Raw genomic sequence first — 57,671 nt, 5'->3', positions numbered from 1 at the left:
CTCCGACTTCTCTGACAAGCTGACCGGCAGCCACCCGGTGCGCGAGTATTGCGTGCAGTACCGCGAAAGCGACTTCAACTTCGTCAGCCGCCTGATGGAAGAGGAAGGCATCTACTACTACTTCGAGCACAAAGACAGCAAGCACACGCTGGTGCTGGCCAACAAGGACAGCGCCCACACGCCCTACGCCGGCCATGCCGAGATGGTTTACCGCGAGACGCTGTCTGGCGCCATTGACCTGGAGGCGATCACGCGCTGGCAGTTCAACCACGAGATCCGCACCGGCAAGGTCTCGCTGACCGACTACAACTTCACCACGCCCTCGACCAACCTGCTGGCCAACGCCGAGCTGGCGCGCTCGCACTCGCACGCCAGCGGCGAGGTCTACGACTACCCCGGCCGGCACCTGGTCAAGGCCGATGGCGAACGCTATGCCAACCTGCGGCTGGAAGGCTTTCAGTCGCTGCACGCGCAGGTCTACGGCGAAGGCAATGTGCGCGGCCTGGTCACCGGTTCGCGCTTCACGCTGAAAGAGTTCCCGCGCGAGGACCAGAACCGCGAGCACATCGTCACCTCCACCCGCATCCAGATGGGCTATGGCGAGTACGAAGGGCAAAGCGGCGCGGCGCCTTACTTCAATTGCCAGTTCACCGCGCTGGACAGCCGCGAGGTGTTCCGCTCGCCCGATCGCGCCATCCGCGTTCGCGTGGCGGGCCCGCAAACGGCCATCGTGGTCGGCCCCAGCGGCGACGAGATCCACACCGACGAGTACGGCCGCGTGAAGATCCAGTTCTACTGGGACCGCGAAGGCAAGAAAGACGAGAACAGCTCCTGCTGGGTGCGCGTGTCATCGCCCTGGGCGGGCAAGAACTGGGGAATGATCAACATCCCGCGCATCGGGCAAGAAGTAGTAGTCGACTTTTTGGAAGGCGACCCGGACCAACCCCTCATCACCGGCCGCGTCTACAACGCCGAACAGACGGTGCCCTACAAGCTGCCCGACCACGCCACGGTCAGCACGCTCAAGAGCCAATCCAGCAAGGGCGGCAGCACATCGACCTCGAACGAGCTGCGCTTCGAAGACAAGATGGGCTCCGAGCACGTCTGGCTGCAGGCCGAGAAAGACTTCCTGCGCAACGTCAAGAACGACTCGTCGCACTCGGTGGGCAACGACGAGTTCGTGACCATCAAGAACGACCTGACCGAGAAGGTCGGCAACGACCACCAGCTGGAAGTGGGCAAGGACTTCAAGCACAAGGTGGGCGGCGACATGCACCTGCAAACGGCCACCGACCTGATGATCAAGTCGGGCGGCCAGTACAGCCTCAAGTCGGCCAAGGACCTGGCGGGCGAGGCGGGCACCGGCGTGTCCTTCAAGGCCGGCACCGATGTGCACATCAAGGCTGGCATGAACGTCACCCTGGAGGCCGGCGTGATGCTCACGCTCAAGGCGGGTGGCAGCTCCATCGTGCTGGGCCCGGCCGGCGTGGCCATCGTGGGCGCGCCCCTGGTCAACATCAACTCCGGCGGCGGTGGCAGCGGCGCGCAACCCGTGGCCCCCGCCGCCCCGGCCGACCCGGCCGCGCCCAAGGACTTCGCGGACCCGCTGGCGTCCTGATCCGCCATGAGCCGCTGGACCAACTGGCTGGGGCCACTGGATTGCACCGACAACCTCAAGGCCTTGAAAGAGGCTTATGAGATCGGTGTGATGGAGATGCCTGCCGAGGTTTACAAGGAAACGGGCTACCAGCTCAACCAGTTCCTCGACGCCCTGATTCCGGGCTTGATCCAGGCCTTGATCGCCCTGGCGGCCAGCACGGCGCTGGGCGGTGCGATCGGCGCGGTGGTCGGGGCCTTCTTTGGTGGCGCGGGCGCCATTCCGGGTGCGGTGGGTGGTGCCGCCGTGGGTTTCGACCTGGGCCTGGCGGTGTTGGGCTGGTTGGGGCTGGGCTTCCTGGCCTATTCCATTGGGCACAGCCTGGGCGAACTCACGGCCCTGCTGGAGCTGGCCGTGCGCCGCGCCTGGGATGCCCCGAACTCACCGCAACCGCGCGTGCAGATCCGACTGGCGGGCAAAGACTTCGCCCGCAGCGGTGCAATCCTGATCCGCCTGGTGCTGCAAGGCATCGCCATGTGGCTGACCCAGAAAGGCGTCAACAAGATCGGCGAGTTGGTGGCCGAGTTGCGCAAAAGCAAGCTGGGGCCACGATTTGCGGCCTGGGTGGAAGAAAACGCGGCGACCTTGATGCGGGATCCGAGGCTCAAGCCGCACCGGGGGCAGGGCTCGGCGGCCAAAGAGGTGGTGTCGGAGGCGCAGTCGCCGAGCAAGTTGGCGAATCGGCCGAAGGAGGAGGCACCACCACCACCACCACCACCACCACCGCCGCCGCCGCCAAAAAACACTTTCCCCAAAACACCGGAGGAAATGAGCAAAGCTCTTGGTGTCGAGCCTAAAAAAATAGGCACGACCCCTGACGGGACAACTCGTGTGACATGGGAGCCCAATGCCAACACCCGAATTCGCTACGAAAGCCATCCAGAAGGCTTGCAGCCGTCAGAGCCCGGATTCAACCCCCGCCATCACGGTGAGCACTACCATATCGAGATGAAGCCCGACGGGATTTCTTGGAATCAAGCCAATAAGCAAGGCCTGATCACCAAGGCCAAACCGGCAAACTATCAACCGGGAACAGGGACAGGCTTTTTGCCCGGAGAGCCGTTTCCCGGCCAATGATTGGAAACAAATATGTTTGATTTTTTAAAGCTGAGCCTGAATGACGCAGAAATAGAAAGCGTCACGGCCAAACGAGAGCAACTGATCGTCAACTACAAAAACTGGAAAGAGGAGTCGTGCACTCTTGTCTTCTCAGAAGTGGCTGGGTACCAATGGTTCAGTCCCGAGGGGAAATCCCTCAGCCACGGCACCATAGAAACCGACGATCCGTTGCTGGCGCACGCGTGTGAAGCAGCGGAAGAAGACTCCCTGATTGGATTCAAAATCTATTCTTTTGTATCCGCATGGAGTAATTCGAAAATTTTAAGAATCGTTGCAAAAGACGTGAGTCAGGCCTGACTGAACAGGTCCCGCCGAGATCTTCACGGCCCACCGCGCATCAAGAATGGCCACTGACGCAGTCGATCCTCAGCTTCAGGAATCAGCATGAACCGCCTAAACCAGGAAAAGGCAGAGGATGCCTTCCAACAATTCCTGATGGAGATGGATGGCCGCGGGCTCATCAAGAATGAGAAAACTGAATAAGCCAGAGTTCGAAGCCTTGGTGGCCGGGCAAAAAACAGGTCCTCAGGACAGCCCCGAGAATGACCTCCGCGACATCGAGATCTCGGACACCCCCGTCCAGAATCTGGACGGCGTCACCATTGCCATGAGCCGCTTGTCCAGACTATCGTTCGGCCTGGGCAGCAGTTTGCAAGGTTCAACCTGGATCGGCAACGAGATCCTGGACTGCACCTTCTCGGACACAGCGATGAATAAAAGCGAGATGCTGGACTGCGTCATCGAAGCATGCCGGCTCAATCGCACAAGCCTGTTTCGGGCCGATTGGTCCGGCTCGGTGTTCAAGCGTTGCACCCTGGAAGGGCTGGATCTTTCCACAACCTGCCTGATCAACACCTTGTTCGAGGACTGCACTTTCACGCAGGTGCAGCTTATGCCAGGGGAAATTCTGAACGGTCGGCAAACCGTGTCGTTCGACCCCATCGGAAAACGGCAGAACACAGCGGCCTGAATGGAGATGTCCATGACCGGACACGCAGACACTTCCATGAACATTGCATTCACAGGCAGCGCTGCTGCGGCCAACGACACTGAGCTGGCAGAGTTCGAACAGCGCTCCGGGCTGACCCTGCCCGCTGCGTACAGGGATTTCTTGACCCGACACAATGGCGGCGCACCCAGCCCCAAACGATTCACCACCCAGGACGGGAAGGTCGAATCAATGGTGGCCTGGTTCTTCCCGCTGGCTGGCGACGGAGAAAACAGCCTGTGGCATGAGTTCGAAGGGTTCACGTTGGCAGGGCAGATCCCACGGCAGATCCTGCCGATTGCCCGTGACCCGGCGGACAATCGCATTGTGCTGTCGACCACCGGACGTGATGCTGGGCATGTTTACTATTGGTCTTGGGATGAAGAGCCGGACCCCACGACTTGCTCGCGTCGCTACATGAGGTTGATTGCCCCTGATTTCCGGGCTTGGCTGAACATGCTTCGCTGAACCCTGTCTCAGCAGCGCCGCACCCTTGCCATGAACAAGACAGAAGCCCAGGAAAAATTTGAAGCGTTCTTGATGATCATGGATGATCAGCTGGGAGCCTTGAATGACGAAGCTGCGAAAAGAGACATCCAGCTGGATTCATCGTTGGGCGAAATGGTGAGGCTCAGGTTCGGGGGTACATGGCACTTGCCCCTGAACGATGAAAAGAACATCAACTTCAATGCCCCGGTGATCGTGGGCCACACGCCGATCGCCGGTCTGGAGTTCGCGCCACTGTCCGTGATGCGTGCTTATGCTTTGCGCAGAAAACCTGGGACATTGCGGCGCGCTGTCGAAGCCGACATCCACATCAAGCCGGTTGATCTCAGCGGGCTGATTGAACCGGAGTGATGCCATGACCATCGGCCTGCAGGTCGCGAACATCACCAGCGAAATTGGCGCGTCCAGTTTCTTCCACGCCTTCTTTTCCACCATCTCGGGAAACCTGGAGCCCAAGGGCTGGGGATCGAGGTTCCCCACCTTGATGAACGACCTGTACCAAGGCACGCTGACCGCGGACAAGAACCAGGCCTGCCTGCGCGAGATGAACATCGTCAAGGAAGAGCTGCGGCGGCTGCCACCGGCCAGGGTAATCTGGGACTACGAAGACCGCAGCAAGGCGCCTCCCTGGGGAACGAACATCGCCAAGGACATCACAGACCTGTCCAACTACTTCGTCACTTCCACCGGCCGCGATCTCATCGACACCATCCTGGACGCGCTGGACGCGCAGCAGATCACCCAGCAAACCCTGAAGGTCGTGCCCTGCTGAGCAAGGCGGCGCTCAGGCGTTGGCCAGCCCGCGCGTGAACATGCTTCGCTGAAGGCGCAAACACCCCTCAAAAGTCGCGTTTTTTTCGATACCCTCGGGGACACTGTCATTTGGAGTGTCCCCTTGTCCGCACCGTCTTCTTTGCCCCAGCAAAAAGCCACCTTGTGGACCCAGTCCGACGCGCACGTCTACGCGGTGATCGATGCCTCGCAGGTGCCCGGCCTGACCGAGGTGCTGCTCAAGGCCGACATCCTGGGCTGGGACTGCCTGCACCGTGGCGCCCTGCCACCCGATGAGGCCGCCAAGGCCCCCTACCTGGTCGAGCTGAAACCCAACTCGCCCTTCACCGACTGGCTGCTGCTTGATGCCAGCGCCACCATGGACAACTGGGGCGTGCTGGTGGTCAGCGCCCTGGGCCTGCGCCCATTGCGCGAGCACCTGCGCGACCTGAACGAAGCGCAAACGCCGCAAGGCCAGCGCTTCACCCTGCGCTGGTACGACCGCCGCATCCTGCGCGTGCTGTTGCCCAGCTTGTCGGCCCCGCAGTTGCTGCAGTTCTTCGGCCCCATCACCGCCATCGCCCAACCCACGCCCAAAGCGTGGACATGGTGGCGCGAAAGCGTCGGCCAGTTGATGACCGACACCCGAACCCTGGCAGGATGAACCACCCCATGCTGTCACTGAGCCCCCAACAAATGGACCTGCTGGCGCAGGTCGCTCGCGAACGCTTCGTGCACCGCGTGGCCGCCTACTTCGCGCTGCAATGGCCGGCCATGCTGGAGCGCCTGGGTGATCGCTACGGCGCCTTCATCGACCTGGCCGTGCAGCACGCGCAAAAGCACCAACTGGCCGAAGGGCCCTGCGTGGCCCGCTACGTCAACCTGTGGTTCGTGTGGGGCCCGGCCTTTGAAGACAAGCCCGGCTTTGAATGGGCCAAGGACATCCTGGGCGATGCCCGCCGCAGCGAGTTCATCAAACCCCACCAACTGGTGCGCCGCACGCTCGATGAACTGCAACGCCTGCACGCCGCCAGCGCCGGACGCCCGCACACCGGCCTGCCGCCTGCCGACTTCGAAGCCGCCGATGCCCGCGTGGTCGCCGACCTGGCCGACCTGGGCCGCCTGGGCGACGTCGTGCCCAGCAAGGTGCAAGTAGCGCGCCTCAGCTGCGACCTGGACGCCATCGACATCGGCACCATCGACACCGCCTGGCGCCACGAATACCGCCTGACCGACAAGGACTGGCAACGCGCGCCCGGCCCGGCCCCCGCGCCACGCCTGCGCATCAACACCACCCAACCCTTGCCGCCAGCAGGGCTGCACGTGCTGACCCACGCACCCGGCGAAGGCCCGCCCGCGCGCCTGCAAGTGAAGGTGCGCGCGCTGGGTGGCTGCGGCGACCACACCCACCCCCGCGTCGCCTTCACCGGCGGGCATGGCTTGTGGGAGTGGCGCGGCCACGAAGCCACCGCCGTGAGCTGGCCGGTGCACGCCGCCCCCACCTTGCCCGTGCCTGACGGCCTGGTGGCGGGCATTGCCCACGAGGGCTCGCCGCAATGGCACACGCTGCAGGTCGCCAGCTGCGGCCTGCGCGACCACGGTGCCCCGCTGGGCGAGGTTGCCACGCCCGTGTTGAGCTACCCCGCCGACCAGTGGCTGCTGGAGTTGCGCCACACCACCAAGCCCGCCACCTGCCGCTTGGAACGCGACGGCATCGCGCAAGATGGCAGCGCCTGGCAACGCGGCTTTGCCCGCCTGCACGACGACTTCAAAGCCAGCACTGACCAACTGTTGTTGGCCTTTGAACGCACCAGCGGCGCCACCGCCGCGCAACTGGACATCGAGCCCTCGCTGATGGCGGGCCAGGCCGGGCTGAGCTGGGGCTGGCGCGAGGGCCCCCAAGGCCTGCCCGACGAACCCGTGATGCGCCTGGAAGGCTGGCTCGACATGGTCGCCTGCGCCTTGCAACTGCAGCTCAGCGGCGAACTCAGCCTGGCCGGCGCCCGCGCCCGTTTACGCCTGCGCGCCCAAGGCAGCACGCCCTTGCGCACCCGCGTCCTGCGCGACAGCAAGCTGCCCTTGTTGCCCGAGGTGCTGGCCCCCACCGTGGTCAAGCTGCGCTACCCCTTCGAGCTGGAGATGGACCCCATCGTCACCCCCGACCACGTCGCCTTGCACCCCACGATGCCCGCCACCGGCGCCATCGTGGGCGAGGCCGGCCTGCGCGCCAAGCCCGGCAGCGGCGGCGTGCAACTCTTCCTGAGCTTGCGGATCGAGCCGGTGGCCACCACCCTGGCCATCCACGACCCGGTGCTGGGCACCTCGCGGCAAGCGCGCCCGCTGCTGTCCGCCATGACCTTGCTGGACTGGAGCCTGGGCTGATGGAGCGCTTGCTGTTACTGCGAATCGAAGCGGCTGGCTGCCAGGCCGAGGCCGTGCTCAACGGCGTGCCGGTGGCCAGCGTCGATGCGCGCACAGCGCCCGGCACCCACGTGGCCTGCGTCCCGGTGCACGAGTACACCCTGGCTGGCGGCAACCGCCTGGGCCTGGTGGTCAATCCGCACCCGATCAACCTGCCCGCCAACCAACCCCCACCACCGCCCACCCCCAACGTGGCCGACGGCCACACCTGGGTGAAGCTGCGCTTGCTGCTGCCCCGACAAGGCCAGCCCGCCAGCGAGAACTCGGCGCGCACCCTGGCCCAACTGGATTGGGCCCTGGCCGAGAACGAGGTCTATGAGACCCCGCTGCTGCTGTCCCAAACCGTGGACCTGCCCGTGACCTTCCCACGCTGGCGCTGGCTCGACGCCCCCGTGGTCGACACCACACCCGCCTTGAAGATGCAGGCTTTGGCTTTTCTACAACGCCTGGCCATCGACCTGACCCGAGGCGATCCCGAAAGCCTCATCGCCGCTGCCCGCTTGCGCTTCGAAGAACTGGCCCTGGCCTACCAGCGTGACATCGCCATCGATGTCGGCCGGTTCAGGGCGCACGTGCAGCAACTCAGCGCCAGCAAGACCTTGCGCATCGCCCCACCCACCGCCGCCGACCTGATTCTGCGCCCGGTGGCCGATGGCCGCCTGCTGGAATGCCTGGGCCCCACCGGCCAACCCATCTTGCGCACCCTGCCCACCGAGTCGAGCAGCAGCCACGCCTGGCCCATCCGGCTCGCCGTGGTGGATGGACAGTTCTACGTGTTGAGATAAGCTGCCAACGTGATCACCCTGACCATCCTCACCTTCAACGGCGGCCCCACCGAGCGCCTGTCCGCGTCCTTCGACGAACTGGGCGGCACCATCGGCCGGGCCGACACCAACCAGTTGGTCCTGCCCGACCCCGAACGGACCATCTCGCGCGTGCACGCGCAGGTCGCCTTTCGCAATGGCGGCTTCGCCTTGGTCGACCGGGGCAGCAACCCGGTGCTGGTCAACGGCCGCGCCTTGGGCAATGGCGCTGAAGCGCCCTTGAAGGCGGGCGACCAGGTGCAGATTGGCGGTTATGTGCTGTCGGTTGAAACCAGCGCTGGCGCGGGCGCCGCCGCCCTCGATCCCTTCGCGGACCTGGCCGGTTTCGGCGGTGGCCTGGCAGGCGCGCCACCCGCGTTCGCCCCAACCGCGCCCATGGACCCGTTCGCCTCGCTGGGATCGGGTGCTGGCGGATCGGCTTGGGGCAGCCCTGCGCCGTCGCCTTTTGGCACGCCAAGCCCGGCTGCCACCAGCGCACCGGCTGGCGGCATCCCCCTGGACTGGGATCCCTTCGCGCCCGACCCTGTGCCCGCCAATGACCTGGGCCGCAGCCTGGGCGCCGCGCCGTCGGCCATCCCGGACGACTTCGGCCTGGGCCTGGGCGGCCCTTCTGCCGCGCCCTTGGTGCCCGACGTGGGCATCCGCGCCACCGCCGCAGAAGACTCGATCGACAGCTTGTTCGGCCTGGGCCTGGGCCCTGCCAGCAGCCGCAGCGGAGATCCGCTCGCGGGCTCGCCTTTCCAGGACCCGCTTGCACGACCCAACACCGCTCAAAACGCCGACCCCTTGCGCTCATTCATGAGCGGGCCCGCCTCGGCCGGCAGCGATGCCATGGCCGACAACGTGTCCGAACTGAACACGCCTTTCATCCCGCCCAAGGTGACAGCCCCCAAACCAGTCGCCCCCGCCACCGGCCCTGCCCCACAAGGCGCGGTGCTGTCCTGGGGCGATCAGGCCGGGAGCGCCGAAGGCCGCACCATCATCCGGCCGGCCAGCAAGCCGCCAGCGGCACCGGCCGCCCCATCCAGCACGGCGATGCCCGCACCGGCCTACACGCCCCCCATCCCCGCAGCACCGCCGCGCCCTGCCACCAGCGCGGCCATGGCTGGCAGCGCCGATGTGCAAGCCCTGCTGGCCGCCTTCCGCGAAGGCCTGGGCGTGCCCAGCCTGCAGATCGACGCCCTGACGCCCGAGCTGATGAAGCTCATCGGCCAGTTGCTGCACGAGTCCGCCAAGGGCACGGTCGACCTGCTGGTGGCCCGCGCCGCCCTCAAGCGCGAGATCCGCGCCGAGGTCACCATGATCGTCGCGCGTGAAAACAACCCGCTGAAGTTTTCCCCTTCGGTCGAGGTGGCCCTGACGCACTTGCTGACCCCGCCCGCCCGGGGCTTCATGCAACCCGCCCCCGCCATGCGCGATGCGTATGACGACCTGCGCGCCCACCAGTTCGGCTTCGTCGCCGGCATGAAGGCCGCGTTAGAGGGCGTGCTCAAACGCTTCGACCCGGCCATTCTGGAAGCCAAGCTCACGCAGAAGTCGGTCATCAACAGCCTGCTGCCCGCCACACGCAAGGCCAAGCTCTGGGAGGTCTTTCAAGACCTGTACGGCCAGATCTCGGAAGAGGCCGCCGAAGACTTCCACGACCTGTTCGGCCGCGAATTCCTGCGCGCCTACGAGGCCCACATCGACCAGCTCAAAGACGGCCAGCACTGACTGAAAGAAGCCCCGCCCGTGGAACTTGAAATCGCCATCATCTCCAAGCAAGGCGGCCGCCACTACAACGAAGATGCCTGCGGCCACTGGAACTCCGACCGCCACCTGTGTTGCGTGATGGCCGATGGCGCCGGCGGCCATGGCGGCGGTGACATCGCCTCCAAGCTGGCGGTGCAGAACGTGCTCAACAGCTTCGTCACGCAGCCCGCCACCACCTCGCCACAGCTGCGCGACCTGGTGGTCGGCACCAACCAGGTCATCCTGGACCACCGCATCGAAGGCACCGTGCAGGCCAACATGCACACCACCGTGGCCATGCTGTCCATCGACTTCATCGACCACACCGCGCTGTGGGCCCACGTGGGGGACTCACGCGTGTACTGGTTCCGCCAAGGCCGCATCCAGACCCGCACGCGCGACCACAGCCTGGTGCAGGCCCTGGCCGACGGCGGCCTGATCAAGCCCGAGGACATGCGCACCCACCCCAAGCGCAGCGAGCTGCAATCGGCCCTGGGCACCCCCACCGAGTATCTGCAAGTGGGTGTGCCCGAACAGGCCGTGGCCATTGAAGATGGCGACGTTTTCCTGCTGTGCACCGATGGGCTGTGGGAGTATGTGGACGACGAGGTGCTCGAGCAATCGCTGATCGATGCACACTCGCCGCAAGCCTGGCTGGACGTGCTTGAAGCCACTGTGCTGGCCAACGCCGCCCACAAACCCACCCACGACAACTTCAGCGCCCTGACCGTGTGGACCAGTGCCACGCCTGCCGCCTAAGGAGCCTCACATGCCTCAACAAACCTGCATGGGCGCCACGATGAAGTGCACGTTCGGCCTGGCACCTAGCACGCTGGTGCCCACGCCCAAACCCATCATGACCAGCCACATGGTCGCGGCCAACATCATGGACCACGTGCCCATCATGAACATCCCGCCCTTCGGCATGTGCAACTGCCCGGGCAACCCCATGGTCGCCGCCGCCACCGCCGCCGCAATGGGTGTGTTGACGCCCATGCCTTGCATCCCCAACACGCCCGCCCCCTGGTCGCCCGGCGCCGCCACGGTGATGCTCCAGAACTTCCCGGCGCTGGACAACATCTCCATGCTCACCTGCGTCTGGGGCGGCGTGATCACTTTCGCGAATGCGGGGCAAACCACGCACATGATTCCTTAGCGCTCGCCCAGCCTGCGCAATCCGGTGTTTTGTCACGAAACCCTCGGCGATTTCCCAAAACATTGGTGATGCACCACCGTGGCCCTACATCTGGCCACCCAGCTGACGTTATGAGCAGTGCATCAATCCTGAAGTACTGACTGATGTGAAGTAGCCCTTTCCATCAGCACACTCAGGAGCCGCCATGGCTGCACACCGCATCACCAACCCCGTCATCTCGGCCGCCCTGGCCACCGGCCTGCTGCTGCCGCTGGCCGCACACGCCGAAGAAGAGGCCATGGCCACCGACCGCCCCGATGCGGTCGAGTCCAGCAACGTGGTGGGCCAAGGCCGCTTCCAGGTTGAAACCTCTTTCGCGTCGGAAAGCAACAAGGTGGATGGCGTCAAGACCACCACGCGCATGACGCCGACCTTGCTGCGCTACGGCCTCACCGAGAACACCGAGTTGCGGCTGGAAACCGACGGCTTCATGCGCGAAAGCGGCGAGCGCGGCTTTGCCGACGTCTCGCTGGGCCTGAAATGGCACACGCAGGATGGCGATGACGCCACAGGCCGCCCGGCCCTGGGCTGGCTCTTCCACGCCGACCTGGACAGTGGCTCGCAAGCCTTCCGCGGCCACGGCGTGCGCCCCTCCGTGCGCATGGTGGCCGAGTGGGAGTTGCCACAAGACTGGTCGGTGGGCGTGATGCCCGGCGTGCTGGCCGACACCAATGAAGACGGCAAACACTTCGTGGCAGGCTCGCTCGCGGTGGTGCTCGGCAAGTCGTGGACCGATGCCTTTCGGACCTTCGTGGAAGTGGCCGGCCACCAGTTGACTTCGGCCAAAAATGGCGGCTCCGTCGTCACCTACGACGTGGGCATGGCCTACCTGATCACCCCGACCTTGCAGGTGGACACAGCCATGTCCATCGGCGCCAACGAGCACACCCCCGACCGGCAGTGGACGGTCGGCTTGTCCGTCAAGTTCTGACCACCAGCCCAGGGAGAGACCACATGAAATTGAGCATCCAACAAAAGCTGCTGGGCTTCAGCCTGACCGGCCTGATCCTGATGGTGCTGATCGGTATCACCGGCTACTCGGCGGTCTACAAGCTGTCGTCGGACAACGCCAAGATCGCCACCATCGGCAGCGCCTTGCGCGCCCAGATGCAGGCCGACATGATGCACGACGCCTTGCGCGCCGATGTGCTGAGCGCCATGCTGGCCTCGCTGAACAAGGACGAGGCTGAAGAGAAGAACACCAAGGCTGCGCTGGCCGAACACATCGAGAGCTTTCGCGATTCATTCAAGACATTGGACGAGCTGGCGCTGGATGCCGAGATCATGAGCGCCTCCGCCCGCGTTCGCCCCGCGCTGACCGCCTACCTGGCCAGTGCCACCGAGGTGATCAACCTGGCCTTCACGGACCGCGATGCGGCGCAAGCCAAACTACCCGCCTTCAAGGACGCCTTTGAAAGCCTTGAAAAATCCATGGGCAACCTGGGTGACCTGATCGAGTCCCAAGCCAAGACGGCCCAGGCCGCCAGCGACAAAACCGCCACCATCGCCCGAGCGGTCATGGTCGTCACGGCCCTGATCGCGGGTGCCTTGTTCTTCGTCATGGGCCATGTGGTCAGCCGCGGCGTGGTCCTGCCCATTGGCCGCGCCGTCAAGGTGGCTCAAGCCGTGGCCAACGGCGACCTCACCTCGCACATCGACACCAGCGGCAGCGACGAAACCGCCCAGTTGCTGAAGGCCCTCAAGGCCATGAACGACAGCCTGATCCTGACCGTGGGCACCGTGCGCCAAAGCAGCGAGAACATCGCCACTGGCTCCAGCCAGATCGCCATCGGCAACACCGACCTGAGCCACCGCACCGAAACCCAAGCCAGCAACCTGCAGCAAACCGCCGCCTCGATGGAAGAGCTCAGCAGCACCGTGCGCCACAACGCCGACACAGCGCGCCAGGCATCGCAGCTGGCCAGCTCGGCCAGCGACGTGGCCGCCAAGGGTGGCAGTGTGGTCGCGCAAGTGGTGGGCACGATGGCCGAGATCACCACGGCCAGCCGCAAGATCAACGACATCATCGGCGTGATCGATGGCATCGCTTTTCAGACCAACATCCTGGCGCTGAACGCCGCCGTGGAAGCCGCCCGGGCGGGCGAACAAGGCCGGGGCTTTGCCGTGGTGGCCTCCGAGGTGCGCAGCCTGGCGCAACGCAGCGCCAACGCCGCCAAGGAGATCAAGGGCCTGATCAACGACAGCGTGGAGAAGGTGCAGACCGGCTCGCGCCTGGTGGACGATGCCGGGCAAACGATGGACGACATCGTGGCCCAGGTGCGCCGCGTGACCGACCTGATCGGCGAGATCAGCTCTGCCACGCACGAGCAAACCAGCGGCATCGAACTGGTGAGCGGGGCCGTGGCCCAGCTTGACCAGGTCACGCAGCAGAATGCGGCCCTGGTGGAGGAATCAGCGGCAGCGGCCGAAAGCTTGAAGCACCAGGCCGCCGAGTTGGTGAAGGCGGTCAGCGTGTTCCAGCTGAATCGCGCCTGACAACGCCCTCACCACCGCCAGGTCAGTTCTGGCGACCAATCTCGACGCGGCGGTTTTCACCCGAGAAGGGGTTGGCCGCGTTCTTCAGGTCCTTGGTGCCCACACCGACCGAGGCCAGCAAAGCCGGGTCCACGCCCTGGTCGACCAGGTAGCTCTTGACCGCGTCAGCGCGCTTTTGTGACAGCACCAGGTTGGCTTCGGCCGAACCGGACGCATCGGCGTGGCCTTCAATCTTCACCACGCTGCCCGAACCCTTTTTGGACTTGAGCACTTCGGCGAACACGTCCAGCTGCTTTTTCAGCACCGGGGGCACTTCGGCCGAACCCAATTGGAACGACGAGGCCGGCAGCGAGTAGCGGATCGCGGGCTTGAAGCCCATGCACTTGAAGCCATTGGCTTCCAGCTCTTTGCAGGCGTCTTCGGGGAACAGGCCTTCCTTGATGGCCTTGGCATCGGGCACCTTGGAGCCGATGTCCTGGGCGCCGTCGGCCCGGGCTGGGGAAGCCACGCCGCCGGCCAGCACGATCAGGGCGGCCACAGCGGGGACTGCGAATTGAGCGAATTTCATTGGGCAATCTCCCGAGGTCAAACAATGGGCGCACCCCGGACACGCCGGGGGCTCAAGCTGACATCATAGAGACTTCAGCGGGCCATGTCCGCCCTGAATCGCGGGGGAAGGCTCAGTGCGATGTGCCTGAGTTGGCGAAATGCATGCGGTGCAAACGCACCCCGCTTTGCGCCCCTTGCAAGGTGCCATCGCGGGCCATGTCCAGGTGTTCACCATTGGCCAGTTTGTATTCGACCACCCCTGTGGCCTCCCATTGCGCCGCGGCGTCAAGCCAGGGGTAGGCGCGTGCCAGGCGCTCGTAGCCGTAAACCTTGTACGGCTTGCCCTGGGCGTCCTGGGCAGAAAACGATTCCAGTCGGTGAAGCTTGATGTCCATGGCGTCCCTCCATGAAAAACCGGCCCGCAGGCCACGAGTCAACCTGTGGTGATTTTGCGCCGACAGAATTGAAACTGCACGCGATTTTTGAGTTGCTAGGGGGGTCTCCCCGCCCTGCAAGGCCCCTTCTGTAACGTACAGTTCAAGATCAGCCCTACACGCGATTCGGATATGACCTGGCACAACAAGGTGGTTTGGACGGAGGGCATGTTCCTCCAGCCGCAACATTTCCAGCAGCACGATCGTTACCTGGCGCATCAGCTGGATGCGCGCTTGGCCTCCAGCCTGGGCTATGGCTGGGGTTTCTATTCTCTGGTGCTCGACGAAGCCGCCTTGGCCCAGGGCAAGATCGCCCTCGCCTCGGCCAGCGGCGTGCTGCCCGATGGCACCGCTTTCCACATCCCCGGCCATGACGCCGCCCCCGCCGCGCTCGATGTGCCGCTGGACGCCCGCAACGAGCTGGTCGTGCTGGCCGTGTCACTGGCCCGCCCTGGCGTGGCCGAATCCGACGCCGAGGACTCGGGCGGCTCCATGCCCCCTCGCTTCCGCGTGGCCGAGGTCGACGTGGCCGACACCAACGCTGCCGCCGAGCGCGAAGCACCCCTGCAGATTGGCCGCCTGAACCTGCGCCTGATCCTGGCGCGCGACGCCAGTGAGGGCTACACGCACCTGGGCGCCGCCCGCATCGTCGAGCGCCGCGCCGACAACCGCCTGATCCTGGACACGACCTACGTGGCGCCCACCCTGCACGCCCCCAACAACGCCATCCTGGATGGCTATGTGCGCGAGATCCACGGCATGCTGCACCAACGCGGCGAAGCCCTGGCCGCCCGCATGGGCCAGGGCGGCCGAGGCGGCGTGGGCGAGATCGCCGACTTCCTGCTGCTGGAAACCGTGAACCGCAACGAGCCCGTGTTCGTGCACCTGCAAAAGCTGTCGGTGTTGCACCCCGAGCGCCTGTACGCCACCTGCCTGAGCCTGGCCGGCGATTTGTCCACCTTCCGCGACAAGCGCCGCCCCGCCAACCTGCCCGAGTACAAGCACGACGACCTGGCGCCCTGCTTCCGCGCCGTCATGCAAGATCTTCGCCAATCGCTGTCGATGGTGATGGAGCAGAACGCGATCCCGATCGAGTTGCAGGACCGCAAGTACGGCATCCGCGTGGCCACCATCCCCGATGTCGAACTGCAGCGCAACGCCAGCTTCGTGCTGGCCGTGGGCGCGCAGATGCCGGCCGACGCGCTGCGTGTGCGCTTTCCCACACAGGTCAAGATCGGCACGGTCGAGCGCATCCGCGACCTGGTGAATTTGCAACTGCCGGGCGTCACCTTGCGCCCCTTGCCGGTGGCGCCGCGCCAGATCCCGTACCACGCCGGGTTCAACTACTTTGAGCTGGACACGCGTGGCAACGACATGTGGAAGCAGCTGGAAACCTCGGGCGGCCTGGCCATGCACATCGCCGGCGAGTTTCCGGGCCTGGAGTTGCAGTTCTGGGCCATCCGCGCGTGACGCGGCCCCAAGCCAAATCATCCAAGCGGTCCCTTGAGTTCTTGAGGTTGCCATGAGCGAAGAAGATCCTTTCGCCGCGTTCGAATCCGACCGCACCATCATCAAGCCCAGCGCGGGGCGCAAGCCGGGGGCAGGGGCTGCTGCACCTGCGGCTGCCGCGCCTTCTTCTGCGCCGATTGGCGGATTGCCGCCCGGCGCCGGCTCGGTCACGCTCGATGCCTTGATGAGCGCCAGCCTGAACCCGCTGGTGTCCGCCGCCGCGCCCTTGCTGAACGCCGCGCCGCGCATACGCGCCATGGCGCAACACCCCAATCCCGCCGGATTGAAAGACGCGCTGGCCGATGGCATCCGCAAGTTCGAAGCCCAATGCCGCCAACGCGGCCTGCCCAACGAGCAGGTGATCGCCGCGCGCTACGTGCTGTGCACGCTGCTGGACGAATCGGCCGCGAGCACGCCCTGGGGCAGCTCGGGCGCGTGGTCGGCGCAGAGCCTGCTGGTGCAGTTCCACAACGAGGCCTGGGGCGGCGAGAAGGTCTTCCAGCTGATGTCCAAGCTGGCCGAGAACATCGAGACCAACCGCGACCTGCTGGAGCTGTTGTACGTGTGCCTGGCCTTCGGCTTCGAAGGCCGCTACAAGGTGCAGACCGATGGCCGCGCGCAGCTCGACAGCGTGCGCGTGCGACTGGCCGACCTGCTGCGCAAGAGCCGCGGCGGCTACGACAAGACCTTGTCGCCCCACTGGCAGGGCGTGCCCGCGCAGACCGCGCGTTTGAGCGACGGCCTGCCCATGTGGGTGGTCGGGGCCATCGTCGGCGTGCTGCTGATGTTCGCTTTCATCGGCATGCGCTTTGGCATCAACAGCCAATCGGACGCGACCTTCTCGGCACTGCAGAGCCTTGATGTCAAGGCCGCGCCGGTCACGGCACCACCGCCGCCAGTGGCTGCGCCGGCCCCGCGCCTGGCCGGCTTCCTTAAGCCCGAGATCGAGGCGGGCCTCGTGGCCGTCACCGACCTGGCCGACCGCTCCGTGGTGGTCATCAAGGGCGATGGCTTCTTCGAACCCGGCAGCGCCGACATCGCCGACCGCGTCAAGCCCCTGCTGGTACGCATCGCCGATGGTTTGAACGGCGTGCCCGGCCAGGTGCTGATCACGGGCCATACCGACAACCAGCCGATCCGCTCGGTGCGCTACCCCTCGAACTGGCACCTCTCGCAAGAGCGGGCCAACGCGGTCAAGGCCATGCTGGAAACGAACAAGGTCAAGCCCGAGCGCATGCGCGCCGAAGGCCGCGCCGACGCCGAACCGGTCGAGGACAACGCCACGCCCGCGGGCCGCGCCAAGAACCGCCGCGTGGAAGTCACGCTCTTCGTGCAACCCGCCGCTGCCGCTCAATGATTTTCAGGATCGCCGCATGAAAAAGCTGCTGCAAGTGCTCTTGCACCCCCTGCTCCTGGCTGTGCTGGGACTGCTCGCGCTGTCGGCCATCGTCTGGTGGGTCGGGCCATTGATCGCGATTGGCGAATCGCGCCCCTTCGATTCAATGTGGGTGCGGGTGGCGATCATCGCCGTGCTCTTCCTGCTGCTGGCGGCCAAGGTGGCCTATGGCGCCTGGCAGCGCAAGCGTACCAACGCGGCGCTGGTGCAAGGCATGACGGGCGGACCATCAGCTTCGGACCGTGAAGTGGCCACGCTGAACGAGCGCTTCACGCAGGCGATGGGCGTGTTGCAGACCTCGCGCAAGCCTTCGCTGTTCAAGCGCAGCCAGCACCTGTACGAGCTGCCTTGGTACATCTTCATCGGCGCGCCCGGCTCGGGCAAGACCACGGCGCTGATGAACGCGGGCCTGAACTTCCCGCTGGCCGAGAAGCTGGGCCAGGCCTCCGTCAAGGGCGTGGGCGGCACGCGCAATTGCGACTGGTGGTTCACCGACGAGGCCGTGCTGATCGACACCGCCGGCCGTTACACCACGCAGGAGTCCGACAGCAAGGTCGACGCGGCCGCTTGGGATGGCTTTTTGGCCCTGCTGAAAAAGACGCGCCCGCGCCGCCCGCTGAATGGCGTGATCCTGACCGTCAACATCCAGGACCTGCTGCAGCAAGGCGTGCATGAGCGGCAGGAGCACGCTGCCAAGCTGCGCGCGCGTTTGCAAGAGCTGCACGACAAGCTGGGCCTGAGCGTGCCCGTGTACGTGCTGGTGACCAAGGCCGACCTGATCGCCGGCTTCAACGAAAGCTTTGGCGAGCTGAGCAAGGAAGAACGCGACCAAGTGTGGGGTTTCAGCCTGCCCTACAACGCGGACGCCCCCTTGCAGGACAAAGAGACCCCGCTGGGTGATTTCACGGGCGAGTTCGGCGCGCTGGAGCAGCGCCTGCGCGACCGCCTGATCGACCGCATGGACGCCGAGCGCGAGGTGCTCAAGCGCGCCGCCGTCTTCGCCTTCCCGCAAGAGTTCGCCAGCCTCAAGCCTGTTCTGTCGGACTTCCTCACCCAGGTCTTCACCGGTGGCGGTCAGTTCGAGCAACGCCCGCTGCTGCGCGGCATCTACTTCACCAGCGGCACGCAAGAGGGCACGCCCATCGACCGCGTCATGGGCACCCTGGCCCGCGCCTTTGGCGTGGAGCGCAAGGTGGCCTCGCTGTCCAGCGGCAAGGGCAAGAGCTTCTTCCTGCACCGCCTGTTGAAAGACGTGGTCTTCGCCGAGCAAGGCCTGGTCGGCGTCAACAAGACAGAAGAGCGACGCCGCACGGTGATGCGCATCGCGACCCTGGCCGGCATCGGCGTGCTGGCCACCGCGCTGCTGGTGGGCTGGGCCGTGAGCTACAGCCGCAACAAGGCCTACATCGCGCAGATCCAGGGCAAGTTGCCCGAGCTGCAGCAGGCCGTGAACGCGATCCCGCCCGCCAACACGGGCGACGTGACCCCGCTGCCCGCCATCCTTGACCTGGTGCGCAATGCCGCCCACCCGGCCGAGTTCGACATCGCCCACCCGCCCTTGCTCAACACCCTGGGCCTGTACCAAGGCGACAAGCTGGACGCGGGCGCGCAGCAAGGCTTCAACCACCTGCTGCAGCACGCGCTGATGCCGCGCGTGGCCAAGCGCCTGGAAGAACGCCTGCGCAGCGTCAACAAGGACAACCTGGAGCTGGCCTACGAGGCCCTCAAGGCCTACCTGATGCTGTACACGCCGGACAAGTTCGACGCGGACACGCTCAAGGCCTGGATCAGCATCGACTGGGAAGTGAACCTGGCCAACAGCTTGACGCCTGAGCAGCGCGCGGCTTTGAATTCGCACCTGGACGCGGCCCTGGCGCAAGGCGCGCCGCAACCCACCGTGGCCATGGACACCGCCCTGGTGGCCAGCGTGCGCGACATGCTCGTGTCCTACCCGCTGGAATACCGCGTCTACAGCCGCCTCAAGCGCGCGCAGACCGGCGCCGACATCCCCGAGTTCACCGTGGCCAGCGCCGCCGGTCCCAACGCCGCGCAGGTGTTCGAGCGCACTAGCGGCCAGCCGCTGACCAAGGGCATCCCGGGCCTGTTCACGCGAGATGGTTACCATAAGGCCTTCCAGAAATCGGTCGAGAAAGCCACGCTGCAACTGGCCACCGAAGAAGGTTGGATCCTGGGCACCAAGACGGACCCCGCCAAGCTGCGCGACATCGCCCTGACCGGCGAGCTGCCCAAGCGCGTTCGCCGCCTTTATCTTGAGGATTACGTGAAGACTTGGGACGCCTACCTGGCCGATGTGCACCTGGTGAAGCTGACGGGCCTGGACCGCAGCATCCAGGTGGCGCGCGTGGTGTCGGCCGTGGATTCGCCACTGGCCGCCTACCTGCGCGCCGTGGCCCGCGAAACCACGCTGGTGCCCGCGCCAGCTGCGGCCGCAGGCGGCAATCCCCTGACCGATGTGGCCAACAAGGCCGAGGCCGCGCGCAAGGAGCTGGCCGCGCTCAGCGGTGCGCAACCCCTGCCCGCCGCCGATGCGGCCAATGGCCCGATCGAGCGCATCGTGGACGACCACTTCGCCGACATCCGCCGCCAGGTCACCGGCCAGCCCGCGCCCATCGACGAAACGCTGAAGATGTTCAATGAGGTCTATGTGCAGCTGTCGGCCGTGGACGCCGCCGCCAAGAGCAAGTCGCCCCCGCCACCCGCTGGTGGCGCCGACCGCATCAAGGCCGCTGCCGGCCAGCAGCCCGAGCCCATCAAGTCGATGCTGACGGCGCTGTCGGATGCCGGCGCCTCGCAAAGCCGCGTGGCCGAGCGCGCCAGCCTGAGCGACGAGATCAAGCCCATCGCCGAGTTCTGCGCGCGCGCCATCGCTGGCCGCTACCCCTTCAGCGCCAGCTCGCAAGCCAACGTCATGCCGGACGACTTCGGCCAGTTCTTCGGCCAGGGCGGTTTGATCGACGACTTCTACCAGCGCAAGCTGGTCAACCTGGTGGACACGGGCACCAACCCCTGGTCGCTCAAGCCGTTGACGGATGGCACCAAACCGCCCTCACCGGCCTCCTTGGCCGACTTCCAGCGCGCCGCGCGCATCAAGGACGTGTTCTTCCGCAGTGGTGGCAAGGCACCTTCTTTCCGCGTGGACCTCCGCGCCTTGGAGTTCCTGGATGGTGGCAAGGAACTGACCCTGGACATCGATGGCCAGGTCACCAAGTTCGCCGCGGGCAACACCACGCCGGTCACGGTCAACTGGCCTAGCCAACGCGTGGCCTCGCAGATCAAGCTGTCGGCCGGTGGCGCCGGCGTGACCTTCGACGGGCCGTGGGCGCTGTTCCGCATGTTCGACCGGTTCGAAGTGCAGCCTTCAGGGCAGCCCGAGCGCTTCACCGTGGTGGTGAATGTGGACGGCAAGCGGGCCAAGCTGGAAGTGACGTCCAGCAGCGCGTTCAACCCGTTCAGACTGCGCGAGATCCAGCAGTTCAGGTGCCCCGGGGCGTTCTGACCACGGCGACAGCCTGCCGTTCTGCCTGACAATGACGGCAGGTTGAACAACGCAAGGTCCCGGGGAGGGGCAGTCATGGATCAAGTTCGGTTCGAGCGCATGGTGCGCCGTCTGGAGCGCGAAAGCACCCAATCGCCAGGTCATTACCAGTTCAAGGTCGCCCTGCTGGCGTTGTTGGGTTTCGGCATCTTGGTTTTGATCCTGGGCTTTGCGGGGGCGGGCCTGCTACTCATCGCTGGCGCTGGGATCGCGATGCTGGCGTCGGGTGGCAAGGCCATCATCCTGGTGCTGAAGCTGGGCAAGCTGCTGTTGCTCCTGGCCTGGCCGCTGTGGATGCTGGTGAAGTCGTCCGTGTCGGCCCTGTTCACCCGGCTGCCGCCGCCTCAAGGCCTGCCCTTGCTGCGAACACAGGCGCCCGCCTTGTTCGACGCCATGGACCACATGCGCCGGCGCATGAAGGGGCCGCGCTTCCACCACGTGCTGATCACAGATGAGGTCAACGCCGCCGTGGTGCAACGTCCGCTTTTCGGCCTGTTCGGCTGGCCGCGCAACTACCTGATCCTGGGCTTGCCTTTGCTGGAAAGCATGTCGCCCGATGAAGCCCTGGCTGTGGTCGCGCACGAGTACGGGCACCTGGCGGGCTCGCATTCGCGCTTCGGCGCCTACATCTACCGGTTGCGCAACACCTGGGGCACCATCCAGCACATTGCGGCCCAATGGCAAGGTTGGGCCGGCAAGCCCATCCAGCGCATCGTGGCCTGGTACGCGCCCTATTTCAACGCCTACACCTTCGTGCTGGCCCGTACCAACGAGTACCAAGCCGATGCAGCCTCGGCAGAACTGGTGGGCGCGCAGGTGATGGGCAGCGCGCTCAAACGCGTCAACGTGACCGGCGCCCACTACAGCGACTTCCTGGAACGTACCTTCAAGGACGTGGGCGACACGGCCTTGCCACCGGTCGATCTGGCGGCGCGCTGGGCCTCGCAGGCCATCCGCCCCCTGCCCTCGGAACAGGCCACCCAATGGCTGCAACAGGCTTTGAGCCGATCATCCCAGGTCGATGACACCCACCCGGCCCTGCACCAACGACTCAAGGCCCTGCCCCAGCACCCTGGCCTCATCGACGACCTGCCCGGCGATCTGCAGGGCCCCTCCGCCGCCGTGCTGTGGCTGGGCGGGCATGTCGATACCTTGCGCCAACAATTGCAGGAAGCTTGGCACCAGCGCGTGACCGACTACTGGTCGGAGCAGCACCAGGCAGTGCAAGGACAACGCCTGCGCCTGCTTGAACTGGAAGCCCTGCCCTCGCCGACGTCGGAAGAGCGGATCGAGGCCCTGAATCTCAAGATCCAGCTCCAGCCCGACACCGACCCATTGCCGCAGTTGATCGCATTCAACGAAGAACACCCCGACCATGTCCTGGGCCTGTACCTGGAAGGCAGCCAGCGTTTGAAGCAAGGTGACGCCACCGGCCTGCAGGTTCTGGACCGCGTGATGGACCTCGACGCGGACGCCATCAAGCCCGCCTGTGGCGTGGCGCATGGCTTCTGCAAGGAGCGCCTCGATGAGGCGGCGGCCGAACGCTACGCCACCCGGTGGCGCGAACGCGATGCCTGGCTGCAGGCCAAAGCTCAGCAACTGTCCCACCTCGACACCAGCCATGTCTTGCGCGTGCCCGATGGCGAAGAGGACGCCCCTTTGCGCGCCCATGGCCTCGGTATTCTGCGGCGCGATGGCGCGGGGCTTCGCCGCGCTTACCTGGTCAGACGTGTGCTGCCCGTCGACCCGGCTCAGGCCACCTATGTGTTGATCCTGGAGTTGACCTGGTGGTCAAGGCAGCGGAAGAAGCATGGCCAGATTGTCGACCGGATCGCCGCGCACGAATGGCCTGGCCATGTGCTGATCTGCCCGTTGGACGGTCAGTTCAAGCCCTTCAAGAAGCAGCTCAAGAAGTTGGCGGGCGCGGAGATCCGGTTCAAGTAACCAGACTCGGCCCCAACACCTCGCCCAACCAGGCCATGAAAGCCTGCACCCGCTTGGGCAGGTGGCGCCGGTGTGCATACAGCAATGACACCGGCATCGGCGCACCATTGAAGTCGGGCATCACCATCACCAGCTTCCCCTCCGCGATCCACTCGCGCATGCCCAGCACGGGAGCCTGGATCAGCCCCAAACCTGCCAGGCACGCCGCCTCATAGGCCTCGGCGCTGTTGACGGTGACCACGCCCGGCATGTCGTGGAAGCGCACTTCGTCGCCGTCCATGTACTCCCAGCCCAGAGGGGGAGAACCCAGCGTGCTCGCGTACTTGACGAGGCGATGGCGGGACAAATCGGCCAAGGTTCGCGGTGTTCCATGCTCTTGCAGATAGGCCGGACTGGCGCAATTGACCAAAGTCAGCTCCCCCAGCTTGCGTGCGACCAAGCCTGATTCGCCCAAGGAACCGACGCGCAGCTTGCAGTCCATGCCTTCACGGATCAGATCGACCCGCCGGTCGGTGGTGCTCAGCTCGATCTCCAAGCCTGGATGGGCGGCCAGGAATTCGGGGAGGCGGGGAATGACGATCTTGCGCGCCAGGGCAATGGGCAGGTCGATGCGCAAGCGGCCGCGCAAGGCCGAGGGTGTTTGCTGGAACAGTGCCTGCAGCTCGTCGGCATCGGCCAACAGCGTCTGGCAGCGCTCGAAGAACTGCTCGCCATCGGGCGTGAGCCGCACGGTGCGCGTGGTGCGCTGCAAAAGGCGCGTGCCCAGCTGCGCTTCGAGTTGAGACACGATGGTGGACACGCGGCCTTTCTGCAGGCCAAGTTGCTCGGCCGCGCGGGTGAAGCTGGCCAGTTCGGCCACCTTGGCGAAGGTGCGCAGGGCGTCAAGTTCCATGGGCGAATGATGCCGCATTGTTCTCAATTGCAAAACACTGATATCTTTTTCAAGCACTTTATCGCGACATTGTTCTTTCCTACAGTCCATTCACCGACTTACACATCCCTTTGAAAGGACCTGACATGAACACCCCGCAACCCACCCCCATCGCCCTGATCACCGGCGGTAGCCGCGGCCTGGGCCGCAACGCCGCCCTGAAGCTGGCCGAGCAAGGCAGCGACGTCATCCTCACCTACCGCAGCAACGCGGCCGAAGCCCAGGCTGTGGTCGGCCAGATCGAACAGCTCGGCCGCCGCGCCCTCGCGCTGCCACTGGATGTGGCCGACAGCGCCAGCTTCAAGGCCTTCGCCGGGCAGGTGAAAGCGGCCTTGGCCAACGTGTGGCAGCGCGAGCGCTTCGACCACTTGGTGAACAACGCCGGCATTGGCATTCACGCCAGCTTCGAAGCCACCACCGAAGACCAGTTCGACACCCTGGTCAACATCCACCTCAAAGGCCCCTTCTTCCTCACACAGACTCTGCTGCCCCTGATCGCCGATGGCGGCCGCATCCTCAACGTGTCCAGCGGGCTGGCACGCTTCAGTCTGCCCGGCTACGCGGCTTACGCGGCCATGAAGGGCGGGATCGAGGTGCTGAGCCGCTACCAGGCCAAGGAGCTGGGGGCGCGCGGTATCGCCGTCAACACCATTGCCCCGGGCGCGATCGAGACCGACTTCGGTGGCGGCGCGGTGCGCGACAACGCGCAGCTCAACAGCTTCGTGGCCTCGCAGACGGCCATGGGCCGGGCCGGCGTGCCGGACGACATCGGCGGCGCAATCGCATCGCTGCTTTCGCCGGGCAACCGCTGGCTCACCGGTCAGCGCATTGAAGTGTCGGGGGGCATGTTTCTCTGACCGCCACAAGGCTTGCAGCCAGCCGTTAAAGTCCACGGATCGATTCCGACTCCCTGGGCATGTTGACCTTCTACCGCGCGTCCTTCCGCCAGTTGCTGCTCGCGGCTTTCCTGCTGATTGCCGGCTTGCTGGCCGCCGCCTCGCTGGGCGGCCTGTTCACGCTGGAACGCCTGATGGTGCAAAGCCGCGCCGCCGCAGAACGCGCCGTGCAACTGAGCGCCGGCACGCAACACCTGGCCGAGCGCAGCGTGGCCATGGAACGCGCCGCGCGCCAATACCTTGTGCTGGACGACCCCGTGCTGTTGCGCCGCTTTGAAGACGCCACCAAGGACGCCAACCGCGTGCTGGAAGAACTGCAGGCGCAGCAACTGCCCCCGGCTTTGGTGGCGCGCTGGCGCGGCCAGTTGACAGTGATCACCGACCAGTTCAAGGGCCCCAAGGCCACCGGCCACTTGCGTGAGTTGGCGCTGGCCCAGCAGTTCCGCGAGCTGGACCTCACCAACGCGGCCATCGCCGAACAGGTGCGCAAGGACAGCGAGCAGCGCAACCACCGCCTGCAAGATGAACTCGAAGCCGGCCGCGCGGCACTGGCCCGGCAGGTGCTGGGCGCCATCGCGCTGGCGGTGGTGATGGCCCTGGGTTTTGGCGTGTGGCTCACCCGCCCCTTGAAGCGGCTGGAGCGCGCCATCGTGGGCCTGGGCGAGAACCGCCTGGACGTGCCCGTGAACATCCAGGGGCCCAGCGACTTGCGCTCGCTCGGCCAGCGCCTGGAGTGGCTGCGCCTGCGCTTGAGAGAGCTCGACGACGACAAGTCGCGCTTTTTGCGCCACGTCTCTCATGAGCTGAAGACGCCGCTGGCCGCGCTGCGCGAAGGCGTGGCCCTGCTGGAAGATGGCGTGGCGGGTGAGCTGAGTGCCGACCAGCGCGAGATCGCGCAGATCCTGGGGCACAACACGGCCGCCTTGCAAAGCCAGATCGAAGACCTGCTGCGGTTCAACGCCGCCGCCTTCGATGCCCGCCGCCTGAGCCGCCGCAAGACCGATCTGGCCGAGCTGATCCAAACCCTGGTGGACGCGCAGCGCCTGCAATGGCAAGCGCGCCAATTGCACATCAACGTGGCGGGCGGACCCTTGCACGTCGAGGTCGACCCCGAGAAATTGGGCACCGCTTTGGGTAACCTTTTGTCCAACGCCATACGCTTCAGCCCGCCCGGCGCTACCATCCGATTTTCATTGACCCGCTTGCCCGGCCTGGCCCGCATCGACATCGTGGACCAGGGCGCCGGTGTTGCCGAAAGTGACAGCGCGAGGGTGTTTGAACCGTTTTACCGTGGTGAACGCCAGCCCGAGGGTGCCGTGCGCGGAACCGGCATCGGCCTGTCCATCGTGCGCGAGTACGTTGAGGCCCATGGCGGACGCGTGGACCTGCTGCCCGAAGGACCGGGCGCCCATTTTCGAATCGAGCTTCCGAATGCCGTCATGTGATTTCCAGCCCTGGCTGGCCCGCTCCCGACAACGCTGCACCGCGGCGTGCCTGGTGGTGGCCGGGGCCCTCATGGCCTGCGCGCCATTGCAAACGCCCCCCGAGCCCAAAGTGGTCGAGCTGCCGCCCGCCCCCGCCATCGTCTACGTGCCCACGTTGGAACCCGTGGACACCGCCGCGCGCCACCTGCTGGCTTACCAGGAGACCCTGGCCAAGCTGCCCCCGCCTGATCTGTCACGCGAATTGACCCGGCTGGGTGATGGCGCCAGTTCGGTCCAGGCCACCATGGACCTGGCCTTGGCCCTGGGTTACACGCGCGCCAATGGCGACCTGGCCAAAGCCCAGAGCCTGCTCGACCAAGTCATCGGCAACCCCTCGCTGGAGGCGCAGGCCTGGCATGGCATGGCCCGCCTGCTGTCCAGTCGCTATGCCGAGCAGCGCCGCGCCGAAGACCAGATCGAGCGCCTCAACCAACAACTGCGCGACACGCAGAAAGACAACCAGCGCAAGCTCGACCAGCTCAATGAAAAGCTGGAAGCGCTCAAGTCCATCGAGCGCAGCCTGAACAGCCGCAGCACGCCCGCGCCGGGCCCGGCCGCGCCGCAGGCCTCATCCGCCAAACCTGCGCAACGGCCATGAGCGCCCACGTCCTGCTGGTCGACGACGACCCCGACATCCTGCGTTTGTTGTCCATGAGGCTGACCGCTGCGGGCTACCGCGTCACGGCGGTGGAATCGGCCGAAGCCGCGCTGTCGCACCTGGCCATGGAGCGGCCGCAACTGGTGCTCAGCGACGTGCAGTTGCCCGGCAAGGACGGCCTGGCGTTGTTCGACGCCATCCGCGCCAAGCACCCCTCGCTGCCCGTGATTCTGTTGACCGCCCACGGCACCATCCCCGACGCGGTCGAGGCCACCTCGCGCGGTGTCTACACCTACCTGACCAAGCCTTTCAACGGCAAGGAGCTGCTCGAGACCATCGGCCAAGCCCTGGCCCTGGGTTCGCCCACCGACCCCAGCAAGAGCGCCAGCGCCAACGAGTCCTGGCGCGAAGACATCGTCAGCCGCTCCAACGTGATGGCCGAACTGCTGGCCGAGGCCAAGCTGGTGGCCGGCTCGGACGCCAGCGTGCTGATCCGGGGCGAAAGCGGCAGCGGCAAGGAGGTGCTGGCCCAGGCCATCCACCGCGCCAGCCCGCGCGCTTCGCAGCCCTTTGTCGCCGTCAACTGCGGGGCCATCCCCGAAAGCCTGCTCGAGTCCGAATTGTTCGGCCACATCAAGGGCGCTTTCACGGGCGCGGTGGCCAACCACGCGGGCCTGTTCCAGGCGGCCAATGGCGGCACCTTGTTCCTGGACGAAATCGGCGACATGCCGGTGGCCCTGCAGGTCAAGCTGCTGCGCGTGCTGCAAGAGCGCGTGGTGCGGCCAGTGGGCGCCAGCCAGGCCATCCCGATCGACGTGCGCATCATGTCGGCCACCCATCGCGACCTGGACGCCGCCATGGCCGAAGGCGAGTTCCGCGAAGACCTGTACTACCGCCTGAACGTGGTGTCGCTGACCTTGCCCACCCTGGCCGAGCGCCGCGAAGACATCCCACTGCTGGCCAACCACTTCCTGGCCAAGCTGGCCTTGAAGTACAACAAACGCGTCAACGGTTTTGCGCCTGAAGCGGTGAAGGCCCTGGCCACCGCGCCCTGGCCGGGCAATGTGCGGCAGTTGCACAACGTGGTCGAGCAGGTCAGCGCGCTGGCCACCACGCCCTTGATCCCCCTGGCGCTGGTGCAGCGTGCGCTTCGTGTGCCCAGTGTGGAAGTGCTCACTTTCACAGAGGCGCGCCTGCGCTTCGAGCGCGAATACCTGGTCGATCTGCTCAAGCTGACCGACGGCAGCGTGGCCGATGCCGCCCGCTTGGCCGGCCGCAACCGCACCGAGTTCTACCGCTTGCTGCAAAAGCATGGTTTGACTCCCGGCGTCTTCCGAGCCGAAGGGCCTGTCGCCGAATAGCGACAAGCTTTTTTCCTTGTAAATCAAACACTTGGCACGGTTTACCGGGGTGCTCGTCGGGCTGGCCCGACGTTTTCACTGCTGCATCGCGGCATTGGCGGCGAATTTGGCGCCACCACCATCTTAAGTGATTGATTTAGAAGAGATTTTTTGCGTGGCACGCACATTGCAAATCAATGGGCATGAGCACCGCCCAAACCTTCAACACCACCTTGGTAGCCAAGACGCTGTCCGGCTGGCTGTTGGCCGGCGCGGCCTTGCTGGCAGGCTGGGGTCCCGCCCAGGCTTTTGACTTCCAGGATGTGGCCGCACAGGCCCAGCAACTGGCGGCCAAGCCCTACGAGCCCCGCCCGTCCACCCTGCCGGACGAGCTGAAGGCCATCAGCTACGACCAATACCGCGACATCCGCTTCAAGCCCGAACGCGCGCTGTGGCGCCAGGACAATCTGCCCTTCGAATTGATGTTCTTCCATCTGGGCAAGTTGCAGAACCAGCCCGTGCTGATCAACGAGATCACGCCCAAGGGCGAGGTCCGCCACATCGCCTTCAATCGCGACGATTTTGACTACGGCCGCAACAAGCTGTCGCCCCAAAGCTGGGGTGATGTGGGCTACGCGGGCTTTCGCGTGCACTACCCGGTGAACACGGCCAACTACAAGGACGAGGTCATCGTCTTCCTGGGCGCCAGCTATTTCCGGGCGATCGGCGCGAACCAGCACTACGGCCTGTCGGCACGCGGCTTGGCCATCGACACCGTGGGCGGTGAGAAAGAGGAGTTCCCGCGCTTCTCGGAGTTCTGGATCGAAAAACCCAAGGCCACCGCCAAGTCGCTGGTGGTCTACGCGCTGATGGAATCGCCCCGCGCCACGGGCGCCTACCGCTTCGAGGTCAAGCCGGGCAGCGACACGGTCACCGAAGTGCAATCGCAGCTTTACCTGCGCGGCCCGGTCGCCACCTTGGGGGCGGTGCCTCTGACCAGCATGTTCCTGTCGGGCGAGAACCAACCGCGCCGCGGCGATTTCCGCCCCGAGGTGCACGACTCCGACGGCCTGATGGTGGCCACTGGCGAAGGCGAATGGCTGTGGCGCCCGCTGATCAACCCCAAGCAAACCTTGACGACCTCGTTCGCGATGAAGTCTCTGCGCGGCTTTGGCCTGATGCAGCGTGATCGCAGCTTCGCCAGCTACGAAGACGCCGAGGCGCGTTACGACCGCCGCCCCAGCGCCTGGATCACGCCGCAAGGCGATTGGGGCCCGGGCCGCGTCGAACTGGTGCAACTGAACACCCCCGATGAAACCCACGACAACGTGGTCGCCTACTGGGTGCCCGAGAAGCTGCCCGCCATCGGCCAGCCCCTGAAACTGTCCTACCAGATGCGTTGGCAAAGCCAGCAGCAGCAACGCCCACCCACCGCCTGGGTGACGCAATCGCGCGTGGGCCAGGGCCTGGACGCGCTGGGCGCCAACGAGCACCAGTACCTGGTGGAGTTCACCGGCCCCTCGCTGGACAAGCTGCCTGCCAACGCGGCACTCAAGGCCGTGGTCAGCAGCGATGCCAACGGCGAGATTGTTGAACGCAACCTTTACCGCAACGGGGGCAACCGCACCTGGCGCATGACCTTGAAGGTCAAACAGATCAAGGACACGCAGCCCGTCGAGCTGCGCGCCTTCTTGCAACACGGCAACGACACAGTGAGCGAAACATGGACCAACGTCATTCCTCCCCAATGAGCAGCACCTCGCGGCCCACCAAGGGCGTGAGCGCCTTCGGACCCAGCATGCCGCCTCATGCCCGTGGCGCGATGTTGGCCCGGCCCTGGCGCGGCTTCGCACGCGGCCTGGTCGATGCCATCCAGGGCCGTGGCCATTCGTTTGAGACGGGCGCCAATACCGGCATTGCCGTGGCCGCCTGGGAACAGGCCGCGCGTGCACGCCGCCGTGTGCTGCTGGCTCTGATCGCTTTGAGCACGGTGCTGGCCACCACCGTGCTGGCCTGGTCGCAACCCACCTACGAACACCCCTTGCTGCAGTGGATGCAGATTGGTCTGTTCGCGCTGTTGTTCGCCTGGGTGTCGGCCGGCTGCATCACCGCCGTGATGGGTTTCTGGGTGCTGGTCAAGGGCGACAAGCACGCGCTGTCCAAGAACACCGCCAGCAACCGGCCGCTGAGCGCCAGTGCGCGCACCGCCGTCATCATGCCCATCTGCAATGAAGACGTGAGCACGGTGTTCGCCGGCTTGCGCGCCACCTGCGAATCGCTGGCCACCACGGGCGCCGACCGCCTGTTCGACGTCTTCATCCTGTCGGACAGCAGCGACCCCGCCGTGCGCGCCGCCGAGCTGGCCGCCTGGTCCGAGCTGAAAAGCACCTTGAACAGCGACCGCATCTTCTACCGCTGGCGCCAACGCCGCACCAAGCGCAAGGCCGGCAACGTGGCCGACTTCTGCCGCCGCTGGGGCCGCAACTACCGCTACATGGTGGTGTTGGACGCCGACAGCGTGATGAGCGGCGATTGCCTGGTCACCCTGGTGCGTCTGATGGAGACCCACCCCACCGCCGGCATCCTGCAGACTGCACCGCAAGGCGTGGGCTTGAACACCGTGCATGCGCGTGGCCAGCAGTTCTCGTCCCGCGTGACGGGGCGCCTGTTCACTGCCGGCATGCAGTACTGGCAACTGGGCGAGGCCCATTACTGGGGCCACAACGCCATCATCCGCGTCGAGCCTTTCATGAAGCACTGCGCGCTGGCGCCTCTGGAAGGCACTGGCGGCCTGAGCGGCGAGATCATGTCGCACGACTTTGTGGAGGCCGCATTGATGCGCCGAGCGGGTTACCACGTGTGGCTGGTGCCCGACCTGATCGGCAGCTATGAGCAACAACCGCCCCACATCCTGGCCGAGTTGCAACGCGACCGTCGCTGGTGCCAGGGCAATCTGCAGAATGCCCGCCTGATCACCGAACCCGGCCTGCACGCCGTGCACCGCGGCATGCTGGTCACCGGCGCCATGGCTTACCTGTCGGCCCCGTTGTGGCTGGTCTACGTGGCCTTGGGCGCAATGCTGTGGCTGGTCGGTGGCAATGTGTTTTTCACCCCCGAAGGTGACTTGACGGTGGGCGTGATGGGTCTCTGGGCCGGCACCATCGCGATGCTGGTGCTGCCGCGCCTGCTGGGCGTGATGGCCGTGGTCATGAAAGACGAGCAACGCTTTTATGGCGGCACGCCCAAGCTGGTCAAGAGCGCCTTCATCGAGTTCGGCCTGTCGGCCATGCAGGCACCGCTGCGCATGGTGGCGCATTCGATCTTCGTCGTGGCCGCGCTCACCGGCTTGAAGCTGGAGTGGAAGTCGCCCCCGCGCGAGGCCACCGATGTGAGCTGGAAGGAAGCCCGGCAAAGCTTTGCCAAGCCCGGCTTGAGCGTGCTGGCGATCGCCGCCGTGCTGGCCCTGGTGCACCCGCCCGCCCTGCTGTGGCTGCTGCCCGTGGGCGTGCCACTGCTGCTGGCCATTCCCTTCACGGTGATGACCAGCCGCACGGCTTTGGGCGAGAAGGTTCGCCAGTCTGAACTGCTGCTGGTGCCCGAAGAATCGTGGACGCCCTCGGTGCTGCGCCGCGCCTGGAACTACGCAGCGCAACCCGCCCAGCCCTTGGGCTGGAACGAGGTGCTGGACAATCCCCGCCTGTGCGCGGTGGTGAGCGGGGCCATGGGTTCGCGCCGCACCTCGCAAGGCCTGCGTGGCCACGCACGCCGTGCGCGCATTGAGCAACTGGCCACCCAGGGCGCCAAACCCACGCCCGCCGAGGTCATGCGCTTCCTGAGCGAGCCGGGCACCTTGCAGCAACTGCGGGCGGCGGTGCTGTTCCCCAGCCACCACGAGCGCCACGCCACCTCACACGCCTGATCGTTGTTGGTGAGCCGGGCTCAGCGAGGCCGGCGCAGCATCGGGAAGATGGGCGGCGAACTGCCCACCTGCAACCGCGCCAGCACCTCGAAGCCGTGCCGCTCGTACAGCGGCACATTGCGTGGGTTGGTCGATTCCAGGTAGGCCAGTTGGCCGTCGCGGTCGCACGCGGTCAGCGCGTGCTTCATCAGGGCCGCACCATGGCCCTGGTTCTGCCAGGCCGGGTCCACCCCAATCAAGGGCAGGTACCAATGCGGCTCCTTGGGGTGATGCAGCCCCATCTGTTCCAGCAGCGGGAAGACATCGTTCTCGGCCTGCGTGGACACGGTGCTTTCCACGATATCGGTCACGCCCTCGTCGTCCATCTCGGCGCCGGGCGGCAGCCACAGCGCCGCCCCCGCGAAGTCGGGCGCCACGTAGGCACTGCCCAGGGCAAACGCCCGCCCGCCAAACGCCTTGACGAAGGGCGGGAAATTGCGCAGGTATTGCTGCGGATCGGGCCAGGTCCAGCGCACGGCGGGGTCGGTGCTGAAAGCGAGCACGAGGGCACTGATGACGGCGGATTCGTCCGCGGCCGTGGCGGTTCTGATCATGGTGCTGGTATCCGTCCTGGATGAATGGGCTGAATGGGCCATCGCCCCTTTTTCGGTCATCATGCCAGCCATGACCGCACCGCACCCCATCCCCGGCTGGTACGGCAAGCTGCCCACCCTGGGCGACTTCGCCTCTCGCCGGCTCGAACCCGGCTTCATCACCCCCTGGGACGCCTGGCTGGCCGAAGGCATCGCCGGGCTGCGCGCCCAGGCGGAAGACGCCTGGCTGGCGCACTACCTGGCCAGCCCGGTCTGGCGCTTCGTGCTGATGCCTGGCGTGATCGGCCTGGACACCGCCATGGCCGGTGTGCTGATGCCTTCGGTCGACCGCGTGGGGCGCTACTTTCCGCTGACGCTGGCCGCGCCCTTGGGCACCGTGCCGCAGTCCATGGCCCAGGTCGATGACCTGCAGGCCTGGCTGCACCAGCTTGACGACACCGCCGCCGACGCCCTGCATGAGGACTGGAGCGTGGACCAGCTCGAAGCAGAGCTGGAGCGCCTGCCCATGAACACGCCGCACAGCGCGCCTTGCGCGGCACTGAGCGCCCTGGGCGAGGTGATCCAAGGCCGGCAGCCGCACGCCACCTTGCCCCTGCCCAGCCGCCACCACCTGAGCATCTTGCTGGAGCTCAGCGCCGCCACGCAATGGCAAACCGCCGCGCAGGGCCTGGCCTTCTGGTGGGCCGAATCGGCAGAGGGTGCACCGCGCAGCCTGGTTTCGCGTGGTTTGCCACGGGGCGACGGATTTGCCGCCCTGCTGGGCAGCGCCGCCGCCTAGAATCACCGCACGCATCACCAGCCAGAGGTCTTCAGCAGCGCATGAGCGATCACCCCGACGACGACCGCACTGTCATCAAGCCGGTCAACCGCACGCAGCCAATGCCCGCCGCCGCGCCCACGCCAGCCCAGGACGACCACGGCAATGCGCTGCCGGTCGGCACCTACCTGGGCGAGTTCGAGATCACGAGCATGCTGGGCGAGGGTGGCTTCGGCATCGTCTACATGGCCTGGGACCACTCGCTGGAACGCCGCGTGGCACTCAAGGAGTACATGCCCTCGGCCCTGGCCGCGCGCAGTGGCGGCACGCAGGTGTCCGTCAAGTCCGAACGCCACCGCGACACCTTTGAAGCGGGCCTGAAGAGCTTCGTGAACGAGGCCAAGCTGCTGGCCCAGTTCGACCACGCCTCGCTGGTGAAGGTGTACCGCTTCTGGGAAGCCAATGGCACGGCCTACATGATCATGCCCTTCTACGAAGGCCAGACGCTCAAGCAGGCCCTCAAGGACATGAACGGCCCGCCCGACGAGGCCTGGCTGATGGGCATGCTGGCCCCCTTGACCGAGGCGCTGGAGGTGATCCACGCCGAGCAGTGCTTTCACCGGGACATCGCGCCCGACAACGTCATCCTGCTGAAAGGCAGTGGCCGCCCGCTGCTGCTGGACTTTGGCGCCGCCCGCCGCGTGATCGGCGACATGACGCAGGCGCTGACGGTGATCCTGAAACCTGGCTACGCGCCGGTGGAGCAATACGCCGAAGTGCCCGGCATGAAGCAAGGCGGCTGGACCGACATCTACGCCTTGGCCGCGTCCATCCACTACGCCATCCTGGGCAAGACACCGCCCCCGGCCGTGGGCCGCTTGATGAGCGACAACTATGTGCCGTTGGCGCAGCAGGTGGCGGGCAAGTACAGCGAGCGTTTCCTCAACGCCATCGACCAGGCCCTGGTCGTCAAGCCGGAAGACCGCACGCAAAGCGTGGCCGAGTTGCGCGCCAACCTGGGCCTGGGCGGCGTGGATTTCAACCCCATGGTGACGCAGCCGGTGAAGCTGGCACCGCAGGGCGCTGCGACCACGGCCGCGCGCGCCAGCGCAGCCACGCCAGCGCCCACCAACGCCAAGGCCCCATCGCCCGGCACGGCACCGGCGCCCTCGCGCACGGGCCTGATGATCGGCGCTGGCGCCCTGGTCTTGGCTGGCCTGGGTGGTGCGGCCTTCTGGCTGTTGACACCCTCATCGGCACCGCCAGCGCCGGCGCCTCAGGTGGCGGCCGAGACCACCCCAGCCTCGACGGCCCCGGTGGCTGCACCACCGCCGGCCGTGGCGCCAGCGCCAGTTGCTCCGCCCGTGGCCGCAACCACCCCGGCCGTGGTCGAAGGCCCGTTCAGTGCCCTGCGCGAGTTCGACCGCATCCTGGCCGCGCAAACACCCGGCTTCACCGTGGAGGCCGCCCCCGCCAAGCCGCAGTTCCGCATTGGCCGGGACCGGCTGGCCTTCACCGTCAAGTCGGCGCGCGAGGGGCACGTCTATGTGCTGCTGCAAAGCACCGAGGGCGAGTTCATTCAGCTCTTTCCCAACAAGATGGCGCGCAACAACCGCATCAAGGCCGGCCAGACCTTGAACCTGCCGCAGGCCACCTGGCCCATGGACGTGGCGGGCCCGGCGGGCACCGACCACTTCCTGGTGATCGTCTCCAGCCAGCCGCGCAACTTCGACGCGGCGGGTTTGAAGAACGATGGCGGCTTTGGCATGTACCCCAAGCCCGACGCGGCCCTGGAGATCGCCAAGCAGTACACCGGCCCGGGCTCGGCTTTCGCGGGCATGGTTCAGTGCCAGGGCGGCCCAGGCTGCGATGACGAGTACGGCGCGGCCAAGTTCTCGTCCGACGAGGTGCAGTGAGCGCCCCGGCTTGAGGGCGCTTGCTTACTTGCGGTAGTGGTCCAGCGTGGGCGGCGGCGTGTAGCCCAGCTCACGCGCCCGTGACTCGAACTGCGCGGCCAGCAAAGGCTGGTCCTGCCCCCGGTAGTACAAGGCCAGCTCGTAGCTGGCGATCCCGTTGCCCAAGGCCGAGGCGAACTGCATCCAACCTTCAAAACGATTGGTGTCGGTGCTCACGCCATCCTGGCCCTGACGGTACATCCGCGCGATCCGCGCGGCCGCGTCCTTGTCGCCCCAGGCGGCCTTGCGCAACTCGCGCAACAGGCTGTCGGGGCTCTCGGGTTTGGGGCTGAAGGCGCTTTTGAACAGGCGCACATCGTTGCGTTGCATGGCCTTGGCCGCGTCGGTCGCGCCTTCGCGCGCCACCTGGGCCGAACCCGCCAGTTTGCCGCCGGGAAAGCGCTTGAGGTATTCATCAGCACGCTTGACCACGTCGCCCGGCCAGTAGCTGTCTTCCACCTGCTTCCACAGGGTTTTTTCGTCGACGTTCTCGAACGCGACCTCGCCGCTGGGCGTGGCCGGCTTGAGGGCCAGGCGCGTGCGGATCTGCGTGTTCTCGGCGATGAAGGGAAACTGCGCCACGTTGCGGATGGCCTGGATGGGGTGGTTCAGCATGGTCTGCTGCACGTCCAGCTTGACCAGGCGGAACAGGTCGGAGAACGTGGTGTCGTCAGACGCCGACTGCATCACCTTGACCAAGGAGGCCGTGTAGAAAGTGTTCTGCGTTTCAACTGCCGGGGCAATGGCGGGTTTGCCGGCGCCGGTGGCAAAAGCGATCAAGCAGCCCAGCGGCGCCTCGACCTGGTTGAGCCCGCCTTCGGCGCGCAGCGAGGTGCGGCAGGCATCGATCACCACCATGCTCAGTCCCTTGGGGCGGTGCGGCAGGGCATCGACCAGGTCGCGCTTGAGCATCAAGCCATTGCCCAGCAAAGCGTCTTCCTTGCCGCTGGGGTTGGTGCCCGCGCCCAGCAGCAGGTTCTCGGCATCCACCTGCATCCCGTGGCCCGTGAAGTAGAACAGCACGGTGGCATCGGCGGGCGCGCCCTGCACGCGTTTGGCAAAAGCCTGCATGGCATCGCGCAACACCTTCACGTCCTTGTCGGTCACCACGGTGACTTCGAAGCCGCGTTTTTCAAGCACGCCCTGCACGTCGCGCAGGTTCTTGTGCACGGGGGGCAGGTCGAACGGCGAGGGATAGGCGCGGTTGCCCACCAGCAGCGCAAAACGCTTGGGCGCCTGGGCCGAAGCCGCTGCGGGGCTGGTGCCGCCATAGCCCTGCGCCAGGGTCACCGCGGGCAAGCCCAGGGCCAGCGGTAGGGTGATGACTTGGCGGCGGTTCACGGTTGATTTCACGGTCGGGCTCGGAGGTGATCGGACTTCAAACTGTATGCCATTGGCGCGCTGCCGTGTTCAACAATCATTGGCAACCCAAGGTGGCGTTGGGGGTACAGGTGGCGGGCATGCGGATGGACTCGGAGCCTTCGGTGGCGGGGCGGCCCGCGCCGACTTCGGCGATCACACCCGTGCGCAGTCGGGACGACACGTTCTCGGTGCGCACCGCTTCATCGAAGCGCGCCCGGCGCGACTCTTCGATCACGGCGGTCACCGCGCTCAAAGCGCCCACTTCTTGCGGCGTGGAGGGTACTCGACCGTTGTAATACACCTGGATCTCACTGGCCTTGCTGGTGCCGTCGTAGAACGGCACATTGCCCTCCGAGCCCCCCAGGTACACGGCCGACGAACCCGCGCCCGCGCCCTTGGGCCGCACGGTCAGGTAGCCGCCCAGGCTGTCGCCCACGTCCACCTGGATCCAGCTGCTGGTGGCCGGGGTGCCGAACTGGTTGATCACACTGGGTTGCTTGAGGACCAGGGTGAGCGCCGCCACCGAGCTTTCGATGCCCTGCGCGTTGATGTAGGGCAAGCGCGCGCGGATCTTGGTGCCGGCGTTGGTGGTCAGGCTGTTGGCCGTGAGCTTGACCGCATCGGCCTCGATGCCCGCCGAGCGGATCTGGTTCGAGTCCACCCGCACGAAGCTCAGCGGCAAGGTGCCCGAACCGCTGAAGCGCGCGGTGTTCGTGTCGCCCTCGGGTCCGCTGACGGCCTTCAGGTTGCCCGCGATCTCGTTGGTGGTGTGGTCGATGCGGATGGAGCCGCGGTTCACCGCTTGCAGGTCCAACGTGGAGCTGGCCGCCGTGGTGATCGTGCCGTTGGTCTGCAGGATGGCGGCGGCCGCTTCCTTGACCACCAGGCTGCCGGTGATCAGGCCGGGTCGGCCGCTCAACTCGCTGTCGTTGAAGGCGATGCCAGCGCCGGGCCCTCCGCCCGCCTGCAAGGTCAGCGTGCCGCCGCCCAGGTTGAGCGAGTCTTCCAGGGTCAGCACGCCGTCGGTGCTGATGTCGCCCCCCAGGCCCAGGTTGACCAGGCCCAGCCGCAGGTTGCCCGCGGTGTGCAGCGTGACGGTGGACGCCGCCAGGGACAACACGCCGGTGGTTGCCACCGGGTCGTTGTAGGTCTGCGCACCGGTGGTGCGCATGGCGCTGGCGTCGATCTGCGTGCTGCCAGGCGCATCGGTGGTCACGCTGGCCAAAGCCATGGTCGAACCCACATTGCCCTGGAAGCGCGTCAGGCCGGCGGTGTTCACCGTCAAGGCGTGGGCGCCATCCACCGTGGATTGAAAGTGGATCTGGCCCGTGCCGCTTTGCAGGGTGGTGTCCACACCCAAGGTCAAGGCGCCCGAATCGATGTTCACGGCGCCGGTGCTGGCGCCGATCACGAGCTGGGTGAAGCCACTGGTCTGGTCCAGCAGGGCCTGGCTGATCAGCAGGTCGCCCCCGCCACCCGCACCGGCCAGGCCGATGGTGCCGGCGCTCAAGGGCAGGATGTTCAGGATGCCTGAACCAGAGATCGGTCCGCCCGAGGTCAGCGTGTTGGCCACCAAGGTCAGGTTGGCACCACCGGTGACGCCCCCATCGAACTGCTGCGTGTTGCTGCTGAAGGTGGTGTCGCCGGTGGTGGTGACGGCGTCGCCGAAGTGCAGCGCACCGGTGGCGCGCACCTGGCTGGCGTTGATGGCAGTGGTACCGCCCGCGTTGGTGCTCAGGCTGGCCAGGGCGGTGGTGCCGCCCACGTCGCCATTGAAGGCGGTGGTGCCGGTGGTGTCGACCGTCAGGGCCCGCGCGCCATCCACGGTGGCGTTGAACGTCACGTTGCCCGAGGCGCTTTGCACTTTGGTGTCGCGCACCAGGGTCATCGCGTTGGCATCGATGGCGCCCGTGCCATCGGTGCGGCCAATGGTCTGCGAGGTGAAGCCGGTGACCCGGTTCAAGGTGGCTTGCGTGATCTGCAAGGCGCCCACGCCACCGGCCAGGCCAATGGTGGTGCCGGCCGCCGTGGGTTGCAGGGTCAGCTCGCCGCTGCCCGACAGGTCGCCGCCCAGGCTCAGGGTGTTGGTGGCCAGGGTAAGGTTGGCGCCACCGCTGGCGCCGCCCCCCAACGTGATCGACGGGGCGGTGAAGCTGACGTTGCCGCCATAGACCACGGCATCGCCAAAGCTCAAGGCCGTGGTCGCACTGGCCGAGCTGCCATTGAAGTGGGTGCTGCCCGCCGCGTCGGTGCTCAAGGTGGTCAGGCCGGTGACGTTGCCATTGAAGCTGGTGACGCCTGCGGTGTTGACCGTCAAGGCCTGGGCGCCATCGAGCGCGCCAAAGTTGATGGCCCCGGTGCCGCTTTGCACCGTGGTGTTGGCGCTCAAGGTGGAGGCGCCCACGTTGACCGTGCCCGTGCCATCGGTGCGGCCGATCACGCGCTGCGTGAAGCCCGAGACGGTGTTCAGGTTCACCTGCAGGGCGCCTGTGCCGCCGCTCAAGCCGATCGTGGTGCCCACGCTCTTGGGGGCGATGGCGAAGGTGCCGGCGCCCGAGCCCGTCACGGCCCCCACCACGCTGATGACGTCGGAGCTGAGGCTCAGGTTGTTGGCGCCGGTGATGTCGCCCGCGAAGTTCAGGGACGAACCATCGAAGACCGCATTGCCGCTGAGCACCTGCACATTGCCGCCATAGCTTTGCGCGCCGCTGGTGGTCAGGCCTTGGGCCCCGATGAAACGCACAGTGCCGGTGCCCGTCTTGTCCAAGCCGGTGAGGCCCGAGATCGTGCCGTTGAAATCGACCAGGCCCGGCGTGGCGATGGCGAGCGCATGGCTGGCGCCGATCAGGTTGGCCAGGCTCACGCTGTTGGCGCTCAAAGTGGTGTTGGCCGACAGGGTGACCGGATCGCCATACACCTGCGCGCCGGTGGTGGTCACCTGCGCGGGCAGAACAGTGGCGCCACCTGCGGTGGTGGTCAGGTTGCTCAGGGCCGCCGTGTTGCCCACGTTGCCGTGGAAGGTGGTGGTGCCGTTGTCGTTGATCACCAGGGCGTGCGTGCCGTTCACGGTGCCGTTGAAATCGACCGTGTTCGCGGTGACGGTGGTGTTGGCCCCCAGGGTGACCGCGCCGCCGTAGGACTGCGCGCCGGTGGTGCGGACGCTGCCGCCATTGAGGTTGGTGGCGCCCGATGTGCTCAGGCTGGCCAAAGCACCGGTGCCCCCAACAGCGCCGCCCAGCGTGGTCGTGCCCGAGGCGTTGATGGTCAGCGAATGGGTGCCGGGCGCATCATCGTTGACCGTGCCCGCGAAACCTATGTTGGTACCAGCGAGCGTGTTGTTGGTGCCCAGCCGCGTGTTGCCACCGTAGCTTTGGGCCCCTGTCGTCGTCACGCTGTCGCCATAAAGATAGGTCAGCCCCGAGCCGACATTGACCGACGCCACGTTCACCGCGCCGAGGAAGACGGTGCCGATGCTGGAGTTGGTATCCAGGGCAAATGGCCCTGTGAGCGCGCCACGGAAGCGAACAAAGGCGCCGCTGGATGTGAAGTTGCCTGCGGCGCCCAAGGTCACCGTGCCGAAGTAGTCCTGATAGCCAGCGCTGCTGACGCTGCCCTGGTCAAACTGCGTGGTCCCGCTCACGGAAACCACATCCAGCGTCTGGCTGCCGCCCACGGCCTGGCCAAAGCGGGCATTGCCGCTGACAGAAAGGGACAGGCTTCCCGCCGAGGCGCCATTGACAGTGCCATCGAAAACCACGGTCGTCCCTGCCAGGTTGACGCTGTTGTCCAGAATCACCGCATCACCATACGTTTGCGTGCCAGTGGTCGTGACCGATGCACCCAGACGCGTTGTACCACCAGCGTCGGTGGACAGCGACGTCAAGCCTGACGCCGATGCGTTGATACGGGTCACGCCGCTGGTGTTGAGGGTCAGACTGTGTGCGCCACTGATGGCTGACAGCACACTGATGTCCCCGGTGCCGCTGAGCAGGGTCAGGTTGGCCGGCAAGGCAAAGCTGTCGCCATTGGTGCCCAGCGTGACCGAGCCCGTGCCATCGGCACGACCGACAGTCACGCTGGAAAAGGTCGAGAACTGGGTGAAGGTGGCGTCTCCCACCACGAGTTCGCCGATGCCGCCAGTGGCCTTCACCACGGTGTTGCGCCCGGCTGTGTACGCGGCGATCTGGGCTGCGCCCGTGCCCGACACAGTGCCATTGACCACGAAAGAATCGGCCAGCAAACCCAGGTCATGCGTGCCCGCCGCCAGGTTACCGTTGAAGGTCAGCGCGGTGCCCGTGAAGGTCGCGTCGTTCAACAAAATGGTGGAGGCACCGTAGTACTGCGTCCCCGAGGTGGTCACGTTGTTTTCAACGTAGGTGTTGCCATTGACCGTCAGGCTGGCCAGGGGCGTGGTGCCGCCCACCGCGCCCATGAAGTAGGCGTAGTAAGAGAAGCTGCTGCTGGGCAGGTTGACCGTGAGGTGGTGCGACCCGTTCACCGTGCTGCCAAAGGTGGCGGTGGTGGCGTTCATGCTCACATCGGACGCCAAGGTGACCGCACCGTTGTAGCGCTGGAAGCCGCCGGTGAAGATGTTGGACGCAGCGATGCGAGTGGGGCCACCCAGCGTCAGGCTGTTCAATCGGCTGATGCCACCCACGTCGCCGTTCAGGCGAACGGTGCCGGTGGCCGTGGCCGCGTCGAGGTTGAAGAAGCCGTCAACGGTGGTGTCGATCTGGCCGAACACGATGTCGCCCGAGCCATTGCGCACGCGCAGGCTGCGGCTCAATGCGGTGCTGCCGGTCATGTTGCCGAAAGTGATGTTGCCGGTGCCGGCATCACGTCCCACAGTGACCGAGCCAAAGTTGGAGAACTTGTTGAGCAGGGCGCTGGTGACCTGGAAGGTGCCAGCGCCACCCGCCACACCGATCGTGGTACTGGCCAGGCGGCCGGCGATGCTGGCATTGCCCGCCCCCGTGCTGGCGATGGTGCCCGCGACGTTCATGGCATCCGCGAACACCGACATGTCATGGATGCCCGCGTTCACATTGCCCGTGGCGCTCAAGCTGCTGGCCGTGAACGTGGTGTCGCTTTCCAAGGTCACGGTGGGAGTGGTGTAGGTCTGCCCACCCGCGGTGGTGATGGCGCCCGCGTTGAGGTTGACCGAGCTGGCCGTCACGCCCAGGCTGCTCAAGGCCGTGCCGCTGCCCACGGCGCCATCGAAGCGCACATTGCCCGCTGCGGCGTTCACGGTCAGCGCCTGCGCGCCATCCACCGTGCCTTGAAAGCGCACATTGCCCGCCGAGCTGCTCACGCCCACGGCGCTGGCCAGGGTCACCGCGCCAGCGTAGTCCTGCGCGCCGGTGGTGCCCACGTTGGCGCCCAGCGTGGTCTTGCCTTGCAGGTTCAAGGCGGCCACGCCGCTGACCGCGGCCGTGGTCTTGATCGCATCGGCCGCCGCATTGCTGCTCTTGACCGTGAGGTCGTGCGTGGCACCGGTGACGCCCGCCAGGCTCACCTTGGCCGCCGTGGCATCCAGGGTGACATTGCTCGCCAGCGTGGTCATGCCGGTGTAGCTCTGGTCGCCCGTGGTGGTGACGTTGCCACCCAAGGTGGCCGCGCCCTGCACGCTGAGGGCGCGCAGGTTGCCGATGGTGCCGGTGGTCTTGATGGCATCGGCCGACACGTTGGCGCTCTTGAGCGTGAGGTCATGCGCCCCACCGCCATCCACGCTGGCCAGCGAGATCTTGCCGGGGCCGGCTTCCAGCGAGGTGGTGGCGGCCAGCGTCACCGCACCGCCGTAGGTCTGGTTGCCGGCGGTCTTGACCAGGCTGGTGTTGACCGTGACCGGGCCGTTCAGATCAACACTGTTCAAGGCGTTGGTCCCGCCGATCAGGTCGTTCAGGCTGATGGTGCCGGTGGTCTGCGCCTCCAGCGCAAAAGCGCCGTCCAGCTTGGCGAAACTGACCGCGCCACTGGCACTGCGAACCAAGGTTTTGGTCGGCAACACGAAGTTGCCAAAGCCGATCGTGTAGGCGTTGGCCGCGCTGCCCACCGCAATGCTCTGGTAGGTGCTGAACTTGTCGAGCAGCGCCTGGCTCAGCTGCAAAGTGCCGGGGGCCGCGGACAGGCCGCCAGCCACGCTGATGCTGCCGGTGTCGGACAGAGGCTCGAAGGTGGCATTGGCCGTGCCCGTGGCAGCGCCGCTCAAGGTGATGGTGTCCGCCCGCAAGCCGACGTTGTGGGTGCCGGAGGCCAGGCTGGTCAGGCTCAGGCTGCTGCCTTTGAGGTTGACGGGGGCGGCCAAGGTCATGGCGCTGTCGTAAGTCTGGCTGCCGGCGGTGGTGACGTCCCCACCCAGGGTGACCTTGCCCTGCACATTCAGCGCCGCCATGTTGGTGATGGCGCCGGTGGTCTTGACCGCATCGGCTGCCACGTTGCTGCTGACGACCGTCAGGTTGTGCGTGCCGCCGTCGACCGCCGCCAAGGTGACCTTGCCCGCGCCCGCGTTCAGTTGCACGTTGGCGCCGAGCGTGGTGGTGCCGGAGTAAGTCTGGTTGCCGGTGGTGGTGACGTCTGCGCCCAAGGTGGACTGGCCCTGCACGCTCAGCACCGCCGTGTTGGTGATGGCGCCCGTGGTCTTGATGGCATCGGCCGCCACGTTGCTGCTGGTGATCGTCAGGTTGTGCGTGCCGCCATCGACCGCCGCCAAGGTGACCTTGGCGGCGCCCGCGTTCAGCTGTGCGTTGGCGCCAAGCGTGGTGGTGCCGGAGTAAGTCTGGTTGCCGGTGGTGGTGACGTCTGCGCCCAGGGTGACCTTGCCCTGCACGCTCAGTGCCGCCGTGTTGGTGATGGCTCCCGTCGTCTTGACCGCATCGGCCGCCGTGTTGGTGCTGACCACCGTGAGGTTGTTCGTGCCACCGTCCACCGAAGTCAGAGACACCTTTGCGGCGCCTGCATCCAGTTGCACGGCCGCCGCCAGAGTCACCGGGCCGGTGTAGGTCTGGTTGCCCGTGGTGGTGACGTTGCCGCCCAATGTAGCCTTGCCCTGCACGCTCAGCACGACTGTGTTGCTGACCGTGCCGCTGGTCGAGATGGCGTTGGCCGCCGCGCTGGTGGTCAGCACCGTGAGGTTGTGTCCACCGCCATCGACCGAAGCCAGCGACACCTTGGAGGCCGCCGCGTCCAGCTGCGTGTTGCCGGCCAGCGTGGTGGTGCCGGTGTAGGTCTGGTCGCCGATCGTGGTGACGTTGCCGCCCAGCGTCGACTTGCCTTGCACGCTCAAGGCCGCCACGTTGGTGACCGTGCTGGTGGTCTTGATGGCATCGGCCGCCGTGTTGGTGCTGGCCAGGGTCAGGCCCTGCGCCACGCCGTTCACCGCCGCCCCCAGCGACAACTTGCCCGCGCCCGCGTTCAGTGTGACGGGCGTGAGCGCGCCCGTCAGGTTGATGCCGCCACTGGACAGCGTGCCATCCAGGGTCAAGCCATTGCGGGTGATCACGTCTGCCTTCAGGATGATCTGATCGCCCGCCGTCAGCTGCAGGCCGAAGTCGCCCGTGTTGGCCGAGGCATCGACGGCCGAAGACACGGTGATGGCCTTGTCCGCGCTCAGATGCACATTGGCCAGGTCGAGCTGCGCGACCACGGCCCCGGCGGTGATCTTGCTGACGCTGCCGGCGCCGCCCGCGTTGGCGCTGAAGGAAGCCGTCGTCAGGTCCAGGCCACCAGCGTCACCATTGATGTCGGGGCCCGCGGCCACGATCTCGATGTTCCTCGGGTCCAGCAGCAAGGTGCCTTTGGCGCCGCCAGCGCCACCGCGCAGGTCGGTCTGGCCACGGTAGTCCAGGGTCTCGCGGCCCGAGACCTCGGCCTGACCGCCATTGCCGCCCAGCGCACCACCGCGTGCGGAAATGCGGCCCAGGAAGCGCGTGTCGCCATCGGCCCAAGCGACCACCTGGCCGCCATCGCCCTGCACCGTGGCATCGGCTTTGATGCTCACGTCGCGGCCCACCAGGGTCTGGCTGGCGCGGCGGGTGCTGCCCTGCCCTTGAAAGTCGCCACCCACCTTGACACTGCCGCCACCGGCCGCCCCCGAAGCATCGATGCTCGCCTGCTCGAACAGGCCCACCCGGTCGCCCAGGATGCTGACCGAACCACCCCGCTCGCCGGCTTGCAGGCCCGACACGTCCACCTGGCCGGTGACAGACGTCACGCCACTGCCACCGCCATCGATGACCACGCGGCCTTGCCGGGTGCCCAAGCTGCGGGCTTGAACCACACCGCTCATGTTGAGCACCGTGTCGGCAAACTGGCCACGCGCGTCGGCCATCATTTCCACTGAGCCGCCGTTGGCTTCAATGCGGCCCAATTGGGCCAGGCGCGCATTGGCATCCTTGCCCTCGACTTCGAAGAACAAAAGGCCATCGCCTTCCACATCGACCAGCAGCTTGCTGGCCGCGGCCAGGCCCACGCGGCCGTTCTCAGCCAGGATCTGCCCGGTGTTGATGACCTGGCGGCCGGCCAGCACCACGAAGCCATCCTTGGCGGTGATGGTGCCGTCGTTGCGCACCACGCCCGCCAGCTCCCCGCGCCCATCGGTGGGGTTGGACGTCAGCAGGATGCGGTTGTTCAAAAAGTCGCCCAGCGACAAGCTCATCGTGGTCGCCACGATGCTGCCCACGTCCACACGCGCATGCTCGCCGAACACGATGCCGTTGGGGTTGATCAGGAACACCCGGCCGTTGGCCTGCAACTGGCCGAGGATGAAACTGGGGTCGTAACCAGTGACCTGCCCCAGGAACGCCGAAGTGCTGGTCGGTTGCTGGATGACCACCTTGTTGCCCAAGCCGATCGAGAAGCTGTCGTACTGGACGTAGGCCTTGTCGCTGGTCTGGTGGATGTTGAGCGTGTTGGCGTTGGGTTGCGTGGTGGTCACATTGCCGTAGACCACCGTGCCGGTTGACGGCAAAGCCGCCGTCTGGGCCGTGGCGCCTTCCGCCAGGATGAGCAAGGCGGCCGCCAGCGGCAAAGGCCGCAGGACAAAACACCCCCGTTGAGCGAGGCGACGGGTGCGGATCAAGGTGCTGCGTTTCATGGTCGTCTCTCGCTCAAAAATACTTGGTCATCACGGCATAGGCGCGGGGCATCTTCTTGGACGGATCGCTGGTGCCCACGCCGGTGAGCGGCCAGGCCAGGTTCAGGCGCAGCCCGAACGATTGCGACCGGTCCCAGATCGCGCCCACCCCGGCGCCCGTGAGCGTGGCGGTGTTGGCCGCCCCGGGCAAGGCGTTGAGCGAAGGCAGGCTGGGGTCGTGGCGGAAGGTGGCCCGGCCCGCGTCGTAAAAGGCGCTGAACACCATCTCGCGCGAGGCCCGGCCAAACCACGACTCAAAAGGCAGGAAGCGCAATTCGGCGGTGAGCAGATCGCCCTCGTCGCCCGTGGCCTCGCCTGGGGCAAATGCCCGCACGCCCGTGGGGCCACCCAGACTGAAACGCTCGGTGGTGTCCAGGTTCTGGAACGACCGTTGGCCCTTGTAGCGCACGTACAGCAACAGGCGGTTGCTCACCAGGTTTTGCAGGCGCGAATAACCGGCCGTCACTTTCTGGTAGCGCTTGGGCGTGTCGCTGGGGGTGAAGCCTTCCTGGTAGGTCAGATCGCCCTGCAGCACGCTCAGCTCGTAGGTGTTGACGCCGCCCGTCAGCATGTTGTCGCGGAAGTCGCCCACCAGCCCGACCTGGAAGTCGTCACTGCGCTTGCGCGTGGGCAGCCCGATCTCGCGGCGGTCCTCGAACTGCTTGTGCTCGAAGCTGGCCAGCGCGAACACATTCAGGTTGCGGGAGCGCACCAGCGGGTACAGGCCGAACACATTGGCCGCGGTGGCATCGCCATTCAAGCCCACGGGGAAATCTTCCTTGTCCAGCTCGTAGCGCACCTTGGAGGCCGAGGCGCCCAGCTTGAAGCCATCAGACCCCAAGGGCAGCACATAGCTGACCAAGCCAAAGGCCATGCCACCCGTGACTGTGCTCATGGCATTGAGCACGAGGCCATCGCCACGCCCCAGCGGGCTGGCGAAAGTGCCCACCACGTTGAGCCGGCCCGTGCCCGAGTAGCGCGAACCATGGCTGTCAAACTCGCCCTTGCCCGAAAAGCGCGCCTCGCTTTGCGGCGACACCACCAGCGAGGCCGTGCCCGGGTAACGCCCCGCCTTGACCTCGAAGCGGGCGCGGATGCCCTGCAGGTCATTGACCATGAACACCACGCGCTCGACATCGCGCACGCGCAGGATCTCACCGGGGCGCAGTCGGGCCAGGTAACGCTCGACTACCTCGCGCTGCACGATCATCTTGTCGGGCCACTGCAGCAAGACCTGGTCAAGCCGGCCCTCCATGACCGCGATGTGAACCACGCCGTCCTTGGGCGCTTGCTCGGGCAGGTAGGCGTGGCCCAGGTAATAGCCCAGCTCGCGCTGCATGTAGCGCGACACCGCGGCGGCGGCATCCACCATGTCTTCGTAACTGCGAGCCTTGCCCGCGTAGGGCGCGGTCAGCTTGGCCAGCACATCGCGCGGCACGTCGTTCAGGCCATCGACCTCGTAGGCCGCCACGTCCAGGGTGATGTCATCCGCGGGCTTGCCCAGCTCTTTGGGCACGGGCGCAGGCGTGGGCACCTCGGCCGCGCTCTCAAGGGGCGACACGGTGGCCTCACGGCCTTGCTGAAGCGTCTGCGCCGAAGGGATCACCCCGGGTGCGGGCTCCACGGGCACGGCCTGCGACCAGGCGGCCAAGGGCGACACGGACAGCACCAGGGCCAAGCCCCGCAAGAAAACGCTCGGCAAACGCACAGTTGAGATCCTTCAAAATGAGTGCGGGTACTGCTGACCGCCCTCGACTGGCGCCGCGAATCCAACCCAACGGCAGGTTATAACCGTCGCCACCCGTTTACGCACTCCCTAAGCCCTGGGGGTAGGAACACCCGACGTGAACCCCACATTCCCCTTGAAATTCGCGGCCAACCTGTCTTGGCTCTACACCGACCGCCCCTTCCTGGACCGCTTCCAGGCCGCCGCGGACGATGGCTTCCAGGGCGTGGAGTGCCTGTTCCCGCACGAACACCCCAAAAGCGAGATCCGGGCCCGCCTGCAGGACCTGGGCCTGGCGCTGGTGCTGTTCAACGGCGCACCCGGTGACTGGGCGGGCGGCGAGCGCGGCCTGGCTTGCATTGATGCCCGCGAGGCTGATTTCCAGGCCAGCGTGCAAGCCGCCTTGGCCTTGGCCCAAGACCTGGACTGCCCCCGCGTGCACGTGATGGCTGGCCTGTGCCCCGGCGCGCCCCAAGACCGCGCACGCGCGCTGGCCACGTACGAGCAGCGCCTGGCCTGGGCCGCCGAACAGGCCCGCCTGGCCGACCGCAACATCCTCATCGAACCCATCAACCCGCGTGACATGCCCGGCTACTTGCTCAACCACCAGGCCGATGCCCACGCCCTGGTGCAACGCATCAACTCGCCCCACCTGCAAGTGCAACTCGACCTGTACCACTGCCAGATCGTGGATGGAGACATCACCACGCAATTGCGCCAGGCCCTGCCCACCGGCCGGGTCGGCCACCTGCAGATCGCCGGCGTGCCCGACCGGAGCGAGCCCGATGCCGGCGAACTGCACTACCCTCACGTCTTCGCCGAACTGCGTGCCCTGCAATGGCCTGGCTGGATCGGCTGCGAATACCGTCCGCGACAAAACGGCCCGAGCGGCACCTCCGCTGGACTGAACTGGCTGCGCGCCGCCACCGCCCCGACCGCATAAAAAAGGCCCCCAATGATCCCCAAGATCCCCGCCACCATCACCACCCGCGACGGCCTGGCCCTGGCCACCCGCCATTGGCCCTTGCCCGACAAAGTCGCCCCGCGCGGCGTCGCGTTGCTGGTGCATGGCCTGGGCGAGCACGCTGGCCGTTATGAGCACGTGGCCCACCACCTGAACAACTGGGGCTGGGCCGTGGTGGCCTATGACCACCGTGGCCACGGCAGATCACCCGGCGCCCAGGGCCGCCTCGCCCAGAGCGACGACCTGCTGCACGACCTGGCCTCGATGGTGGACACCGTGCGCGCCACCTACCCCGGCCAGCGCCTGCTGATGGTCGGGCACAGCCTGGGCGGCCTGGTCGCCGGGCGCTTTGTGGCTGCCCAGGCCCAACCGCCCGAGGCGGCTCCCTGGGCCCGGCCGGTGGATTTGCTGGTCATGTCATCCCCGGCGCTCGACCCGGGCCTGAGCTGGTTCCAGAAGGCCCTGCTGGCCACCTTTGGCAAGCTGACGCCCGACCTGGCCGTGCCCAACGGCCTCAAGCCCGAGTGGGTGTGCAGCGACCCGGCCGTCGTCAAGGCCTACATCGCCGACCCGCTGGTGCACGACCGTGCCACCGGCCGCCTCAGCCATTTCATCGTCAACGCGGCCGAACAGGTCTTGCAGCGCGCCGCCCACTGGACCACGCCCACGCTGCTGATCTACGCCGGGGCCGACCGCTGCGTGCGGCCCGCCGGCAGCGCGCGCTTTGCCGCCGCCGCCCCGCATGCCGTGCTCACCACGCACGCCTACGCGCGCATGGCGCACGAAATCTTCAACGAGCCCGACCAGGCGCAGGTCTTCGCCGACCTCGCTCGCTGGCTCGACACCTTCGAACCCGAACCCCAATAAAGAGAACATCCCATGGCGATCAAAGCCACCATCTACAAGGCCCAGCTCCAACTGGCCAACATGGACCGCAACGTCTATGCCGACCCGGCCCTGACGATCGCGCGTCACCCCTCCGAGGCCGACGAACGCATGATGATCCGCGTGCTGGCCCTGGCCCTGGGCTGGCCTGCCAACACGCAGGAAGGCACCATCGAGCTGGCCAAGGACATGTGGGACACCGACGAGCCCGCCTTGTGGCAAAAGAACTACTCCGGCGAGATCCTGCACTGGGTGGACGTGGGCCAGCCCGACGACAAGCGCCTGATGAAGGCCAGCGGCCGCGCCCACCAGGTCAGCCTGTGGGTGTTCCAGAGCAGCACCAAGGTGTGGTGGGATGGCATCGCCACCAAGCTGACCCGCGCGCGCAACCTGACCGTGTGGCAGGTGCCCTCCGAGCAAAGCCAGGCGCTGGCCAAGCTGGCGCAGCGCACCATGCAATTGCAGATCACCGTGCAAGACGGCACCATTTGGGTCAACGATGGCCAGGAGACGATTGAGGTCACGCCCATCAAGCTGATGGGGCCACAGGAATAAGCTTCCATCTTGATATAACCTGTGTCCGCAATTCTCAAAAACAGCACCACCACCAACCAGGCGGAGAACCATGCCCACTGACCTCCACATCAGCCCAGTCGTCCGCCTTGCCAACGCCAGCTTGCGGTTTGCCACGGTGATGCTCGCTGGCACCGTGCTCACCTCGCAGGCCCAGGCCGTGGGGCGCCCGGACCGCGATCCAATGTGCAAGACGCAAGACGAGCTGGTCGCCTGCACTGGGCAAGGGGCTGTCAAAGGAACCGTGGAGCGCGACAGCGTGGCCTTCAAGGGGATCCCCTATGCCCAGGCCCCGGTGGGCCCACTGCGCTGGCAAGCGCCAGTCCCTCCCATGCCCTGGACAGGGCTGCGTGACGGATCCCAGTTCGGCCCGGTGTGCCCGCAGTTGGTGGGCAGTGAAGTGGTCGGCGATGAAAACTGCCTGACCCTCAATGTGTGGAAGCCCAAGGCGGGCCCGCGCCAACCCAAGCCGGTGATGGTGTTTTTCACCGGGGGCGGCAACCATTCCTTCTCCGGCCAGGGCACCGCCGGCTTCGGCGGCGTCCAGTACAACGGCGAGAAGCTGAACGCCGAGGGCGTGGTGTACGTCAGCTTCAACTACCGGCTGGGCGCATTGGGTTTTCTGGCCCACCCCGCCTTGAGCGCGGAACAGCCTCGGGGCATCTCTGGCAACTACGGCAGCCTGGACCAGATCGCCATGCTGCGCTGGGTGCGGGACAACATCGCCGCGTTCGGCGGTGATCCGCGCCGCGTCATGGTGTTTGGCACCTCGGCGGGCGGCGGCAACATCTGTGCGCTGATGACGGCGCCGGCCGCCAAGGGCCTTTTCCAGCGCGCGGCCATGCAATCCAGCGTGCCCACCGGATGCGAGTTACCCACCCTGGCCCAGGCCCAGGCGGGCACCGGCGCCCGAGTGGCGCAAGCGCTCGGCTGCAGCGCCAGCACGACCTCCGCTTGTTTGCGCAGCAAGACCGCGGCCGACGTGGTCCGGGCCGTGCCAGGCACCTTTGGCGTGCTGCCGCGTTTGTACGGTCCCAATGTGGACGGGCACGTCTTCCCCGATCAACCCAACAAGGTCATCGCGCGCGGCGACCACGCGGCCATGCCCGTGATCATCGGCAGCAATGCGCAAGAGACCATGCAGTTCGTCGATTCGGTGGGCCCCATCACCGACGCGGCCTCCTATGAAGCGGCCATTGGGCGGGTCTTCGGCGAAGGCGCCACCCAGCGCATCCTCACCGCCTACCCCGCCACCAGCTACGCATCGCCACGGCGCGCCATGGTCCAGCTGACGACCGACGCCCTGTTCACCTGCCAGAGCCTCAGGGTGGCACGCTTGCTGTCGCGCCACCAGACAGCGCCGGTCTACCGCTACCTGTTCGCGCACCGGCTGGAGAACGACCCCGCGCTGAGCGCCCTGGAGTCCGTGCACACCCTCGAGCATGTATTCTTCTTCGCCTGGCAAGGCACTTACCAACCCAACGCATCGGATCTGGCCTTGCAGCAAGCCATGGTGCCCAGGTGGACCCGGCTGGCCCGCAACGGCCACTTGCCTCACGCTGGCAGCCTGGCCTGGCCACCAGCGTGGCCCGGCGATCGCTTCCTCTGGCTGGACGGCGGCCCTGAAGTGCGGGCGGGCGATGCCGGTGCGCACTGCCCGTTCTGGGACACCGTGCCGCTGCCCCAGCCTCATCTCTGACCCAGGGCCCCTCCATGGCAACCCAATCGCCGTTCTCGCGCAGTGTGTCCCGCCGAAGGCTCCTTCAGGGCTCGGCCCTGGCCTGGCTGACCACACCCTGGCCGGCGCTGGCCGCCGATCCCAAACCCGTGCTGCTGGGCATCGATGCCGAGTTCGGGCTGCTCAACAGCACCTCGGCCCAAGCTGTTGAGCTGGGCGTTCGGATCGCTGTTGACCAAATCAACGCCCAAGGCGGCGTGTTGGGCGGGCGCCCGCTGCAGATCGTCACCAAAGACCACCGCTCCATCCCGGCCCGCGGCATCCGCAACATCACCGAGCTGGCCGCCTTGCCAGACCTGGTGGCCGTGTTCGGCGGAAGATTCAGCCCCGTGGTGATCGAGGAGTTGCCCACCCTGAAGGCCGCCAAGGTGCCGTTCCTGGCGGTGTGGTCGGCCGCCGATGCCATCGTCGACAACGGCAGCACGCCCAATTACGCATTTCGCCTGTCTTTGCGCGACAGCCTGGCCATGCCATTCATGCTGGACAAGGTCCACGAGCGCAAACTGGACCGCGTCGGACTGCTGCTCACCAACACCTCGTGGGGCCGCAGCAACCTGGCGGCCGTTGAGAAATACGCCGCCGCCCACGCCACGCCCAAGGTGGTCGGAACCGCCTGGTACAACTGGCAGGAACGCAGCCTGATCGACAAGTACCTCAAGCTGCAGGAAGCCCGTGCCCAGGCCATCCTGCTGGTGGCCAATGACGACGAGGCCGCCGTGCTGGTCAACGAGATGGCCGCCCTGCCTGCCGACAAGCGGGTGCCGATCTACAGCCATTGGGGCATCACGGGTGGCAAGTTCTTCCAACAGGCCGGCGCTTCGCTCAAGCTGGTCGATTTCAACGTGATCCAGACTTTCAGCTTCTTCCAGGCCCACAAGCCCGCGCTCGCCAAATTCATGGCCACCGCGGCCAAATTCGGCGTCCAGCGGATCGAAGACATCGAAAGCCCGGTAGGCACCGCCCATGCCTATGACATGACCCACATCCTGGCCAAGGCGATCGGCCTGGCCGGCAGCACCGACCGCATGGCCATCCGCGACGCCCTTGAGAAAGTGCAGGTGCACGAGGGCCTGGTCAAACGCTATGCGCCGCCTTTCACCCCAAGCCGACACGAGGCGCTGGGTACCAGTGAACTGCGCATGGCCCGGTTCAACGATGCTGGCGTGATTGTCCCGTCCGACCAGTGAGATGAAACTTCTGGGCATGAGGTGGACGCGCTGGTTCCCAAGCAGCCTGGCGCACCGGTTCGCCCTGGTGGCGGCCGCGCTGGCGGCGGTGGCCTTGGTGGTCACCACCTTGGCGTCCTGGTGGTTGATCAACGAGCAGCACGATCAGGCCTTGAAGGCCCTGACCGCCAACGAACGGCAATTCCGAGCCGCCACCGTGGGCGCCGACCTGAACGCCTTGGCCAGCCGCATGACCGAGATCGCCGCCAGCACCATCCTGGCCACCGGCCTGGTTGACAGCATTGGGCGGGAGACCTACCTGGGGCCCTTCCTCGACAGCATCCGCCAGATCAACGGCATCCCGGTGCAAGTGATGTTCACCGACTTCCAGGGCAGCGAAATCGCCAGCAACTCGGGCGCCCAGTTTTCACCGGAACAGCTGGCTTGGCTGCGCACCAACCTGGAAACCGGGCATGCCCTGGCGCGGGTCTTTGCCTCGCCCCAGGGCAACGAACTGGTCGCCATCGAACCATTGATGTACCCCCGCACCACCTCGCCCGAAGGCGCGGTGTTCTACAAGGTGGACCTGCGCCACATCAAGGCCGGGCCCGACATGCGCCTGGTGTGGGACAACGGCCAAGCCCATCGCCAGGACGAACCGGACACGCTGGTGCCCAGCCCCAAGGTGTTCGAGCCCTTGCACCTTCGGCTCCAGAGCCAACATTCAGGCACCGACGCCGGCATGAAGCTGCAGGTACCTTACCTGCACATCTGGCTGATTTCCCTGACCTTGTTCAGCGCCGTGGTGCTGGCCGGCATGCTGCTCGCCCGGCTGCTCACCCTCGACCTTCAGCGCCTGGAAGCCTTTGCACGCCAGCAGTTTGGCGGCGGCTTGAGGACGGAACGCGCTCCCGAGGGCGACAGCCATGAAGTGGCCAGCCTGGCCCGGTCCATCAACGACATGCTGGACCGACTCCACGAGCAACACGCCGACCTGCTGAGCGAGCGCGAAAAACTGACGGCTCTGACCGAAGTGCTGCAGGCCGCTGACCGCAACAAAGACAACTTCCTGGCCATGCTGGGCCATGAATTGCGCAACCCCTTGTCACCCATCAGCGCAGGGGCCGAACTGCTGCGCCGCATCCCCGACACCGATCCCCGCGTGTTGCGCACCTGCGAGATGATCAGCCGCCAGGTCGGCCACATGACCAAGATCATCAATGACTTGCTGGACGTGTCGCGGGTCACCCGGGGCATGGTCACGCTCGAGAACACCGAACTCGACCTGGCCGAAGTGATCTCTGGCGCGGTCGAGCAGGTGCGGCCCTTGATGGAAGCCCGCCAACACCGCCTGACCGTGACGGTGGCGCCCGAGCCTCTGATGGTGATGGCCGACCGGGCCAGGTTGATCCAGGTGGTCAGCAACCTGCTGGCCAACGCTGCCAATTACACCAAGCCAGGCGGCCAGGTCTGGATCGAGGTGAGCGCCAGCCCCGACGAAGCCGTGATCAAGGTTCAGGACAACGGCGCCGGCATTGCCCCCGACCTGATGCCGCAAATTTTCGATTTGTTCACGCAAGGCAAGCGGGCGTCCGACCGGCGCGAAGGCGGCCTGGGGCTGGGCCTGGCTCTGGTCAAGCACCTGGTGGCCCTGCATGGCGGCACCGTGGCCGCCGCCAGTCTGGGCACCGGCCAAGGCGCCACCTTCACCGTTCGCCTGCCGCGGCTGGCCACATCGCACCTCGCTGCCGCCACCGCAGCGCCAGTCGCCATGACCACCGCGGGCAAGCTGCGCGTCTTGGTGGTCGATGACAATGTGGACGCCGCGCACAGCCTGGCCCAGGTGCTCACCCTGGAAGGGCACAGCGTGGAGGTCTGCCACGATGGCCCTTCCGCGCTGGCCCTGGCCCGCACGTCATCGTTCGATGCCTTCGTGCTGGACATTGGCCTGCCGGGCATGGCCGGCACCGAACTGGCGCGCCGGCTGCGAAGCCTGCCCACGGGCCAGGATGCCCTGCTCATCGCACTCACCGGGTATGGCCAGTTGTCCGATCGCCAAAAATCAGCCGAGGCGAGCTTCGATCACCACCTGGTCAAACCAGCCGACTGCGATGCCTTGCAGCGCCTGCTGAACGACTGGGCCCGCGCCCACCCGACCTGAAGCCGCCGCTCAAGCAGGCTCTCGCAACTCGCGCCGCAAGATCTTGCCCACGGGCGTCTTGGGCAGCTCGCCACGGAAATCCACCACCTTGGGCCGCTTGTAGCCGGTCAGGTGCTGGGCGCAGTAGTCGCGCACCTGCTGCTCGGTCACTGCCGGGTTCTGGCGCACGATGACCAGCTTCACCGCCTCGCCCGAATGCTCGTCGGGCATGCCCACCGCCGCGCATTCCAAAATGCCCGGCATCTGGGTGACCACGTCCTCCACCTCGTTGGGGTACACGTTGAAGCCCGACACCAGAATCATGTCCTTCTTGCGATCGACGATCTTGACGTAGCCACGGTCGTCGATCGTGGCGATGTCGCCCGTGCGGAAAAAGCCATCGGCGGTCATCACCTTGGCGGTTTCGTCAGGCCGCTGCCAGTAGCCAGCCATCACCTGCGGGCCGCGCACCGCCAACTCGCCCGGCTGGCCCAAGGGCACCTCACGGCCCGCGTCGTCCAGCACGCACACCTCGGTCGATGGCAGGGGCAGCCCGATGGAGCCCGAGTAGCCCGTGCTGGTCACCGGGTTGCACGTCACCGACGGCGAGGTCTCGGACAAGCCATAGCCCTCGAACACCGCGCAACCCGTCTTCTCTTTCCACAGCTTGGCTGTGGCCTGCTGCACCGCCATGCCACCGCCCACCGACAAGCGCAGGTGGCTCCAGTCGACCTTGTGGAAATCGGGGTGGCGGGCCAGCGCGCCAAACAAGGTGTTGACCGCCGGGAAGCTGTGGAAGCGGTGCCTGGACAGCTCCTTCAAGGTGGCCGCCAGGTCGCGCGGATTGGGGATCAGGATGTTGCAGGTGCCCAGGCGCAGGCCCACCATCATGCTCACCGTGAACCCGAAGATGTGGTACAGCGGCAAGGCGCACACGGTGGTGGGTTGCTCGCCATCCGGCACTTGCTTCCACATGGGCGCGTTCCAGGCTTCTGACTGCAGCAGATTGGCGATGATGTTGCGGTGCAGCAGCATGGCGCCCTTGCTCACGCCCGTGGTGCCGCCGGTGTATTGCAGCACCGCGATGTCATCCGGGCCCGGCCGGGCCGGTTGGTAAGCCCGCCCGCGCCCCTTCGCCAAGGCGGCATTGAAGCGCACGCCGCCGGGCAAGGAAAAGTGCGGCACCAGCTTGCGCACGCGGCGCACCACATGGTTCACCAGGCTGCCCTTGAGCAGGCCCAGCAAATCGCCCATGCTGGCCAGCACCACGTGCTTGACCGGCGTTTGCGCAATCACCGCCTGCAAGGTGGCGGCAAAGTTCTCGATGATGACGATGGCCTGGCTGCCGGAGTCCGTGAGTTGGTGCTCCAGCTCGCGCGGCGTGTACAGCGGGTTGACGTTGACGACCACGAACCCGGCCCGCAAGATGGCCGTGACCACCACGGGATACTGCGGCACATTGGGCATCATCACTGCCACCCGGGCACCCGCAGGCAAGCCCAGGCCCTGCAGGTAGGCGGCAAAGGCCTGCGAAAGCCGGTCGATCTGGGCGAAGGTCCAGGTCTGGCCCATGAACTTGTAGGCGGCCTTGTCGCGGTGAGCGGCAAAACCCTCGTCCATCAGTTCCACCAGCGATCGGTACACCGACGGGTCGATCTCGTGCGGCACACCGCTGGGGTAGTGCCTGAGCCAGATTTTGTCCATGGCGGCGGAAGCTTCCTCGTGACCTTTTGTTCTGGTCACATTCTTCTACGGAACTCCCACCCCCCGACTCAGGGGATGCCCCCGATCACATGGCCATGCCAAGCCTTGTTTTCAGGACACCTCCATCAAGCCAGCACGGCGGCCATGGCCTCGGCCACGCGGTCCACATTGCCCGCGTTCAGGCCAGCCACGCACATGCGGCCCGAGCGCAGCACGTACACACCATGCACCTCGCGCAGGGTGTCGGCCTGCTGGGCGCTCAGCCCGGTGTAGCTGAACATGCCGCGCTGATCCAGGAAATACTGGAAGTCGCGGCCTGGCAAGCGGCTCACCAAGCCCGCATGCAAGCGCTGGCGCATGGCCTGGATGCGGGTGCGCATGGCGCCCAGCTCGTCCGACCACACCTGGCGCAAGGCTGGTGTTTGCAGCACGCGCGCCACGATCTGGCTGCCATGCGTGGGCGGGCTGGAATAGTTGCGGCGCACCGCCGACATCAACTGGCCCAGCACCGTGTCGGCCTGCGCCTTGTCGGGGCAGACCACGCTCAGGCCGCCCACGCGCTCGCCGTACAGCGAAAAACTCTTGGAAAAGGAGTTGGCCACGAAAAAGCTCACGCCCGCATCGGCCAGGGCACGGATGGCTTGGGCGTCTTCATCGATGCCATCGCCAAAGCCCTGGTAGGCGATGTCCAGGTAAGGCAGCAGCTGGCGGCT

The 57,671-nt window shown here is 66.2% G+C and carries 42 protein-coding genes (2 of these 42 only partly in view); 33 read left to right on the top strand and 9 right to left on the bottom strand.

Annotated elements, in window-relative coordinates:
* The 15 genes from LQ232_RS09510 to LQ232_RS09440 all read left to right on the top strand — a co-directional run.
* Positions 1–1,618, top strand: the 3' portion of a protein-coding gene (locus tag LQ232_RS09510; protein WP_230180080.1) for a type VI secretion system Vgr family protein. Its footprint begins 380 nt before the window's first position; 1,618 of the gene's 1,998 nt are visible here — the last part of the coding sequence; its start codon lies off the left edge, out of view; it ends in the stop codon at positions 1,616–1,618.
* A 6-nt stretch (positions 1,619–1,624) separates the two neighbouring features.
* Complete coding sequence (locus LQ232_RS09505) at positions 1,625–2,734, top strand: DUF6861 domain-containing protein (RefSeq protein WP_230180079.1); 1,110 nt, start codon at positions 1,625–1,627, stop codon at positions 2,732–2,734.
* A gap of 12 nt (positions 2,735–2,746) precedes the next feature.
* Positions 2,747–3,073, top strand: coding sequence for a hypothetical protein (locus tag LQ232_RS09500; protein WP_230180078.1), 327 nt, complete (start codon positions 2,747–2,749; stop codon positions 3,071–3,073).
* A gap of 148 nt (positions 3,074–3,221) precedes the next feature.
* Complete coding sequence (locus tag LQ232_RS09495; RefSeq protein ID WP_230180077.1) at positions 3,222–3,746, top strand: pentapeptide repeat-containing protein; 525 nt, start codon at positions 3,222–3,224, stop codon at positions 3,744–3,746.
* Complete coding sequence (locus LQ232_RS09490; RefSeq protein ID WP_230180076.1) at positions 3,747–4,232, top strand: SMI1/KNR4 family protein; 486 nt, start codon at positions 3,747–3,749, stop codon at positions 4,230–4,232.
* A 30-nt stretch (positions 4,233–4,262) separates the two neighbouring features.
* Positions 4,263–4,622 carry a hypothetical protein gene (locus LQ232_RS09485; protein WP_230180075.1) on the top strand — a complete coding sequence of 120 codons (360 nt, stop codon included), beginning with the start codon at positions 4,263–4,265 and terminating at the stop codon, positions 4,620–4,622.
* A gap of 4 nt (positions 4,623–4,626) precedes the next feature.
* A complete protein-coding gene (locus LQ232_RS09480; RefSeq protein WP_230180074.1) occupies positions 4,627–5,043 on the top strand; it encodes an immunity 70 family protein in 417 nt (138 codons plus the stop codon).
* A 123-nt stretch (positions 5,044–5,166) separates the two neighbouring features.
* Positions 5,167–5,706 carry a DUF4123 domain-containing protein gene (locus tag LQ232_RS09475; protein ID WP_230180073.1) on the top strand — a complete coding sequence of 180 codons (540 nt, stop codon included), beginning with the start codon at positions 5,167–5,169 and terminating at the stop codon, positions 5,704–5,706.
* A gap of 8 nt (positions 5,707–5,714) precedes the next feature.
* Positions 5,715–7,424, top strand: a complete 1,710-nt coding sequence (locus LQ232_RS09470; protein ID WP_230180072.1) for a hypothetical protein — start codon at positions 5,715–5,717, stop codon at positions 7,422–7,424.
* Positions 7,424–8,248: a hypothetical protein gene (locus tag LQ232_RS09465; RefSeq protein WP_230180071.1), complete on the top strand. Its 825-nt coding sequence runs from the start codon at positions 7,424–7,426 to the stop codon at positions 8,246–8,248. The genes LQ232_RS09470 and LQ232_RS09465 overlap by 1 nt, the downstream gene beginning before the upstream one ends.
* Before the next feature lie 9 nt (positions 8,249–8,257).
* Complete coding sequence (tagH, locus tag LQ232_RS09460; protein ID WP_230180070.1) at positions 8,258–10,000, top strand: type VI secretion system-associated FHA domain protein TagH; 1,743 nt, start codon at positions 8,258–8,260, stop codon at positions 9,998–10,000.
* A gap of 18 nt (positions 10,001–10,018) precedes the next feature.
* Positions 10,019–10,777 carry a PP2C family serine/threonine-protein phosphatase gene (locus tag LQ232_RS09455; protein ID WP_230180069.1) on the top strand — a complete coding sequence of 253 codons (759 nt, stop codon included), beginning with the start codon at positions 10,019–10,021 and terminating at the stop codon, positions 10,775–10,777.
* Between the two features lie 10 nt (positions 10,778–10,787).
* A complete protein-coding gene (locus tag LQ232_RS09450; RefSeq protein ID WP_230180068.1) occupies positions 10,788–11,174 on the top strand; it encodes a DUF4280 domain-containing protein in 387 nt (128 codons plus the stop codon).
* Positions 11,175–11,358: 184 nt separating this feature from the next.
* The gene (locus LQ232_RS09445; protein WP_230180067.1) at positions 11,359–12,144 is read left to right on the top strand and encodes a transporter; all 786 of its coding nucleotides are present in this window, start codon (positions 11,359–11,361) and stop codon (positions 12,142–12,144) included.
* Positions 12,145–12,167: 23 nt separating this feature from the next.
* Entirely contained in the window at positions 12,168–13,709 is a 1,542-nt protein-coding gene (locus LQ232_RS09440) for a methyl-accepting chemotaxis protein (protein WP_230180066.1), read from the top strand.
* 22 nt (positions 13,710–13,731) lie between these two features.
* Here LQ232_RS09440 and LQ232_RS09435 read toward each other — a convergent pair whose 3' ends face one another.
* Together LQ232_RS09435 and LQ232_RS09430 are read right to left on the bottom strand one after the other, a co-directional pair.
* Entirely contained in the window at positions 13,732–14,277 is a 546-nt protein-coding gene (locus LQ232_RS09435; RefSeq protein ID WP_230180065.1) for an OmpA family protein, read from the bottom strand.
* A 112-nt stretch (positions 14,278–14,389) separates the two neighbouring features.
* The gene (locus tag LQ232_RS09430) at positions 14,390–14,653 is read right to left on the bottom strand and encodes a hypothetical protein (protein ID WP_230180064.1); all 264 of its coding nucleotides are present in this window, start codon (positions 14,651–14,653) and stop codon (positions 14,390–14,392) included.
* A gap of 171 nt (positions 14,654–14,824) precedes the next feature.
* Here LQ232_RS09430 and tssK point away from each other — a divergent pair, with 171 nt between their 5' ends.
* From tssK to LQ232_RS09410, 4 genes are all read left to right on the top strand, one after another.
* On the top strand, positions 14,825–16,162 hold the full coding sequence (gene tssK, locus LQ232_RS09425; protein WP_230180063.1) for a type VI secretion system baseplate subunit TssK: 1,338 nt from the start codon (positions 14,825–14,827) through the stop codon (positions 16,160–16,162).
* Between the two features lie 52 nt (positions 16,163–16,214).
* A complete protein-coding gene (locus LQ232_RS09420) occupies positions 16,215–17,558 on the top strand; it encodes a DotU family type VI secretion system protein (protein ID WP_230180062.1) in 1,344 nt (447 codons plus the stop codon).
* Between the two features lie 16 nt (positions 17,559–17,574).
* Positions 17,575–21,114, top strand: coding sequence for a type VI secretion system membrane subunit TssM (gene tssM / locus LQ232_RS09415; protein WP_230180061.1), 3,540 nt, complete (start codon positions 17,575–17,577; stop codon positions 21,112–21,114).
* A 75-nt stretch (positions 21,115–21,189) separates the two neighbouring features.
* On the top strand, positions 21,190–23,097 hold the full coding sequence (locus LQ232_RS09410; RefSeq protein ID WP_230180060.1) for a M48 family metallopeptidase: 1,908 nt from the start codon (positions 21,190–21,192) through the stop codon (positions 23,095–23,097).
* Here LQ232_RS09410 and LQ232_RS09405 read toward each other — a convergent pair.
* Positions 23,090–23,989, bottom strand: coding sequence for a LysR family transcriptional regulator (locus LQ232_RS09405; RefSeq protein ID WP_230180059.1), 900 nt, complete (start codon positions 23,987–23,989; stop codon positions 23,090–23,092). The genes LQ232_RS09410 and LQ232_RS09405 overlap by 8 nt on opposite strands.
* A 125-nt stretch (positions 23,990–24,114) precedes the next feature.
* On the opposite strand from LQ232_RS09405, the gene LQ232_RS09400 reads away from it, so the two are divergent.
* The 6 genes from LQ232_RS09400 (at position 24,115) to mdoH (ending at position 32,265) form a co-directional block, all read left to right on the top strand.
* Positions 24,115–24,885 carry an SDR family NAD(P)-dependent oxidoreductase gene (locus tag LQ232_RS09400; RefSeq protein ID WP_230180058.1) on the top strand — a complete coding sequence of 257 codons (771 nt, stop codon included), beginning with the start codon at positions 24,115–24,117 and terminating at the stop codon, positions 24,883–24,885.
* Between the two features lie 59 nt (positions 24,886–24,944).
* Positions 24,945–26,369 (top strand): ATP-binding protein, encoded by a 1,425-nt coding sequence (locus LQ232_RS09395; RefSeq protein ID WP_230180057.1) that lies wholly within the window; start codon positions 24,945–24,947, stop codon positions 26,367–26,369.
* Positions 26,356–27,006 (top strand): hypothetical protein, encoded by a 651-nt coding sequence (locus LQ232_RS09390; protein WP_230180056.1) that lies wholly within the window; start codon positions 26,356–26,358, stop codon positions 27,004–27,006. Before LQ232_RS09395 ends, LQ232_RS09390 begins: the two co-directional genes overlap by 14 nt.
* Positions 27,003–28,367: a sigma 54-interacting transcriptional regulator gene (locus LQ232_RS09385; protein ID WP_230180055.1), complete on the top strand. Its 1,365-nt coding sequence runs from the start codon at positions 27,003–27,005 to the stop codon at positions 28,365–28,367. The genes LQ232_RS09390 and LQ232_RS09385 overlap by 4 nt, the downstream gene beginning before the upstream one ends.
* Before the next feature lie 182 nt (positions 28,368–28,549).
* Positions 28,550–30,097 carry a glucan biosynthesis protein G gene (locus LQ232_RS09380; protein WP_230180054.1) on the top strand — a complete coding sequence of 516 codons (1,548 nt, stop codon included), beginning with the start codon at positions 28,550–28,552 and terminating at the stop codon, positions 30,095–30,097.
* Positions 30,070–32,265: a glucans biosynthesis glucosyltransferase MdoH gene (gene mdoH / locus LQ232_RS09375; RefSeq protein WP_371820163.1), complete on the top strand. Its 2,196-nt coding sequence runs from the start codon at positions 30,070–30,072 to the stop codon at positions 32,263–32,265. Before LQ232_RS09380 ends, mdoH begins: the two co-directional genes overlap by 28 nt.
* A 20-nt stretch (positions 32,266–32,285) precedes the next feature.
* Here the strand turns inward: mdoH and LQ232_RS09370 are convergent, their stop codons facing one another.
* On the bottom strand, positions 32,286–32,858 hold the full coding sequence (locus tag LQ232_RS09370) for an N-acetyltransferase (protein WP_230180053.1): 573 nt from the start codon (positions 32,856–32,858) through the stop codon (positions 32,286–32,288).
* Between LQ232_RS09370 and tagF the strand changes: the two genes are divergently transcribed.
* The gene (tagF, locus tag LQ232_RS09365; protein ID WP_230180052.1) at positions 32,818–33,636 is read left to right on the top strand and encodes a type VI secretion system-associated protein TagF; all 819 of its coding nucleotides are present in this window, start codon (positions 32,818–32,820) and stop codon (positions 33,634–33,636) included. The genes LQ232_RS09370 and tagF overlap by 41 nt on opposite strands.
* Positions 33,637–33,677: 41 nt before the next feature.
* Entirely contained in the window at positions 33,678–35,531 is a 1,854-nt protein-coding gene (locus tag LQ232_RS09360) for a serine/threonine-protein kinase (RefSeq protein ID WP_230180051.1), read from the top strand.
* 24 nt (positions 35,532–35,555) lie between these two features.
* On the opposite strand, the gene LQ232_RS09355 is transcribed toward LQ232_RS09360, so the two are convergent.
* The 3 genes from LQ232_RS09355 to LQ232_RS09345 form a co-directional block, all read right to left on the bottom strand.
* A complete protein-coding gene (locus LQ232_RS09355; RefSeq protein ID WP_230180050.1) occupies positions 35,556–36,911 on the bottom strand; it encodes a caspase family protein in 1,356 nt (451 codons plus the stop codon).
* Between the two features lie 76 nt (positions 36,912–36,987).
* On the bottom strand, positions 36,988–46,023 hold the full coding sequence (locus tag LQ232_RS09350; protein WP_230180049.1) for a filamentous hemagglutinin N-terminal domain-containing protein: 9,036 nt from the start codon (positions 46,021–46,023) through the stop codon (positions 36,988–36,990).
* A 13-nt stretch (positions 46,024–46,036) separates the two neighbouring features.
* Positions 46,037–47,770: a ShlB/FhaC/HecB family hemolysin secretion/activation protein gene (locus tag LQ232_RS09345; RefSeq protein ID WP_230180048.1), complete on the bottom strand. Its 1,734-nt coding sequence runs from the start codon at positions 47,768–47,770 to the stop codon at positions 46,037–46,039.
* A gap of 136 nt (positions 47,771–47,906) precedes the next feature.
* Between LQ232_RS09345 and otnI the strand changes: the two genes are divergently transcribed.
* From otnI to LQ232_RS09315, 6 genes are all read left to right on the top strand, one after another.
* Positions 47,907–48,731, top strand: a complete 825-nt coding sequence (gene otnI, locus LQ232_RS09340; protein ID WP_230180047.1) for a 2-oxo-tetronate isomerase — start codon at positions 47,907–47,909, stop codon at positions 48,729–48,731.
* Positions 48,732–48,743: 12 nt separating this feature from the next.
* Positions 48,744–49,619, top strand: a complete 876-nt coding sequence (locus tag LQ232_RS09335) for an alpha/beta hydrolase (protein WP_230180046.1) — start codon at positions 48,744–48,746, stop codon at positions 49,617–49,619.
* 12 nt (positions 49,620–49,631) lie between these two features.
* Positions 49,632–50,192: a YaeQ family protein gene (locus LQ232_RS09330; protein ID WP_230180045.1), complete on the top strand. Its 561-nt coding sequence runs from the start codon at positions 49,632–49,634 to the stop codon at positions 50,190–50,192.
* 70 nt (positions 50,193–50,262) lie between these two features.
* Complete coding sequence (locus tag LQ232_RS09325) at positions 50,263–51,909, top strand: carboxylesterase/lipase family protein (RefSeq protein WP_230180044.1); 1,647 nt, start codon at positions 50,263–50,265, stop codon at positions 51,907–51,909.
* A gap of 14 nt (positions 51,910–51,923) precedes the next feature.
* On the top strand, positions 51,924–53,135 hold the full coding sequence (locus LQ232_RS09320) for an ABC transporter substrate-binding protein (protein ID WP_230180043.1): 1,212 nt from the start codon (positions 51,924–51,926) through the stop codon (positions 53,133–53,135).
* 16 nt (positions 53,136–53,151) lie between these two features.
* Positions 53,152–55,275, top strand: coding sequence for an ATP-binding protein (locus LQ232_RS09315; protein WP_230180042.1), 2,124 nt, complete (start codon positions 53,152–53,154; stop codon positions 55,273–55,275).
* A gap of 9 nt (positions 55,276–55,284) precedes the next feature.
* On the opposite strand, the gene LQ232_RS09310 is transcribed toward LQ232_RS09315, so the two are convergent.
* Both LQ232_RS09310 and LQ232_RS09305 read right to left on the bottom strand, forming a co-directional pair.
* Complete coding sequence (locus LQ232_RS09310; RefSeq protein ID WP_230180041.1) at positions 55,285–56,958, bottom strand: long-chain-fatty-acid--CoA ligase; 1,674 nt, start codon at positions 56,956–56,958, stop codon at positions 55,285–55,287.
* Positions 56,959–57,083: 125 nt separating this feature from the next.
* Positions 57,084–57,671: the final stretch of an amino acid aminotransferase gene (locus tag LQ232_RS09305; protein ID WP_230180040.1), read on the bottom strand. The gene runs 606 nt beyond the window's last position; the window shows 588 of its 1,194 coding nt (coding positions 607–1,194); its start codon lies beyond the right edge, outside the window — the gene reads right to left on this strand; its stop codon occupies positions 57,084–57,086.

The organism is Aquabacterium sp. CECT 9606 (genome assembly GCF_918741295.1).
GTDB lineage: Bacteria > Pseudomonadota > Gammaproteobacteria > Burkholderiales > Burkholderiaceae_C > Aquabacterium.
Note: the sequence above shows the minus strand (reverse complement) of the source record. Positions and strands in the feature narration are given on the sequence as shown.

What these genes read in the sequence shown, in the direction of transcription:
- LQ232_RS09505 (WP_230180079.1), top strand. Translation starts at nt 1,625, where the DNA reads ATGAGCCGCTGGACCAACTGGCTGGGGCCACTGGATTGCACCGACAAC.
- LQ232_RS09500 (WP_230180078.1), top strand. Translation starts at nt 2,747, where the DNA reads ATGTTTGATTTTTTAAAGCTGAGCCTGAATGACGCAGAAATAGAAAGC.
- LQ232_RS09495 (WP_230180077.1), top strand. Translation starts at nt 3,222, where the DNA reads ATGGCCGCGGGCTCATCAAGAATGAGAAAACTGAATAAGCCAGAGTTC.
- LQ232_RS09490 (WP_230180076.1), top strand. Translation starts at nt 3,747, where the DNA reads ATGGAGATGTCCATGACCGGACACGCAGACACTTCCATGAACATTGCA.
- LQ232_RS09485 (WP_230180075.1), top strand. Translation starts at nt 4,263, where the DNA reads ATGAACAAGACAGAAGCCCAGGAAAAATTTGAAGCGTTCTTGATGATC.
- LQ232_RS09480 (WP_230180074.1), top strand. Translation starts at nt 4,627, where the DNA reads ATGACCATCGGCCTGCAGGTCGCGAACATCACCAGCGAAATTGGCGCG.
- LQ232_RS09470 (WP_230180072.1), top strand. Translation starts at nt 5,715, where the DNA reads ATGCTGTCACTGAGCCCCCAACAAATGGACCTGCTGGCGCAGGTCGCT.
- LQ232_RS09465 (WP_230180071.1), top strand. Translation starts at nt 7,424, where the DNA reads ATGGAGCGCTTGCTGTTACTGCGAATCGAAGCGGCTGGCTGCCAGGCC.
- LQ232_RS09450 (WP_230180068.1), top strand. Translation starts at nt 10,788, where the DNA reads ATGCCTCAACAAACCTGCATGGGCGCCACGATGAAGTGCACGTTCGGC.
- LQ232_RS09445 (WP_230180067.1), top strand. Translation starts at nt 11,359, where the DNA reads ATGGCTGCACACCGCATCACCAACCCCGTCATCTCGGCCGCCCTGGCC.
- LQ232_RS09440 (WP_230180066.1), top strand. Translation starts at nt 12,168, where the DNA reads ATGAAATTGAGCATCCAACAAAAGCTGCTGGGCTTCAGCCTGACCGGC.
- LQ232_RS09435 (WP_230180065.1), bottom strand. Translation starts at nt 14,277, where the DNA reads ATGAAATTCGCTCAATTCGCAGTCCCCGCTGTGGCCGCCCTGATCGTG.
- LQ232_RS09430 (WP_230180064.1), bottom strand. Translation starts at nt 14,653, where the DNA reads ATGGACATCAAGCTTCACCGACTGGAATCGTTTTCTGCCCAGGACGCC.
- tssK (WP_230180063.1), top strand. Translation starts at nt 14,825, where the DNA reads ATGACCTGGCACAACAAGGTGGTTTGGACGGAGGGCATGTTCCTCCAG.
- LQ232_RS09420 (WP_230180062.1), top strand. Translation starts at nt 16,215, where the DNA reads ATGAGCGAAGAAGATCCTTTCGCCGCGTTCGAATCCGACCGCACCATC.
- tssM (WP_230180061.1), top strand. Translation starts at nt 17,575, where the DNA reads ATGAAAAAGCTGCTGCAAGTGCTCTTGCACCCCCTGCTCCTGGCTGTG.
- LQ232_RS09410 (WP_230180060.1), top strand. Translation starts at nt 21,190, where the DNA reads ATGGATCAAGTTCGGTTCGAGCGCATGGTGCGCCGTCTGGAGCGCGAA.
- LQ232_RS09405 (WP_230180059.1), bottom strand. Translation starts at nt 23,989, where the DNA reads ATGGAACTTGACGCCCTGCGCACCTTCGCCAAGGTGGCCGAACTGGCC.
- LQ232_RS09400 (WP_230180058.1), top strand. Translation starts at nt 24,115, where the DNA reads ATGAACACCCCGCAACCCACCCCCATCGCCCTGATCACCGGCGGTAGC.
- LQ232_RS09395 (WP_230180057.1), top strand. Translation starts at nt 24,945, where the DNA reads ATGTTGACCTTCTACCGCGCGTCCTTCCGCCAGTTGCTGCTCGCGGCT.
- LQ232_RS09390 (WP_230180056.1), top strand. Translation starts at nt 26,356, where the DNA reads ATGCCGTCATGTGATTTCCAGCCCTGGCTGGCCCGCTCCCGACAACGC.
- LQ232_RS09385 (WP_230180055.1), top strand. Translation starts at nt 27,003, where the DNA reads ATGAGCGCCCACGTCCTGCTGGTCGACGACGACCCCGACATCCTGCGT.
- LQ232_RS09380 (WP_230180054.1), top strand. Translation starts at nt 28,550, where the DNA reads ATGAGCACCGCCCAAACCTTCAACACCACCTTGGTAGCCAAGACGCTG.
- mdoH (WP_371820163.1), top strand. Translation starts at nt 30,070, where the DNA reads ATGGACCAACGTCATTCCTCCCCAATGAGCAGCACCTCGCGGCCCACC.
- tagF (WP_230180052.1), top strand. Translation starts at nt 32,818, where the DNA reads ATGACGGCGGATTCGTCCGCGGCCGTGGCGGTTCTGATCATGGTGCTG.
- LQ232_RS09370 (WP_230180053.1), bottom strand. Translation starts at nt 32,858, where the DNA reads ATGATCAGAACCGCCACGGCCGCGGACGAATCCGCCGTCATCAGTGCC.
- LQ232_RS09360 (WP_230180051.1), top strand. Translation starts at nt 33,678, where the DNA reads ATGAGCGATCACCCCGACGACGACCGCACTGTCATCAAGCCGGTCAAC.
- LQ232_RS09350 (WP_230180049.1), bottom strand. Translation starts at nt 46,023, where the DNA reads ATGAAACGCAGCACCTTGATCCGCACCCGTCGCCTCGCTCAACGGGGG.
- LQ232_RS09335 (WP_230180046.1), top strand. Translation starts at nt 48,744, where the DNA reads ATGATCCCCAAGATCCCCGCCACCATCACCACCCGCGACGGCCTGGCC.
- LQ232_RS09330 (WP_230180045.1), top strand. Translation starts at nt 49,632, where the DNA reads ATGGCGATCAAAGCCACCATCTACAAGGCCCAGCTCCAACTGGCCAAC.
- LQ232_RS09325 (WP_230180044.1), top strand. Translation starts at nt 50,263, where the DNA reads ATGCCCACTGACCTCCACATCAGCCCAGTCGTCCGCCTTGCCAACGCC.
- LQ232_RS09320 (WP_230180043.1), top strand. Translation starts at nt 51,924, where the DNA reads ATGGCAACCCAATCGCCGTTCTCGCGCAGTGTGTCCCGCCGAAGGCTC.
- LQ232_RS09315 (WP_230180042.1), top strand. Translation starts at nt 53,152, where the DNA reads ATGAGGTGGACGCGCTGGTTCCCAAGCAGCCTGGCGCACCGGTTCGCC.
- LQ232_RS09310 (WP_230180041.1), bottom strand. Translation starts at nt 56,958, where the DNA reads ATGGACAAAATCTGGCTCAGGCACTACCCCAGCGGTGTGCCGCACGAG.